Annotated in this window: 58 protein-coding genes and 1 pseudogene; 33 read left to right on the forward strand and 26 right to left on the reverse strand. The window is 65.1% G+C overall.

All coding sequences use genetic code 11. From position 1 onward, the window contains the following. The first annotated feature begins 107 nt into the window (after positions 1-107). On the forward strand, positions 108-578 hold the full coding sequence (locus R3P95_RS08810; RefSeq protein ID WP_317548072.1) for a hypothetical protein: 471 nt from the start codon (positions 108-110) through the stop codon (positions 576-578). A gap of 421 nt (positions 579-999) precedes the next feature. On the opposite strand, the gene R3P95_RS08815 is transcribed toward R3P95_RS08810, so the two are convergent. From R3P95_RS08815 to R3P95_RS08825, 3 genes are read right to left on the reverse strand one after another with little or no spacing between them, the layout of a single operon-like run. Continuing rightward, on the reverse strand, positions 1,000-1,635 hold the full coding sequence (locus R3P95_RS08815; RefSeq protein WP_317548073.1) for a class I SAM-dependent methyltransferase: 636 nt from the start codon (positions 1,633-1,635) through the stop codon (positions 1,000-1,002). A 3-nt stretch (positions 1,636-1,638) separates the two neighbouring features. Next, positions 1,639-2,070, reverse strand: a complete 432-nt coding sequence (locus R3P95_RS08820; RefSeq protein WP_317548074.1) for a DUF5313 family protein — start codon at positions 2,068-2,070, stop codon at positions 1,639-1,641. Beyond that, entirely contained in the window at positions 2,067-2,312 is a 246-nt protein-coding gene (locus R3P95_RS08825) for a YgaP family membrane protein (RefSeq protein ID WP_058253863.1), read from the reverse strand. Before R3P95_RS08825 ends, R3P95_RS08820 begins: the two co-directional genes overlap by 4 nt. 135 nt (positions 2,313-2,447) lie before the next feature. Here R3P95_RS08825 and R3P95_RS08830 point away from each other — a divergent pair, with 135 nt between their 5' ends. Beyond that, positions 2,448-4,628: an MMPL family transporter gene (locus R3P95_RS08830; protein WP_317548075.1), complete on the forward strand. Its 2,181-nt coding sequence runs from the start codon at positions 2,448-2,450 to the stop codon at positions 4,626-4,628. Between the two features lie 115 nt (positions 4,629-4,743). After that, entirely contained in the window at positions 4,744-5,007 is a 264-nt protein-coding gene (locus tag R3P95_RS08835) for a metal-sensitive transcriptional regulator (protein WP_042925979.1), read from the forward strand. A gap of 93 nt (positions 5,008-5,100) precedes the next feature. On the opposite strand, the gene R3P95_RS08840 is transcribed toward R3P95_RS08835, so the two are convergent. Both R3P95_RS08840 and R3P95_RS08845 read right to left on the reverse strand, forming a co-directional pair. Continuing rightward, positions 5,101-5,637 (reverse strand): Rv2732c family membrane protein, encoded by a 537-nt coding sequence (locus R3P95_RS08840; RefSeq protein ID WP_317548076.1) that lies wholly within the window; start codon positions 5,635-5,637, stop codon positions 5,101-5,103. After that, entirely contained in the window at positions 5,634-6,839 is a 1,206-nt protein-coding gene (locus tag R3P95_RS08845) for an NAD(P)/FAD-dependent oxidoreductase (protein WP_317548078.1), read from the reverse strand. Before R3P95_RS08845 ends, R3P95_RS08840 begins: the two co-directional genes overlap by 4 nt. A gap of 579 nt (positions 6,840-7,418) precedes the next feature. Between R3P95_RS08845 and R3P95_RS08850 the strand changes: the two genes are divergently transcribed. The 6 genes from R3P95_RS08850 to R3P95_RS08875 all read left to right on the forward strand — a co-directional run bounded on the left by R3P95_RS08850 (position 7,419) and on the right by R3P95_RS08875 (position 13,632). Continuing rightward, positions 7,419-8,813: an MBL fold metallo-hydrolase gene (locus R3P95_RS08850; protein WP_317548079.1), complete on the forward strand. Its 1,395-nt coding sequence runs from the start codon at positions 7,419-7,421 to the stop codon at positions 8,811-8,813. A gap of 437 nt (positions 8,814-9,250) precedes the next feature. Next, entirely contained in the window at positions 9,251-10,039 is a 789-nt protein-coding gene (locus tag R3P95_RS08855; RefSeq protein WP_317548080.1) for a GntR family transcriptional regulator, read from the forward strand. Positions 10,040-10,067: 28 nt separating this feature from the next. Continuing rightward, a complete protein-coding gene (locus tag R3P95_RS08860; RefSeq protein WP_121870969.1) occupies positions 10,068-10,406 on the forward strand; it encodes a rhodanese-like domain-containing protein in 339 nt (112 codons plus the stop codon). Between the two features lies 1 nt (position 10,407). Next, complete coding sequence (locus R3P95_RS08865; RefSeq protein WP_317548081.1) at positions 10,408-11,250, forward strand: sulfite exporter TauE/SafE family protein; 843 nt, start codon at positions 10,408-10,410, stop codon at positions 11,248-11,250. Between the two features lie 79 nt (positions 11,251-11,329). Continuing rightward, positions 11,330-13,102: an aa3-type cytochrome oxidase subunit I gene (ctaD, locus tag R3P95_RS08870; RefSeq protein ID WP_317548082.1), complete on the forward strand. Its 1,773-nt coding sequence runs from the start codon at positions 11,330-11,332 to the stop codon at positions 13,100-13,102. Then, the gene (locus R3P95_RS08875) at positions 13,099-13,632 is read left to right on the forward strand and encodes a hypothetical protein (protein ID WP_121870967.1); all 534 of its coding nucleotides are present in this window, start codon (positions 13,099-13,101) and stop codon (positions 13,630-13,632) included. The genes ctaD and R3P95_RS08875 overlap by 4 nt, the downstream gene beginning before the upstream one ends. Positions 13,633-14,214: 582 nt before the next feature. Here R3P95_RS08875 and R3P95_RS08880 read toward each other — a convergent pair. Both R3P95_RS08880 and R3P95_RS08885 read right to left on the reverse strand, forming a co-directional pair. After that, a complete protein-coding gene (locus R3P95_RS08880; RefSeq protein ID WP_317548083.1) occupies positions 14,215-14,676 on the reverse strand; it encodes a sigma factor-like helix-turn-helix DNA-binding protein in 462 nt (153 codons plus the stop codon). Between the two features lie 79 nt (positions 14,677-14,755). Then, positions 14,756-14,851: pseudogene (locus tag R3P95_RS08885) on the reverse strand (sigma factor); the annotation flags it as partial. Positions 14,852-14,881: 30 nt separating this feature from the next. Between R3P95_RS08885 and R3P95_RS08890 the strand changes: the two are divergent. Next, positions 14,882-15,247: a YgaP-like transmembrane domain gene (locus R3P95_RS08890; RefSeq protein WP_317548084.1), complete on the forward strand. Its 366-nt coding sequence runs from the start codon at positions 14,882-14,884 to the stop codon at positions 15,245-15,247. A gap of 22 nt (positions 15,248-15,269) precedes the next feature. On the opposite strand, the gene R3P95_RS08895 is transcribed toward R3P95_RS08890, so the two are convergent. The 3 genes from R3P95_RS08895 to R3P95_RS08905 all read right to left on the reverse strand — a co-directional run bounded on the left by R3P95_RS08895 (position 15,270) and on the right by R3P95_RS08905 (position 17,441). Next, positions 15,270-16,442: a PQQ-binding-like beta-propeller repeat protein gene (locus tag R3P95_RS08895; RefSeq protein WP_317548085.1), complete on the reverse strand. Its 1,173-nt coding sequence runs from the start codon at positions 16,440-16,442 to the stop codon at positions 15,270-15,272. After that, positions 16,443-16,850 (reverse strand): DUF302 domain-containing protein, encoded by a 408-nt coding sequence (locus R3P95_RS08900; protein WP_058253875.1) that lies wholly within the window; start codon positions 16,848-16,850, stop codon positions 16,443-16,445. A 78-nt stretch (positions 16,851-16,928) separates the two neighbouring features. After that, complete coding sequence (locus R3P95_RS08905) at positions 16,929-17,441, reverse strand: hypothetical protein (protein ID WP_317548086.1); 513 nt, start codon at positions 17,439-17,441, stop codon at positions 16,929-16,931. A gap of 106 nt (positions 17,442-17,547) precedes the next feature. Between R3P95_RS08905 and R3P95_RS08910 the strand changes: the two genes are divergently transcribed. Together R3P95_RS08910 and R3P95_RS08915 are read left to right on the forward strand one after the other, a co-directional pair. Beyond that, complete coding sequence (locus R3P95_RS08910) at positions 17,548-18,276, forward strand: DsbA family protein (protein ID WP_121870964.1); 729 nt, start codon at positions 17,548-17,550, stop codon at positions 18,274-18,276. Positions 18,277-18,287: 11 nt separating this feature from the next. Beyond that, positions 18,288-19,160 carry a cytochrome c biogenesis CcdA family protein gene (locus R3P95_RS08915; protein ID WP_121870963.1) on the forward strand — a complete coding sequence of 291 codons (873 nt, stop codon included), beginning with the start codon at positions 18,288-18,290 and terminating at the stop codon, positions 19,158-19,160. A gap of 37 nt (positions 19,161-19,197) precedes the next feature. Here R3P95_RS08915 and R3P95_RS08920 read toward each other — a convergent pair whose 3' ends face one another. Both R3P95_RS08920 and R3P95_RS08925 read right to left on the reverse strand, forming a co-directional pair. Beyond that, positions 19,198-19,545, reverse strand: coding sequence for a DsrE family protein (locus R3P95_RS08920; RefSeq protein ID WP_121870962.1), 348 nt, complete (start codon positions 19,543-19,545; stop codon positions 19,198-19,200). Further along, a complete protein-coding gene (locus R3P95_RS08925) occupies positions 19,542-20,357 on the reverse strand; it encodes a class I SAM-dependent methyltransferase (protein ID WP_317548088.1) in 816 nt (271 codons plus the stop codon). Before R3P95_RS08925 ends, R3P95_RS08920 begins: the two co-directional genes overlap by 4 nt. Between R3P95_RS08925 and R3P95_RS08930 the strand changes: the two genes are divergently transcribed. Next, the gene (locus R3P95_RS08930) at positions 20,309-21,070 is read left to right on the forward strand and encodes a hypothetical protein (RefSeq protein WP_317548089.1); all 762 of its coding nucleotides are present in this window, start codon (positions 20,309-20,311) and stop codon (positions 21,068-21,070) included. The two genes, R3P95_RS08925 and R3P95_RS08930, sit on opposite strands and share 49 nt — an antisense overlap. Positions 21,071-21,559: 489 nt before the next feature. Here R3P95_RS08930 and R3P95_RS08935 read toward each other — a convergent pair whose 3' ends face one another. Together R3P95_RS08935 and R3P95_RS08940 are read right to left on the reverse strand one after the other, a co-directional pair. Next, a complete protein-coding gene (locus R3P95_RS08935) occupies positions 21,560-22,540 on the reverse strand; it encodes a DUF368 domain-containing protein (protein ID WP_317548090.1) in 981 nt (326 codons plus the stop codon). A 280-nt stretch (positions 22,541-22,820) separates the two neighbouring features. Continuing rightward, complete coding sequence (locus tag R3P95_RS08940; RefSeq protein WP_317548091.1) at positions 22,821-23,735, reverse strand: aldo/keto reductase; 915 nt, start codon at positions 23,733-23,735, stop codon at positions 22,821-22,823. Positions 23,736-23,905: 170 nt separating this feature from the next. Between R3P95_RS08940 and cynS the strand changes: the two genes are divergently transcribed. Continuing rightward, positions 23,906-24,355 carry a cyanase gene (gene cynS / locus R3P95_RS08945; RefSeq protein ID WP_317548093.1) on the forward strand — a complete coding sequence of 150 codons (450 nt, stop codon included), beginning with the start codon at positions 23,906-23,908 and terminating at the stop codon, positions 24,353-24,355. Between the two features lie 9 nt (positions 24,356-24,364). Here cynS and R3P95_RS08950 read toward each other — a convergent pair whose 3' ends face one another. From R3P95_RS08950 to R3P95_RS08960, 3 genes are read right to left on the reverse strand one after another with little or no spacing between them, the layout of a single operon-like run. Continuing rightward, positions 24,365-25,633, reverse strand: coding sequence for an esterase/lipase family protein (locus tag R3P95_RS08950; RefSeq protein ID WP_317548094.1), 1,269 nt, complete (start codon positions 25,631-25,633; stop codon positions 24,365-24,367). A gap of 37 nt (positions 25,634-25,670) precedes the next feature. Continuing rightward, positions 25,671-26,654, reverse strand: a complete 984-nt coding sequence (locus tag R3P95_RS08955; RefSeq protein ID WP_317548095.1) for a phytanoyl-CoA dioxygenase family protein — start codon at positions 26,652-26,654, stop codon at positions 25,671-25,673. Beyond that, positions 26,645-27,457 carry a class I SAM-dependent methyltransferase gene (locus R3P95_RS08960; protein WP_317548096.1) on the reverse strand — a complete coding sequence of 271 codons (813 nt, stop codon included), beginning with the start codon at positions 27,455-27,457 and terminating at the stop codon, positions 26,645-26,647. The genes R3P95_RS08955 and R3P95_RS08960 overlap by 10 nt, the downstream gene beginning before the upstream one ends. 63 nt (positions 27,458-27,520) lie before the next feature. Here R3P95_RS08960 and R3P95_RS08965 point away from each other — a divergent pair, with 63 nt between their 5' ends. Further along, a complete protein-coding gene (locus R3P95_RS08965) occupies positions 27,521-28,381 on the forward strand; it encodes a class I SAM-dependent methyltransferase (RefSeq protein WP_317548097.1) in 861 nt (286 codons plus the stop codon). 105 nt (positions 28,382-28,486) lie between these two features. On the opposite strand, the gene R3P95_RS08970 is transcribed toward R3P95_RS08965, so the two are convergent. Further along, a complete protein-coding gene (locus tag R3P95_RS08970; RefSeq protein WP_317548098.1) occupies positions 28,487-29,383 on the reverse strand; it encodes a hydroxymethylglutaryl-CoA lyase in 897 nt (298 codons plus the stop codon). 136 nt (positions 29,384-29,519) lie between these two features. On the opposite strand from R3P95_RS08970, the gene R3P95_RS08975 reads away from it, so the two are divergent. The 7 genes from R3P95_RS08975 (at position 29,520) to R3P95_RS09005 (ending at position 37,926) form a co-directional block, all read left to right on the forward strand. Continuing rightward, on the forward strand, positions 29,520-30,185 hold the full coding sequence (locus R3P95_RS08975) for a GntR family transcriptional regulator (RefSeq protein WP_269596281.1): 666 nt from the start codon (positions 29,520-29,522) through the stop codon (positions 30,183-30,185). Then, positions 30,182-31,387 carry a CaiB/BaiF CoA transferase family protein gene (locus R3P95_RS08980; RefSeq protein WP_317548099.1) on the forward strand — a complete coding sequence of 402 codons (1,206 nt, stop codon included), beginning with the start codon at positions 30,182-30,184 and terminating at the stop codon, positions 31,385-31,387. Before R3P95_RS08975 ends, R3P95_RS08980 begins: the two co-directional genes overlap by 4 nt. A gap of 51 nt (positions 31,388-31,438) precedes the next feature. After that, positions 31,439-33,535 (forward strand): hydantoinase/oxoprolinase family protein, encoded by a 2,097-nt coding sequence (locus R3P95_RS08985; protein WP_317548100.1) that lies wholly within the window; start codon positions 31,439-31,441, stop codon positions 33,533-33,535. Further along, complete coding sequence (locus R3P95_RS08990; RefSeq protein ID WP_317548101.1) at positions 33,535-35,424, forward strand: hydantoinase B/oxoprolinase family protein; 1,890 nt, start codon at positions 33,535-33,537, stop codon at positions 35,422-35,424. Before R3P95_RS08985 ends, R3P95_RS08990 begins: the two co-directional genes overlap by 1 nt. After that, positions 35,421-36,050, forward strand: a complete 630-nt coding sequence (locus R3P95_RS08995) for an isochorismatase family protein (protein WP_317548102.1) — start codon at positions 35,421-35,423, stop codon at positions 36,048-36,050. The genes R3P95_RS08990 and R3P95_RS08995 overlap by 4 nt, the downstream gene beginning before the upstream one ends. Before the next feature lie 170 nt (positions 36,051-36,220). Next, positions 36,221-37,435 carry an acyl-CoA dehydrogenase family protein gene (locus R3P95_RS09000; protein WP_317548104.1) on the forward strand — a complete coding sequence of 405 codons (1,215 nt, stop codon included), beginning with the start codon at positions 36,221-36,223 and terminating at the stop codon, positions 37,433-37,435. Between the two features lie 92 nt (positions 37,436-37,527). After that, a complete protein-coding gene (locus tag R3P95_RS09005) occupies positions 37,528-37,926 on the forward strand; it encodes a VOC family protein (protein ID WP_317548106.1) in 399 nt (132 codons plus the stop codon). A gap of 19 nt (positions 37,927-37,945) precedes the next feature. On the opposite strand, the gene R3P95_RS09010 is transcribed toward R3P95_RS09005, so the two are convergent. The 4 genes from R3P95_RS09010 to R3P95_RS09025 all read right to left on the reverse strand — a co-directional run bounded on the left by R3P95_RS09010 (position 37,946) and on the right by R3P95_RS09025 (position 42,441). Then, on the reverse strand, positions 37,946-39,451 hold the full coding sequence (locus tag R3P95_RS09010) for a protein adenylyltransferase SelO (protein WP_317548108.1): 1,506 nt from the start codon (positions 39,449-39,451) through the stop codon (positions 37,946-37,948). A 61-nt stretch (positions 39,452-39,512) separates the two neighbouring features. Beyond that, on the reverse strand, positions 39,513-40,334 hold the full coding sequence (locus tag R3P95_RS09015) for an ABC transporter ATP-binding protein (protein ID WP_317548109.1): 822 nt from the start codon (positions 40,332-40,334) through the stop codon (positions 39,513-39,515). Next, on the reverse strand, positions 40,331-41,329 hold the full coding sequence (locus R3P95_RS09020; RefSeq protein ID WP_394855397.1) for a FecCD family ABC transporter permease: 999 nt from the start codon (positions 41,327-41,329) through the stop codon (positions 40,331-40,333). The genes R3P95_RS09015 and R3P95_RS09020 overlap by 4 nt, the downstream gene beginning before the upstream one ends. A gap of 65 nt (positions 41,330-41,394) precedes the next feature. Next, a complete protein-coding gene (locus R3P95_RS09025) occupies positions 41,395-42,441 on the reverse strand; it encodes an ABC transporter substrate-binding protein (RefSeq protein WP_317548110.1) in 1,047 nt (348 codons plus the stop codon). Positions 42,442-42,621: 180 nt separating this feature from the next. Here R3P95_RS09025 and R3P95_RS09030 point away from each other — a divergent pair, with 180 nt between their 5' ends. After that, complete coding sequence (locus tag R3P95_RS09030; RefSeq protein WP_317548111.1) at positions 42,622-43,041, forward strand: nitroreductase/quinone reductase family protein; 420 nt, start codon at positions 42,622-42,624, stop codon at positions 43,039-43,041. A 115-nt stretch (positions 43,042-43,156) separates the two neighbouring features. Here the strand turns inward: R3P95_RS09030 and R3P95_RS09035 are convergent, their stop codons facing one another. Next, positions 43,157-43,774, reverse strand: coding sequence for an NAD(P)H-dependent oxidoreductase (locus R3P95_RS09035; protein WP_317548113.1), 618 nt, complete (start codon positions 43,772-43,774; stop codon positions 43,157-43,159). A 79-nt stretch (positions 43,775-43,853) separates the two neighbouring features. On the opposite strand from R3P95_RS09035, the gene R3P95_RS09040 reads away from it, so the two are divergent. Further along, the gene (locus tag R3P95_RS09040) at positions 43,854-44,429 is read left to right on the forward strand and encodes a TetR/AcrR family transcriptional regulator (protein ID WP_317548114.1); all 576 of its coding nucleotides are present in this window, start codon (positions 43,854-43,856) and stop codon (positions 44,427-44,429) included. A 26-nt stretch (positions 44,430-44,455) separates the two neighbouring features. On the opposite strand, the gene R3P95_RS09045 is transcribed toward R3P95_RS09040, so the two are convergent. Next, positions 44,456-44,710: a hypothetical protein gene (locus tag R3P95_RS09045; RefSeq protein ID WP_317548115.1), complete on the reverse strand. Its 255-nt coding sequence runs from the start codon at positions 44,708-44,710 to the stop codon at positions 44,456-44,458. Positions 44,711-44,872: 162 nt separating this feature from the next. Between R3P95_RS09045 and R3P95_RS09050 the strand changes: the two genes are divergently transcribed. The 4 genes from R3P95_RS09050 to R3P95_RS09065 all read left to right on the forward strand — a co-directional run bounded on the left by R3P95_RS09050 (position 44,873) and on the right by R3P95_RS09065 (position 48,821). After that, on the forward strand, positions 44,873-45,403 hold the full coding sequence (locus tag R3P95_RS09050; RefSeq protein ID WP_317548116.1) for a hypothetical protein: 531 nt from the start codon (positions 44,873-44,875) through the stop codon (positions 45,401-45,403). Between the two features lie 181 nt (positions 45,404-45,584). Next, positions 45,585-47,060 (forward strand): PepSY-associated TM helix domain-containing protein, encoded by a 1,476-nt coding sequence (locus tag R3P95_RS09055; RefSeq protein ID WP_317548117.1) that lies wholly within the window; start codon positions 45,585-45,587, stop codon positions 47,058-47,060. Then, positions 47,057-47,605, forward strand: a complete 549-nt coding sequence (locus R3P95_RS09060) for a copper chaperone PCu(A)C (RefSeq protein ID WP_269596265.1) — start codon at positions 47,057-47,059, stop codon at positions 47,603-47,605. The genes R3P95_RS09055 and R3P95_RS09060 overlap by 4 nt, the downstream gene beginning before the upstream one ends. Then, complete coding sequence (locus R3P95_RS09065) at positions 47,598-48,821, forward strand: Dyp-type peroxidase (protein ID WP_317548118.1); 1,224 nt, start codon at positions 47,598-47,600, stop codon at positions 48,819-48,821. The genes R3P95_RS09060 and R3P95_RS09065 overlap by 8 nt, the downstream gene beginning before the upstream one ends. A 30-nt stretch (positions 48,822-48,851) precedes the next feature. Here the strand turns inward: R3P95_RS09065 and R3P95_RS09070 are convergent, their stop codons facing one another. After that, positions 48,852-49,973, reverse strand: coding sequence for a TIGR03364 family FAD-dependent oxidoreductase (locus R3P95_RS09070; protein WP_317548119.1), 1,122 nt, complete (start codon positions 49,971-49,973; stop codon positions 48,852-48,854). 1 nt (position 49,974) lies between these two features. After that, a complete protein-coding gene (locus R3P95_RS09075) occupies positions 49,975-50,688 on the reverse strand; it encodes a GntR family transcriptional regulator (RefSeq protein ID WP_317548120.1) in 714 nt (237 codons plus the stop codon). A 108-nt stretch (positions 50,689-50,796) separates the two neighbouring features. Between R3P95_RS09075 and R3P95_RS09080 the strand changes: the two genes are divergently transcribed. The 5 genes from R3P95_RS09080 to R3P95_RS09100 are packed head-to-tail and all read left to right on the forward strand — an operon-like array spanning position 50,797 to position 55,958. After that, a complete protein-coding gene (locus tag R3P95_RS09080) occupies positions 50,797-51,495 on the forward strand; it encodes a phosphonatase-like hydrolase (RefSeq protein ID WP_317548122.1) in 699 nt (232 codons plus the stop codon). 41 nt (positions 51,496-51,536) lie between these two features. Continuing rightward, positions 51,537-52,505 carry a phosphate/phosphite/phosphonate ABC transporter substrate-binding protein gene (locus tag R3P95_RS09085; RefSeq protein WP_317548293.1) on the forward strand — a complete coding sequence of 323 codons (969 nt, stop codon included), beginning with the start codon at positions 51,537-51,539 and terminating at the stop codon, positions 52,503-52,505. Continuing rightward, positions 52,505-53,311: a phosphonate ABC transporter ATP-binding protein gene (gene phnC / locus R3P95_RS09090; protein ID WP_317548123.1), complete on the forward strand. Its 807-nt coding sequence runs from the start codon at positions 52,505-52,507 to the stop codon at positions 53,309-53,311. The genes R3P95_RS09085 and phnC overlap by 1 nt, the downstream gene beginning before the upstream one ends. Continuing rightward, entirely contained in the window at positions 53,308-54,900 is a 1,593-nt protein-coding gene (phnE, locus tag R3P95_RS09095) for a phosphonate ABC transporter, permease protein PhnE (protein ID WP_317548124.1), read from the forward strand. Before phnC ends, phnE begins: the two co-directional genes overlap by 4 nt. Beyond that, positions 54,876-55,958, forward strand: coding sequence for a zinc-binding dehydrogenase (locus R3P95_RS09100; RefSeq protein WP_317548125.1), 1,083 nt, complete (start codon positions 54,876-54,878; stop codon positions 55,956-55,958). Before phnE ends, R3P95_RS09100 begins: the two co-directional genes overlap by 25 nt. Positions 55,959-55,999 lie beyond the last annotated feature (41 nt).

Below are 55,999 nucleotides of genomic sequence, written 5' to 3' on the forward strand. Positions count from 1 at the left end.
GCAGGACGCCCGGAGATCCATTCGTGGTGGCGGAGCATCGTCCACCCACGGAAGACTGCTTGGTGGTGTCCGCTGAGATGATTCAGCACGCCGAAGGCCAACTGTAAGTGATTGTCTCCCAGCCAGTAACGGCGAGCCTCAAACCGCGTCTCACCATTGAGGGCGTCTCGAGCGATTCGGAGCTGGTCGAGCAGTCGTCGGCCGATCGCGGCACGCTCGAGTACGGGATGCTGATCGAGCATGTGCAGCACGTTCAAGCGGTCGAGTTCGGGACGATCCCAGGACGACGTAGCGACGTCCTCGAGCATCTGGCGATGCAGCGCTGCCCCCGCGGTGTAACTCATCGGGTGAGCGTTCGTCTGGGGGTAGACAGATTCACTCGGACTGTGCCCGCCTCCGCCGCGCCGAAGACCCAACGCCGCCGGATCGCTGTGATCGACACCGCTCATCGCCGGTATCTATTGCCCTCTTCAGGGCGCGCGGAGACCGTCCGGGCTGCGCTGTACTTGTCCCGCACGTCGCGCTTGCAAGAATTGGCAGCCGTGATCGGCGGCATCATCGCGCGCTTCCCGAACTAGGTTGGCCGGCAGCGTTGTTCCCGACCTGTCAACAGTCGCTGTCGACTGCGATCGACCGGTGGGCCACACCCCGTTGACTGCGAATGCACTCACTTCCGATGCGGTCGCCGACATCGATCGAGCCCACCTGGACGGGCGAGCACCTGTGCACCGACTCCACTCGGTGCAGGCACGGCAGCCGAGCGCACCACTCGTACCGGAGCCCGCCTCGACTTCTGTACTCGACCCCGGATACTGCGAACACGGGACTCGGGCAGGCCAGAACGCGCACGTGCTAGTCGGTGGCGTCGATTCGACGCTCGACCCTCGACGACGTCGAAGACGGTGCGGATGCACTGCTGAAGCGGCTTCTCGAGTTCGTCGAGGCCGAGGTGCCGGAATATGGTCGGCCGCTCGTGCCGCGGCCATCGTCCTTGCCCGTTCAGAACACCTTCCGGGCATGAAGACGCTCGACGAGACCGAGAGTGAACCGGTCGATGTCCTCGATGGAGAAGCTCTCGTCACCGGTGATCGCGATCGAGGGCCGGCGCAGAAAGTGCTCGCCACCGATCGGGATGCTCACCAGTTCCAGGGCGCGTTGGATCCATCGAACCGGCCGGATCGACGAGGCGACGTGATCGGCGAGGAGCAACGTTCCACCTGGACGCAGCACTCGCGACATTTCCGCGAGCGCGATGTCCGTGGCGGGGATGGCGCAGAGCGAGAACGTGCACACCACGGTGTCGAAGGATGCATCGGGAAAGTCCAGAGCGTGAGCGTCCCCGGGAGCCAAGCGAGCGTCGGGTCTGACGTCGGCGGCCCGAGTATGAGCCTGCGCGAGCATGTCCGGGCTCAGCTCGATTCCGGTCAACGACGTCCCTGCCGGGTAGTGCTCGAGATTGAGCCCCGTTCCCACTGCGACCTCGAGAACCTGACCCCGCGCGCGACTGCAGATCCAGGACCTGGTGTCGCGGAAGAGAACTCGGTCGAGAAGGGTCATGTGCTTGTCGTAACCGGCCGCTTGCTTGTCCCAGAATCGTTGCCATCGGGCGAGGCGGTGCGTCGAATCGACGACCATCGCTCAGTACCCCCGGGCAGGAGCGATCGGTGCCACGTCGGTGCGTGAGGCCCCGGACTCGGGGTGCGCCGCGAGATAACGCTTCTTGACCAGTTCCGATTCCTGCGCTTTGCGGGGGTTCGTCAGATCGCGCGGCAGCATGTGCCGCACGAGGCGGCGTTGCCGATTCTCTTCCAAGTACGAGGCGGTGAAGAACACCGAGAGCAGGACCGCGAGCAGCACCATGGCAGCACGCAACCACAGCTCACCCGGAAAGAACATGAACACGGCGTAGACGGGAAGAAACGGAACCTGGCCGCGAATCAGGTGCCGAACGACGGCGTGATCACCCGTCAGATCGTGGGCCACCCAGTCCGTCATGGTCGAGGGAAGAGTACGACCGAAGGCGTAGCCGACCCACTGCCACGGCGTAGGGCGGGTCCTGTCGCGGTTCACCGGGTCGGCGTCATTGTGCTCTGGCGCATCCCCAGCCGCCGCATTGCCAAGCTGGCCGGGCACCATCCGACTGCCGAGTACAGCAGCAGATTCCCGCCGACGAATGCTGTCAGGGCATGCCAGCGGCGGTCGTGAAGGGAACCGGCGGCGAGGCTGGCGAGGATCATGGTGCCCGCCAGCGCGGGGACTGCGCGTTCGATACTCGGTCCGCCGGGGCCGGTGAGAGTGTCGGTGCATGACATGCGGTAGAGCCTCGCTTCTCTGCGTGTGGTGCGGTCGTTCGTGCATACCCTAGGGGGTAGAAGGAATGCTATCACCATACCCCTGGGGGTACTGTGTTACGGTTTCTCCATCATCCCGACCAGTAAGGACATGATGTGAGTTCTACGGACGTTCGAACCGACGAGAGTTCTGCAGACAGCTCGCCGCCAGGGATCACCGGCGGGCCGTTGGCGCGCTTCGGTGCGCGCATGGCAGGCAATTTCAAATGGGTGGTCACCGCGTGGCTCGTGGTCATCATCGGATTGGGAGCGTTTGCCCCGTCGGTGTTCGGCTCTCTCGCAGGTGCCGGGTGGCAATCCAACGGATCGGAGTCGGTCCAGGTTCGCGAACTCGCACAGGAGCACTTCGGCGGGAACTCCTCGGCCGCGATACAGGTGGTCGTGCACTCGGACACCGAGCAGGTGACCGATCCCGCTGTCGCAGCTGTCATTTCCGAGGTCACCGACATTCTGGCCGCCGACACGCGGATTTCCGAGGTCATCGCCCCGCAACCGGGGATGTCGATCAGCCCGGACGGGCACACCGGAATCCTCATCGGTGGAGCGAATGGGACGACCGACGAGATGGTGAAGGCCGTCGACGATCTCAAGGGCGACTTGACCGCAGCCTCCACGGACTCGATCGAGGTCTACCCGACCGGAGCCTCCGCGCTGTGGAGTGACTTCAACAAGGCCAACCACGACGCGATGATCAAGGCCGAGATCATCTCCTGGCCTGTCACATTGGCGATCATGGTGCTCGCATTCGGTTCGCTCGTCGCGGCAGGTCTGCCCCTGCTGTTGACGCTGGCTGGTCTGGTCGCATCCGCGGGTGGCTTGGTCCTGCTGAACGAAATCACGCCGATCTCGGTGTGGGCCATGAACTTTGCGATGATGTTCGCGCTGGCGCTCGGTATCGACTACGCGCTCTTCCTCGTCGTTCGGTTCCGGGATGCGCTCCGAAAGACCATCGACGCCGGACGGATCGACCCGCAGCGTGCAGTGGCAGAAACGATGGACACAGCAGGCAAAGCAGTCCTGCTGTCCGGTCTGACCGTGCTGATCAGCTTGTCTGCCGTGCTTCTCGTACCAGCACCTGCGGTACGCACGATGGCCGTGGGCATCATGCTCGCGGTGGTGTTCGTGCTCGCGGCCACCCTCACACTGCTCCCCGCAGTGCTGGGCAAGCTCGGAGCCAAGGTCAATGCCGGCTCCCTCCCGTACGCGAAGCGTCAGGTGCACCGTTCGCCGAAATTCGCGTCCTGGGGTCAGTTGCTGCACAAGCATCCGTGGCCGTTCGCCATCGGCTCGCTGTTGATTCTGGTGGCGCTGTCGATTCCGGCTCTGGGTCTGAAGGTCGCCATGCCGTCCATTTCGGTTGTGCCCGAGGATGCTCCGGTCCGGCAGGGTTACGAATTGGTGCAGGCACAGATGGGTGAAGGTGCACCAGGAATGCTGCAGATCATCGCCCCCACATCGGAGGCGGAGCAGACCGCGCAGATCGCAGCGAGCGTCGACGGCGTATCGATGGTGACGCCGCCCATGCCCGCCATGGATGGATCCGACTTCGTCATGCTGCAGGCCATCCCGAACGTGGACCCGTCGGACCCCGCACTCGAGACCACACTCGACGCCTTGCGCGCCGAGCTGCCCGAGGGAGCGATCGTCGGCGGTGCACCCGCGGAGAACCTGGACCTGCAGACCGCGTTGAACGAATATCTGCCGATCGTGGTGTCGGTGATCCTCGTGCTCGGATTCCTGCTGCTGCTGATCGCGCTCCAGGCACCGCTGATCGCTCTGCTGGGGACCGTGGTCAGCCTGCTGTCCACCGGAGCGGCATTCGGTGTGGCGAAGCTGATCTTCCAAGACGGTCACGGCTCGTCGCTGCTCGGATTCACGCCGCAGGGATTCCTGAACGGCTGGGGACCGGTGTTCTTCTTCGCGATGATCTTCGCAATTGCGATGGACTACACGGTGTTTCTGCTGTCGAGCGTCAAGGAACACTACGAGAACACCGGTGATCCGCACGGTTCTCAGGTCGACGGAATGGCGCACTCGGGACGGGTTATCTTCGCGGCGGCCGCGGTGATGATCGCGGTGTTCTTCTCGTTCGCGCTCGCCGAACCACTGCCACCCAAGGAGATGGGCATCATTCTGGGTGTCGCCGTACTGCTGGACGCGATTCTCATCCGCTTGGTTCTGCTGCCGGTTCTCCTGCGCCTGACCGGCCACGCCGCATGGTGGTCACCCACGTGGCTACGAGCAGTACTGCCCAAGATCGGCTTCTCGCACAGCTGAGTGTCACCGATCTCGAGCAACACAGTGGTGGCCGAGGCCGTCCGGCTTCGGCCACCACGACCACCCTTACCCCTAGGGGTAAACTGGAGTTTCATCGAACGAAGGACTGAACGACATGACCGGTGACACCGAAAGCATCGCATTGGTATTGAACCGTTTGCGGCGTGCGCAGGGTCAGCTCGCAGGAGTGATCTCGATGATCGAGAGCGGCCGGGACTGCAAGGACGTCGTCACCCAACTGGCCGCGGTATCGAAGGCTCTCGACCGGGCAGGCTTCAAAATCGTCGCCACCGGACTCCGTGAGTGCATCACCGGAGCGGAAACAGGGGAGAAGATGACCGAGGCCGAGCTCGAGAAGCTCTTTCTCGCCCTCGCCTGACAACGGTCCGATCACCCCCGCATTGATGCACGGGGGTGATCGGAGCGAGGCAGGGTAGCCGGTTCGAGGTGGGGTGATCGGGCCCGCGACGTGTCAGCCCCTGTGCGCTGGACCGGGCTGCTCGTCCGGGCGGGTGAACACCACACGTGCCCAGAGAACAGTGGAGAGCAACGCGGCCACCGCACCCAGATACAGGCCTGTCGATGGGCCTGCGAACGTCTGCGTCGGTGCCAGCGACTGCCGAGCCCAGATCGCGAGCACACCGAACACCGTGGTGACACCGTTGCCCGCCAAAGCCAGAGCAGCCCACCGAAAACGCCGAACCAGACGCGCGATCGAGGCCGCTACGACGGTGAACGTGAGAGTGAATGCGGTGAACAGCGTCGCCAACACGCCCGCTGACTCCGCGTCGGCGCTTTCGGTGCGCAGAAGAACGTCGTACCCGTGTGCGCCGCCGGTGTGCGGAAGCGCCACTCCGAGCACGGCCGCCGACACCAGCACGAGCAGATACGGGGTGAGCCGGGTGATCACCACCTCCGGTATCACGCGTCGTTCGATGGCCTCGAACACCGACCGGTAGTGGCTCAGGTCGCCTTCGCGGTCGTAACTGTGCGGCGGTCGACCGTTCACGCTCGGCCGGTGAGAATGGCATTCCAGTACAACGCCGGCAGTCCGCGTCTTTTGAGGAACCACATGTCGCGGCGTTCGTGTGTGGTGTCGATCAGTGGTATCGAGGGAGCCGGCTGCATGGTGTAGTCGAATTCGGCCAGAAGCATCGTCTTGCGAGAGGTGGTCAAGGGGCAGGAGGCGTACCCGCCGTACTGTGCGGTCAGTGGACGGCCGGCGATGCTCGCCTGCAGGTTCTCGGCGACTACGGGTGCTTGCTTGCGGATGGCGGCACCGGTCTTGGAGTTCGGTGACGATCCGGCGTCACCGAGGGCGAAAATGTTGTCGAATCGACTGTGCCGCAGTGTGTTCTTGTCGATCTGTACGTATCCGGCTGGATTCTCGGGGTCCGCTATGGGGCTGGCCTTGATCCAGTCCGGTGCGGATTGGCGCGGTACGACGTGGAGCAGGTCGTAGGGTAGCTCTTCGCTCACTCCCGCAGCATTGTCGGTGATCGTCACCGATCGGCCGTCGGGATCGACGGCGGTGACCTCACTGTTCTTGCGTACCTCGATACCGTAGCGCGCCACCACCCGCTCGAGCTCCTCGGCGAACACCGGTACCCCGAACATTCCGGGTGTGGGTAGGACGAGGACAACTCGGATGGCGTCGAGCACGCCCTGCTCTCGCCAGTAGTCGGCCGCAAGGTACGCGATCTTCTGCGGAGCACCCGCGCATTTGATGGGGCCGGACGGCATCGTGAACACTGCGGTGCCCGACCGCATCTTCTGAATCATCTGCCACGTCTTGGGTGCGAGATCGTAGCGGTAGTTGCTCGAGACCTGCGGGGTGTCGATCGATTCGGCCATACCGGGCAGGGAGTCCCAGTCGAGCTGGATGCCGGGGCACACCACCAGGTGGTCGTAATGGATCGTAGTTCCCGAGGAGGTGCTGACCGTCTGGGCATCCGGGTCGACCCCCTCGGCGCGATCCTTGATCCAGCCGACGCCCTGGGGCATCACCGACGCCTCGCTACGCGCACTTTCCGCGGCCGGGGCGCGGCCTCCACCGACGAGCGTCCACAAAGGTTGGTAATAGTGGGTCTCTGCCGGCTCGATGATGCCGATGTCGGTCATTCCTGCTCGCCGCAGACGTGCCGCGAGCGAAATACCGGCGTTGCCTCCGCCGATGATCGCGACTTTGTGGTCGATGGTGTGCGCGGACATGTGGTCCTCCTGTTCGAGACACGAGCTCGGTGAGCTGTCTCGATTTCGGTTGGTGCCGGGGTGGTTCAGCTCGACGTCGGTGTGGGCGCGAGCCGTGTGGTCACGACATTGGTGGTCATTGAGGCCAGGTGCACTGCATCCACAGCAGTCGTGCCGGAAGGTCATTCCGGCGTTCGAGCAGGCGGTGCAAGGACACGTGCCGAGGTGTATGTCGCCCTCTCCTTGATTGATCGTACGGATGTACGTACATTATGGATGAGGCTAGTCGCCGATTCCGGCAAACGCCACACTCGGGACGAATGAAGTTTCCTCGTCCATCCCGAGTCGGCGAGTGCCGGACGGCTGAGGAGGACGTGATGGTCGGCAACCGCTGCGGTGTCGCTGTGAGTCGTCGCGCCTCGCTGGATCGGCCGGTTCCCACGCCCCTGGGTGTCCGTTGGTATGCCGACCCAATCCACCTCCACCCAGTGAGATCGGGAGCGTGCGCCTCGCCGCACAGGACCTCTCGAAAATACCCCACGGGGTACCATGAACCTTGACACCGGTACGAACGCCGCCACGATCGACAAGGAGATTTGAATGCTTCTCGAACGCATCTACGACGAAGACCTCGCCCAAGCCGGATACTTCATCGGCTGCCAGGCCAAGGGGGTGGCAGTGGTGGTCGACGCCCGCCGCGACATCGGTGTGTACCTGGACCTAGCCGCTCGGCATGGCATGACCATCACCGCCGTGACCGAGACCCACATCCATGCCGACTACCTGTCCGGCACTCGCGAGCTTGCCAAGGCCACCGGCGCGACCACCTACGTCTCAGGAGAGGGCGGCGACGACTGGCAGTACGGCTTCGATGCCGAACGCCTCCACGATGGCGACACGCTGGCTCTGGGTAACATCACCGTGCAAGCCGTTCACACGCCAGGCCATACCCCGGAGCACCTCTCGTTCCTGGTGACCGACGGCGCCTTCGCCGATGCTCCGGGATACATGTTGACGGGCGACTTCGTCTTCGCCGGCGATCTCGGCCGACCGGACCTACTCGACGAAGCTGCCGACGGTGTCGACACCCGTTTCGAGGGTGCCAAACAGATCTTCCGCAGTCTGAAGCGATCGTTCGTCACGCAGCCGGACCATATCCAGGTCTTTCCGGGTCACGGTTCGGGTAGCGCCTGCGGAAAAGCTCTCGGCGCGCTCCCGTCGACCAGCGTCGGCTACGAACGCCGTTTCGCTTGGTGGGCCGGGTATGTCGAGCGCGACGACGAGCAGGGCTTCGTCGACGAGATGCTCGACGGTCAACCGGATGCACACGCCTACTTCGGCCGGATGAAGCGTCAGAACAAGCAGGGCCCGGTCGTTCTCGGGCCACTCTCTCCGCTGCACGAGTACGACTCCGCAGACTTGGCACGCGCTCTCGACTCCGACGAGGTCGTCCTCCTCGACACCCGCGGCCACGATGAGGTGCACGGCGGCGCTGTCCCCGGAGCGCTCAACATCCCCGGCATCGGCAAGGCAGCCTCGTTCGGTGCCTGGGTCTACGACCCCGAGCGAGAGGACACTCCACTGGTGGTGCTCGCCGAGGACCGCACTGTCGCCGACGAGCTCCGTGATCACCTGCTGCGGGTCGGCATCGATACGGTGACCGGGTACGTCACAAGTCTACGAGGCCTCCCCATGACGACGCCCGAGACGATCGGTGCGGACGAGCTGGATTCATTCGACTCGGCAATGGTGCTGGACGTGCGCAACAAAACCGAACACGCCGACGGCCACATACCTGGCTCCGAACAGCTCAGCGGCGGCCGATTGCTGTGGAACCTCGACGGACTGCCCACCGGCGGACCGATCGTGACCTATTGCCAGAGTGGCGTCCGTAACGCGGTCGCAGCCAGCGCTCTGCGCCGCGCCGGCTACCGAGTTGTCGAACTCGAGGGCAGTTACGCCGCCTGGGCCGAGCGCAAGCTCGAAACAGTCTGATCGAACACGCCCGAATCGGGGGCGGTCGTACTGTCCGCCGCCGGTTCGGTCCGGTGCTCGCCCTGTCGGCTCGTTGCCACCTGCGGTAGAGCAGACCCCTGGGCGACACTCCCGGTCCGGTACCGACTGGCCTGATCCGGGACCGACTGAGAAACGAAGGATGCCGCTCGCTACGCGGACGGATTCACCAGCTTCGGCGCGATCTCCAATGGGAGCTCGTGCGCTGTCTATTTGTGTGTCGACGACGCCGACGGATGGTCCGTCGGGGGACGGGGGAGCTGCGGTCACCGGAGATCCTCGGTCGACATCGCTGCGACGCGTAGAGAGCATTACTGCTGTCCGTACGGATGTACGTACATTTGTTGTACAGTGGCCCGGAGGGCAGCAGCAGGCGGCTCGAATTCGGATTCCGACACAGATCGACAGGAGGGCCTCTGATGGTTGAACCAGATCGCAGTGCCGCGCTCGACCGCTCGAGTGCGATGCCGCTGTGGGCGCAACTGCATGCCGATCTGGTCCGCCGAATCGGTGACGACGAATTCGCCGGCTCCGAGTTCCCGGGCGAGCATGCGTTGACGACGAGCTACGGGGTGAGCCGTCACACCACCCGCGAGGCCCTGCGGCACCTGCGGAACGAAGGAATCCTGATTGCAGAGCGTGGCCGGCCTTCTCGGTTGGCGGCTCCGCCGGTGATCGAGCAGCCACTCGGTGCGCTCTACAGTCTCTTCGCTGCTGTGGAAGCCACGGGTGTTGCTCAGCACAGCGTGGTGCGTGCACTCGAACTGCGGACCGACCCCGCGGTGGCCGCTACCTTGCAGGTCGGTCCCAAGGCTCCGCTGCTCTACCTGGAGCGCATCCGTATGGCAGGGACCATGCCGTTGGCGCTCGACTATGCCTGGTTGCCGGGGGATCTGGCACGCGACCTCCTGGATGCGGACTTCACTCACACGGCTCTGTACATCGAGCTCGAGAAACGCTGCGGCATCCGCCTCACCGGTGGCCGCGAAGACGTCACCGCCATCGTCCCGACCGCCGAGGACGCAGCACTGCTCGACATCGACGAGCAGACGGCCGCGCTGTCGATCCGCCGCTTGGGTTGCATGAATTCCCGGCCGGTGGAGTTGCGGCACACAGTGATTCGAGGAGATCGGTTCACCGTCTCGGCCACGTTCTCACCGAGCGACGGCTATCGCTTCGTGCCGGCCACGCCGCTGCACGCCCTGTAAGCACCCACGGATCCAAGGAGCGTTGTTCATGATTGAAGCACCACCGGAAGCCGATCCGGCCGCCGCACACGCACTGATCGCCGAATCGGGAGCCATCCTGATCGATGTCCGCGAGGACGACGAGTGGGCAGCCGGCCACGCCCCGGGCGCCGTCCATGTACGCCTCGGCGATCTCGATCCTGCTGCCTACCCTCCTGAGCAGAAATTGGTCGTGGTGTGTCGCTCGGGTGCTCGGTCGAGCACAGCTGTCGCGGCCCTCACCGATGCCGGTCGCGCAGCGCACAATCTGTCGGGCGGAATGAAAGCGTGGCACGAAGACGGCCGACCTGTGGTCCGTGATGACGGCACCCCCGGCACAGTGATCTGACATGGTCGCCACCCTCGCGATCGCAGTCGCCGCAGGGATTCTCATCGGGCTCTCCCTCGGCGCACTCGGTGGTGGGGGATCGATACTGACTGTTCCTGCCCTGGTGTATCTCCTGGCGGTCGAACCGCAATCGGCAACGAGTGCCTCGCTGATCATCGTCGGAATCACCTCGATCATCGCGGCCATCAGCCATGCGCGAGCACGGCACGTTCGGTGGCGGGCAGCGGCAGTGTTCGGAATCCTGGGCTCGGTCACCGCCTTCGGCGGATCGATCCTCAACCGATCGGTCGACCCGCAGATCTTGCTGCTCGCGTTCGCGGCACTGATGATCGTCGCCGCCGGTGCGATGCTGCGCCGCACCCGGCGCGGACACGATGCCGACCTGCCGACGCCGAACCCGGCCGAGACAGCGGGAACACGGCCGAGCGCCGTCGCGGTCGCCACGAAGCCCGCGAAAGTGAAGATCACCGCGTCGCAGGTAGTCAAGCTGGTCGCCTCCGCGCTCGTCGTCGGCTTCCTCACGGGTTTTCTGGGAGTGGGTGGCGGATTCCTCATCGTCCCTGCCCTGGTTCTGGCACTGGGCTATTCGATGCCCGTAGCGGTCGGAACGTCACTGGTAATCATCTCGATCACCAGCGCGGGGGCCTTCACCGAACGCCTCGGCACGGGTGCCGCCATCCCGTGGGAGATTGTCGTACCGTTCACCCTCGCGGCAATTGCAGGCTCGTTCGCAGGAAAAGCCATCAGCGACAAAGTCACTGCCACCACACTCACCCGTAGCTTCGCAGCCCTGTTACTCGTCGTGGCCGTCTACGTCACCGTCCAGGCCTCCATAGCCCTGTAACGCACATCGTTGTGCATCACAGCCTATTTCTGCGCACGCAAACGCGGCGCATCCCACACCTGGATCGAGGAAATCGTCGATGACCGCACTGATCCCCCGCCCTGAGGCGGCCAGGCCGTATCCGATGCGTCACGAGCCGAAGGGCTCGACGCTGTTCCAGCTGGTGACCACCACCGATCACAAGACGATCGGCAAGATGTATCTGGTCACCTCGTTCGGGCTCTTCCTCATCGGCGGGTTGATGGCGCTGCTCATGCGCACCGAACTCGCCGTACCGGGATTGCAGTTCCTGTCCAACGAGCAGTACAACCAGCTGTTCACCATGCACGGCACGATCATGCTGCTGCTCTACGCCGTCCCGGTCGCATACGGATTCGCCAATTACATTCTGCCGCTGCAGATCGGGGCACCCGACGTCGCGTTCCCGCGCCTCAACGCGTTCGCGTACTGGCTCTACGTGTTCGGATCGCTGATCGTGCTCGCCGGGTTCATTACCCCGGGAGGTGCCGCGGACTTCGGGTGGACTGCCTACACGCCGCTGACGAGCGCACTGCATTCCCCCGGCGTCGGCGCCGACCTGTGGGTACTGGGCCTGATCCTGTCCGGACTCGGCACCATTTTGGGTGCGGTCAACTTCATCACCACCGTGGTGTGCCTGCGCGCACCCGGCATGACGATGTTCCGGATGCCGGTCTTCACCTGGAACATGCTCGTGACCTCGGTGCTGGTACTGCTGGCGTTCCCGACCTTCGCGGCCGCGTTGGCCGGGCTGGCATTCGATCGACACTTCGGTGGTCACGTGTTCGACCCGGCGACCGGGGGAGCGGTGCTCTGGCAGCACCTGTTCTGGTTTTTCGGCCATCCCGAGGTCTACATCGTCGCGCTCCCGTTCTTCGGCATCGTCTCCGAAATCTTCCCGGTCTTCAGCCGCAAACCCATCTTCGGCTACAAGGGTCTGATCTTCGCCACCCTCGGCATCGCAGCGCTCTCGATCACGGTGTGGGCGCACCACATGTACGCCACCGGAGCTGTTCTGCTGCCGTTCTTTTCGTTCATGTCCTTCCTCATCGCCGTGCCGACCGGGGTGAAGTTGTTCAACTGGATCGGCACCATGTGGCGAGGACAGGTCACCCTGGAAACCCCAATGCTGTTCAGCATCGGATTTCTGATCACGTTCCTGTTCGGCGGACTGACCGGTGTGCTGCTGGCCAGCCCCCCGATCGATTTCCACGTCACCGACACCTACTTCGTGGTGGCGCACTTCCACTACGTGCTGTTCGGGACCATCGTCTTCGCCACCTACGCCGGGGTGTACTTCTGGTTTCCCAAGATCACCGGACGCATGCTCGACGAACGCCTCGGCAAGTGGCACTTCTGGACGACGTTCGTCGGCTTCCACATGACGTTCCTGGTCCAGCACTGGCTCGGCAACGAAGGGATGCCGCGCCGCTACGCCGACTACCTGCCCTCCGACGGATTCACCACCCTGAACCTGATCTCCTCGATCGGAGCGTTCATCCTCGGGCTGTCCACGCTGCCGTTCGTGTGGAACGTGTTCAAGTCCTACCGATACGGCGAGGTCGCCACCGTCGACGATCCCTGGGGCTACGGCAACTCTCTCGAATGGGCCACCACCTGCCCACCGCCCCGCCACAATTTCACCGAAATACCCCGGATCCGCTCCGAGCGGCCGGCGTTCGAGCTGCACTACCCTCACATGGTCGAACGCATGCGCACCGAAGCCCACGTCGGGCTGACGGGCCACACCGCCGACGTGCGGGCACCCTCCGAAATCATCGCCGACGGCGTCGAAGAGGGCACCGCCAGCGGGACCTCAGAGGAGCGACGGTGACGAGCACGCGGAGACTGCGCTCGACAGGTGCCGCTGTCCTGGTACCGGGGCGAGTGTCGTACGCGATCGCGGTCGCCATGGGGTTCTACGTGCTCGCGCTGATCCTGGTGTTCACCTTCCTCGTCCCTCGACTCTCACCCGGGTCAGCGACCGCTGTCACCGCTGCCGTGGTGGCCGGCTTCGCGGTGCTGCTGATGACGGCGATGATGTTCGCAGCCCGCACACCGCTGCATCCCGCAGCGGTGTCTCCGGTCCGCGACACGGCGGCGGAGCGAGAGGACGACATCGTCGAAGGGTGGGCGGTGGTCCTGAGCATCGACATCGATTCACGACGGGTGGAACTGGAAGTGACGGTGCCCGGGTCCGGAACGTACCGGTGCGATGTGCAAGCAGAACGGTCGACCGTCCGCGCACTGGTGACCGGTGCCACCATTTCGGTCTGGGTCGATCCTCATCCTCGTCGGTCGTTGACCTTGGTCGGGGTCGGTCCGAGCATCGGCGACGATACCTCCGGGAACGGGCATTGCTGATAAGCAACCTCGCCCGCACCCCGCGGCGGCGAAAGCCACTCCGGGGTCGCAGACGTCGATCGCAACTACCCTCGACTGCCCTCCGGACGGCTGGCTGCGCCGGTGGCCGACGTGAGTGCGCCTGCGCGACATCGATTTTCCCGCGACGGAGCCCCCGCTTGCCGGCGATGGCGAGTGTGGTCGTGGTGTTGCACCTGATCGGGTGGGGGCTGTTCGTTCACTACGATGCGGACCTGCGCATGCACGGTCTGGCCGGTCGACGCCGCGACGGGCGAGACCACGAAGAAAGACGACTCGGGTCGCAGCCCTGGCAGGACCAGGGCTGCGGACCGCGATCTACTTCTTGGAGAACATGCGGGAGAACAATCCCGGTGACTTCGGATCGGAGTCGTGCCCCTTGCAGCGATTGGACGCCGGAACGCCCCGCATCACCTGATCGACGTGTTGACCACATCCCGCCCAGGTCGTTTTTCCGCATTTCTTGCACGTGACAGCCCTGCACATGAGTCTCTCCCTCGGTCGACAATTCACTTCCGAATATACCCTATGGGGTATCCGATTCCGCGTGTCGGGGATAATCGTTCATCGGGGCGGGCGGGGTTCTCCCAAGTGGGCGACGTCGTAGACGAACTGTTCGGGTACCGCGCTGGTCCACGGCCGCAGGCCGAGGGCGGTCTTGATACCGATCAGGGCCTGTGCGATGGGTGGGCACCGGCGACACTGCCGCAGGTGCGTATCGATGCGGGCCGAGGCGTCGACATCGAGACGCCCGTCCAGGTAGTCCGATGCCGCCGCGAGTGTGCTCCGGCATGCCTGGGAGTCGTTTCGCGGGTGTGCGGGACCGTTGTCGAGGGCGTGTAGCAGCTTCACCCGTGCGCGGTGGATGCGCTTGAACACTGCTGCGGTGGTGAGCGCACCGACCGCACCGATCTGTGTCGCCGTCCAGCCCTCGCCGTCGTGCAGTGCCAGGACCATTCGATCCTCGACGGTCAACGTCGCCAGCGCAGCTCGCACCGTGGACCGATCGCTCAGCGCCTGCGCCACCGTCTCGGGGTGCTCGAGGTCGCTGATCGGTACATCGATCTCGCCCGTGCCCGAGCGTGATCCGATACAGCCACGTCGAGAGCGCCGATTCGGATCGAAACGTCCTCCGGTTGCGCCACGCGCGTTCGAGGACGTCCTGCACCAGATCGTCGGTATCGGCCGGTGATCGTGTCATCGCGGCTGCGAAGCGACGAAGAGTCGCGCCATGGTCGATCAGAGCGCGCGCGAAGCGCTCGTCGTATGGCCGCACTGTCGCGGTCGGGGCTGGGCTGTTCGCGTGAGGAGCCGCCGATTCGTCCACATCGGCGTTCTCGCCCGTCCAACAGAGAAAGTCCCTCTACAGAACTGGAATCATCATGTCGTTCGGCGAATTCTGCGCAGTATTGCCGGGCGCGCACTGCGCATCGTCGTGGGAATCGCTCTGATCGTGGTCGCCCTCGTACTCGGCGGTGTCGGGGGCATCGTGGTGGGAGTGATCGGCGGCGTCTTCGTGCTGACCGGGGTGATCAACGTGTGTCTGCTCGGCCCGCTGTTCTCCGTCGATCTTCGAGGTCGGCCCAAGACGTCCTGAACGGGGCGCGCGGGCGGGCAGCTCAGAAATGGGGGATCACCTTGAACGCGGTGTACCCGTCGCTGCTCTGGGCCAATGCGACACCGTTCGAGGTCACTGCTGTCGGTGCGGCACTCGGTGATGTGCCGGTGACGCGGCCGGAGGTCGCATCGATGGCAGTCACCCCCGAGTCCGACGCGCCGTAGACGACGCCGCCGACCAGAGCGAAGCGGTCGGCACCGGGAAATTGATCGGCGGTGAAACCTCGGGTGCCGTACCGCTCGAACAGGACAGCGATGCCGTCGCCGGTGAGGTCTGCGGTGGTGATCATCGTCGCCCCGCTACTGCTGTCGGCGGTCACCACCATCGGACTGCGGCTACCGCTGATCCATCGGATCTCGGCATCGGAGAGTCGATAGACCGCCTGGATCGGTTCGGGACGGGTCGGGATCGTCCATGCCACGACCACTGCATTGCCGGCGGTAGCGACGAATCGTGCGGTCCCGGGAACCGCTGCGGGGGGCGGGGTCAGGGTGTCGGTGGACCAGGCGGTGTTGCCGGTATCGGCGGTCACGATGCGCGCTGTGTCGCCGTCGACGGTGACCGCGTATCCACCGGATTCGGAGATCGCACCCGTCAGGTCGGTGCGGTGTCCGTCGGTTGCCGAGATGGCGGCCACGGCCGCCGGCATTGCTGTCTGCGAGCAGTCGGCGTCGATCAGCAGTCCGGACCCGGTCAGGCAGCCTGCAGCGGAGACCGGACCCCACACGAGGGCGCCGGTGCGGGTATCGCGGGCGGTCATCGTGGCCGGTGAATCCGAACCGGAATCATCGATGTCCTCGGTGATCAACAGCTCACGGTTGTGTGTGCTGGTCACCGCGAACTCGTCGCGATCGGCGGGTACGTCCACGCCGAATCGTGGTGTGCCGGTGTCGTCGAGCACCTGCACCCGGCGCGAACCGGATGCGTCCGAGGAGTCGACGACTCCGACGAACCCGTCCTCGACGATGTGAGGCTGCGACAGGAACGGGATGGACCACAGTGCCGTGTCTCCGAAGCCCGGCGGCGGCGCGGCCGGCGACGACGGGTGCGCCGCCGGATCAGTGCCCGTGGCGTCTCGAGCAGGTGAGGAACTGCACCCCGACGCCAGCGCGACGGTGCACAGTGCAACGGTCCCGATCACCGCCCCCGCTCTGCCGATACGGTGCGCACCCATCTATGTGGTGGTGCTGTCTCCGCCGAGTGCCATGATCGCGCTCTGCAGCAGTGCAGTGGCCCGGTCGGCGACTTCGGCCAGGCCCGCTGCATCCGAGAGCCCCACCATCACTTGGGGGTTCATCGCTTCGACGATGGTGCTGCTGCCGTCGGCTCGCACCACCACGTTGCACGGCAGCAGCAACCCCACCTGCCGATCGGTGTCGATCGCAGCCTTCGCCAGCTGGGGATTGCATGCTCCGAGGATGACGTAGCGTTCGATGTCGGCGTCGATCTTGCTCTTCAACGTCGACTGCATGTCGATCTCGGTGAGCACTCCGAACCCTTGTTCGGCGAGTGCCTCACGGGTTGCGTCGACAGTTTCTTCGAACGGCATGTCCACGCGGGTGCCGATGGCCAGTTCGGTCATAGTTCGTTCGGTTCCTTTCGATCGGTTCGGGTGTCGGTCACTCGATGGTCGGTGCGCGGGTGAGCAGGCGTCGCCCGGTCATGCTGCGCAGGACGCGGAGGTGCAGTCGCGTTTGCGCCATCGGACGATCACCGCTGCCGTCAGCATTGCCAGGGACACCCCGGCGAGGATGGGTTGTATCGGTGCCCACAACCCCAGGGCACCCGAGGTGCCGAGCGCGAGAAGTACCAGCTTGTTGCACACCGGACACCCGACGGCGAAGAAGGTCAGTACGACACCGAGAGCGGCGGGTGTGCCGGTCCGCTCGACCCGCGCGGGTTTGTCGATCCCGAACCACAGTGCGGTCAACAGGGCAGTGGCCAGCAGAACCGGAAGCTCCCACGCCCGCACCGGCACCTCACGGCCGAAGACGGGCGTGTCGATGATGTCGGTGGGAATGCCCACTACCAACACCGTGACGGCACCGGCGACGGTGCCGCGTGCCGCCCGCATCCCCCAACGCCCGTACCGAGCGGACTGGGCGATCACCTCGTCATCGGAACGGCCTGCGGTTTCGACGTCGAGGCGGTCGGACGTGGCGGGCTCGGTCATCAGCGAGGATCTCCTACGGGTTGTAGTTGTGTGAGTAGGGTGACACTGTGAGGCTATACCCAGATGGGTATCGCTGCCAGTATTGCCGACTGCCGAAAGGTATTGCATGACTTCGACATCTCGCTCCACTCGCCGACGAGACATCGTGCTCCTGGCCATCGCCGTGGTGGTGGCGGCCGTGCTCGTGGGAGCTCTCGTGCTCGGAACGACAGGTGACGGCGAGCAGTCGGAGGCCGCACCGGACGCCGGGTCGAGCAGCGCGAGCGGCCCGCCGGTGATGGGACCGCTCGGCGATCTGGCGCACCGCGAGCCCGATGATCCGATGGCCCTCGGCGACGTCGACGCCCCGGTGGTGATGATCGCCTTCTCGGACTTTCGGTGTCCGTTCTGCGCCCAGTTCAGCCGGGAAACCGAGCCGCAACTGATCGATCGATACGTCGATACCGGCACCCTGCGCATCGAATGGCGAGATCTACCCATTTTCGGGCAACAATCATTCGATGCTGCCCGGGCCGGACGCGCCGCCGCCGCCCAGGGCAAGTTCTGGGAGTTCACCCGCGCCGTCTACGCCGATGCACCCGAGACCGGTCACGCGGACCTGACACTGGAGACGCTGCAAAGCTACGCGCAACAGGCCGGGGTACCGGATTTGGCTCGGTTCACCGCCGACGCCACCGGCACCGCATTCGATGCCGCGATCACCGCCGACTCCACCGAAGCGCAGTCGCTGGGTATCCCGGCCACTCCGGCGTTCTCGGTCAACGGTGATCCGGTTCTGGGCGCGCAACCGTTCTCGGAATTCGTCGATCTGATCGACACCGCAGCCGGCGCGTAGGGCGGCCCACGATGTCGCAGATCGGACTTCTCGGAGCATTTCTCGGCGGGCTCCTGGCACTTCTCAGTCCATGCTCGGCCCTGCTGCTCCCTTCCTTCTTCGCGTACGCCTTCGACGGGGCCGGCAAGCTCGCCGGCCGCACCGGGATCTTCTACCTCGGGCTGGCAGCGGTTTTGGTGCCCCTCGGTGCCGGAGTCGGTGCCATCGGCTCGGCGATCACCCGGTATCGCGAGGTCACCACGATGATCGGCGGCGTGGTCATCATCGCCCTCGGAGTGATGATCATCGTCGGTCGCGGCTTCGCGCTGGGGTCCGCTCAGAGAGCAGCCGCGCGCATCGATGTCTCCTCCACCGGATCGGTGTTTGCCCTCGGCGCGGTCTACGGGCTCGCAGGGTTCTGCTCGGGACCCCTGCTCGGCGCGGTCCTGACCGTTGCCGTCGCCGGCGGTCAGGCCGTATACGGTGGAGTGCTCATGGCACTCTACGCAGCGGGGATGGTGATACCCCTGTTCGTGCTGGCGCTGGTCTGGGACCGATTCTCGCTCGGATCACGAACGTGGCTGCGCGGCAGGGAAATCAGCATAGGACCGCTGAAAACGCACACGACGTCTCTGATATCGGGGGTGCTTTTCATCGGTATCGGAGTGCTGTTCCTGCTCACGGAGGGCACAGCGAACCTCGGCGGCGTCATGGGGGTCGACAGTCAGTACTCGCTGCAGGTCTGGATCAGCGACGTGGCCGACGCGGTCCCGAACACCGCAGTGCTCCTGATCGCAGTGCTGGTGATCATCGCAGTCCTGACGGTGCGCATCGTCCGTGGTCGAGACCGCGACACCGCAGCCGAGTCCTCCGAGCACGGTGAACGCGAGGACCGAACTCTCTGAGACGGTGTGCCTACGACACTGGAGCGGGGATGTGATGTCAGGTGTAGAGCTGTGACCACCCATCTCGCTGACGTCGAGCGAGATGGAGCACTGCAGCGGGAACCACTTCGACACCCATCAGCAGATCGTCGTCACCGAGCACTCTGCCCTCCAGACTGTTGCGGCATGCTTTCACCGTGATGGAGGCCGAATCGATCAACGCCCGCATCTCCAGGGAAATATCCGAACACCGCAAGGCCGCATCGAGGCCCGGTCCAAAGCACACGACTTCGATCGTCACCGGCTCGGTCGCAGCATCGAGAAGGTTGTGGATCGCCCGCACCACCACGGTGGGTGTGGTGTTCACGGCGAACACCACACGCAGGGGAGTCGGATGATCGGTCACGTGAAAGTTCCGTTCTTCAGATCACGGTGAGCTGCGGTGCCCCACGGCTGTGCATGGAGAAGAACATCGATGGCCCGACCTTCGCCGAAGGGGCGGACCAGGTGTCCCAGTTCGCGGACCTGCAATCCGCTCGCGGCGCGGGCGAGGTCGTCGATGGCGGGCAGGATCGACGGATCGGGTGGGCCCCCGATACCGTGAGTGAAGTTCTCGAGCGCATGGCCGAGATACAGCAACCGTCCGCTCGGTGCGAGCCAACTCGCTGCACCGGCAATGACGGCAACCAACTCGTCGACCGGTAGATGCAGGAAGCCTATGGCCACCAGCTCCACCGGTTCGGATGGTTCCCAGGCCCGCACGTCGGCGACGGTGTAGTCGATCGACCGATCCTCCCCGCCACTGCGTGCGAGTTCGATTGCCACAGAAGAAAAATCGACAGCGTGCACCGTCCACCCCGCGTCGGCCAACCATCGAGCGTGGCGCCCGTCCCCGCACCCCAAATCGACCGCCCGGCCAGGGGTCAGCTCCGCAAACCGCGCGGACAGGGCAGCCGCCGGGGCCGAACCCCACGGATGCTCGACACAGCGGTAACGGTCATCCCAGTCCGATGAATCCAAGCTTCGACGCCTTCCGGTACGTGCCACCGCGCGGTCGGAAAGACTGACCTGTCGGTGCAGATTGTGGTTCCGCCTGTCTACTGTACCCCCGGGGGTACAGTAGATGAGCGACATACGCTGTTGGAGACGAACCGGAGGAGGTTGACAGCATGACCACCACTGCGGTCGACCACGTTCCTGCGAGCGCACCCGAGACATTGAGCAGGCTTCTCGTTACCGTCCGCGATCCCGACACGCGCCAGTACGTACCGATCGGGTTTCTGCACCGAACGCTCGATTGCTACGGATTTTCCTACTTGGAGTCGGCCCTCGCACGTGACGACTTCCGTCCATTACCCGGGCTGACGCACGCCACCAAAGTTCCAATGCGCGCTGCGGACCTGTTTCCAGTGTTCGCCGAACGGGTCGTGTCCTCGCGTCGGCCGGACCGGTACGCGTCCATGGACGCGCTCGGTCTGCCGATGTCGGCCGCGCCTTTCGAGGTGCTTGCTCGCTCGCATGGGCAGCGGGTCGGTGACACGATCGAGTTGCTTCCCGCCCCAATAGCGGGCCCCGGCGAGTTGGTGTCCTTTCCTTTCTTGACGCACGGGGTTCGCCACCTGGCACCGGAGGAACAGGAGCGCATTGCGTCGTTGTCGCCCGGCGACGACCTCCGACTGGTCCGAGACAGCGACAACCCCGTCAATCCGCACGCGTTCCTCGTCACCGACGACGGAGAAGTCCGCTTGGGGTGGGTGCCCGATCCGTTGATCGCCGTCTTCGAATCGTTGACCGATAGGCGTCTGACGGTGGTGCGCGCGAACGGTCCCGAGATCGGGTTCCACTTTCGGCTGCTGGTCAACATTTCTGGGCGCACACATGCGGATCGACGTCTATTCGACGGTGCGGAGTGGGACACCCGTCGGGGCTGAGAGCCGTCCATCGTGCCCGTCGTGCGAATTGCGATTCACACTTCCTTTGCGACTTTTTCGCGCCGGACGCGAGTGAGTTCACATGAACGCGCGTGTAGATATGAAGGCACCGAGCAGCTGAAAGAAGGCCTTCCTTTGGGGGCCTAAACGGTGGATCTCGGTGTCACGAGCGTGTCACATGTCGGCACCTACAAGGGTGGATTCGGTTGGGACCACCTGGACGGTCGACACATGTCAGAGGCTCTGTGGTGGTTCCAAGCGGACGTATCTGGTTGTCTCGCAACATACTTGTAAGCGAGCGGTCAACGGTTCAATCCCGTTAGGAGGCTCCACTGCTCCGATCCCGCTGCTGGGGTCGGAGTTTGTTGTCTTGGCGGGCCGGTGTGGAGGGTTCGCTCGCACGTACGCCCCTCGTGGTAATTCACGGTGCCTGCAGGCGGTGCGGATTCCGACGAGGGGCGTGGATGGCTAGCTACGCCCGCCGTTACGTCAGGACGTACGCGTGGCTGCCAGTCGCCGCTGAGCGATGGCGACCACAGCCACGACCGCAACTCCGACGACGAACAGTCCCAGGGCAGCGGGCCATTCGTTGCCGACGGCCAGCAGTTCTCTGTTCTCGCCTTGCCAGGGCCACAGTGCACGCAACGACCCCAACAGCAGGCCGGCAGCGGCGACCATCGCCAGATCGTGGTAGTTCGCCAGCAACCACTCGAGCACCCGAACGAAGCTGACCAACCCCACCAGAGCGCCCAGTGCGAAGACGGCCAGATACGTCAGGTTCCGCTCGTCCACGGCCGTGAGCGTCGGCGCATACAGGCCGATGACAAGCAGAAAGAACGACCCCGATACGCCTGGCAGGACGAGCGCACATATTGCGATCGTCGCGGCGAAGAACACCAGAATCAACGATGGATTCGACGGCTGGACCCCGGGTAGCGACGTGAGAACGACGACCCCGACAGCGAGAACGACGAACAGAGCCACGGCAGACAGTCGGGACCGGGTGGTGGGGAAAGCGCCACGACTGACCTCCATGAAGGGGATCGCCACCGACATCGCGATCATGCCCATGAACAGCGCCTTGGAGTAGACGGGCTGATCCGTGACGAAAGCCGCCATGATCCCCGCCACCGAGAACACCATCAACAGCATGCCGACGCCGACCGTGACGAGCAGCCACCAATCGACCTGACGGACTTCGGCGCGCACGTCGGACCGTGTCACCACGGCCTTGGGGATGTCCGTCAGATGCTTCGCCGACGCGATGGCCCTGGTGTAGATGCCGGTGACCAGGGCGACCGTGCCGCCGGAGACCCCGGGAACCGTTTCCGCCAGACCGATCAGACCGCCGCGAACGACGTTGGCCGCCAATTCCGTCGCCGGCGGCCGCCCTCTGACAACTTCATCGAGTCCGGGTCGATCCTGCTCCTTGTCACCATGGCCGGAGGGCGTCTGCCGGTTCGTCGTCATGTCCGAATCGTCCCAAACGCTTCGACGCCACGTGACACCGGCTCGACAAGCGCGGGTACGACCCACTGCAAGCGAGCGGTCACCGGATCGATCCCGTGAGGAGGCTCCGCGCTCCGATCCTGTTGTTGCGCTCGCGGCACCCTTCGCAGCAGATCAGCTCCTCACTTTCGTAAACCCGACGCCGATCGGAGTCGGGTATCCGAAACGGAGGAGCTGATACGAGGCGGCCGAGCCCGCAGCGGTCAATTGTTCGATCCCGTGAGGAGGCTCTACAGAGCTGTCATGTCCATGCCATTCGTGATCGGTTGTCCCAATAACCTTCCGGGTCTTCCGCAAGTTTCAGATCGCTCGCTGTGATCAGTTCGCGGTCGATCGACAGCGCGGCAATGTTCTGCTCGAGTTGCGTCACAGTTGCCGCGCCGGAGAGCACGACATCGGCCCACGGTTGCGCGAGTGCAATCGCCAGTGTGACTGCGTCACGACCGACCCCGGCGGAATCCGCGACCCTGGCTAGTGGGGAATCTTCTGCCACCAGCCGGCCGTTGGCCATCGCCTCTTTGACGACGACGAACCAACCGGCCTCGTGTGCACGTTCCAGGGCGGGGCCGACGGACGGCTCGAGCGGGTTCCACGTCGACTGCACCGAGCTGAACACTCCGATGTCCAGCGCTGCCTGCACCACGTCGGCTTGATGCGGCCCGCTGGTGCTGATGCCGATTCGGGTGCCGCTGTCGGCAATGGCGCGCAGATCGTCGAGCAGTGCAGTGTCGCTCAGAGCTGGACTGTCCGGGGTGACGCTGTGAATCAGGTAGTGGTTCGGCGCGCTGCCGAGTTCGCGCAGGGTCTGCGGCCACTGTTCGGAGAACCGGGCAACCGAGTGTTCCTTGACCTCGTGCACTTCGGCTCCCTGCTGAAAATCGGCGACGTAGGCGTATCCCCACTTCGAGCCGATCACCAGGTCCTGACGCCGATTCGGATGCCGAGACAGCCAGCTGCCGAGGAACCGCTCGGCCAGGCCGTAGGACCGAGCGGCGTCGAAGTGTCGAACTCCGCTCTCCCACGCGGCGTCGAGTACCGAGTGGCACAGCTGCTCCAGGGCAACCGGATCGAACCGCCCGTCCACAGCTTTCGAGTGCCCGATCGTCAGGTACTCGGGACGTCCGAGTGCGGCAAGGCCGAGGCCGAGTTGCGTCATGTCGTCAGTACTTTCGTTGTGTCCGTGCCGGAAACAGCCACCATATCCGTGATCGGACAACGTGCACGTGGTCGATGCCAGATGTTGCGAGACGGCTGTATGCCGCTGAGACTGGAAGTCCAGGCCCAATCGGGTGTGCGCTTGTAGGACGACCACGAGGGAGAGAGCTGTTGACCGACTTTGCAGGTAAACCGTTGATCGGCGAGATTCGATTGGCACGTGTGCGTGCCGGATTGAGTTGGGCCGCTTTGGCAGAAGCCATCGACATGCCGGTGGCCTGGACGGTGTCGGCACTCTACGGCCAGCATCCTCTCAGCGTCGCTCATGCCGATGTGCTCGCCGAGAAGCTCGGGATGGCCGAGGGCTCGTTGTTCGAGCTGACCCTGGCTCCTTATCGCGGATCACTCGACATCTCTTCGGACCCCACGGTCTACCGATTCCACGAGGCGCTGGAGGTGTACGGACCCGCGCTCAAAGAACTGATCGCCGAGGAATTCGGCGACGGCATCATGAGTGCCATCAATTTCACGATGAACATCGAGCGACGCCCGCACGAGGACGGAGATCGCGTCGTGGTGACGTTCGACGGGAAGTTCCTCGACTATCGATGGACCGACTAGGCCGAAAATCTATGGCCAGGTGGCCGATTCGGAAGGCGGGCCGGCCAATGCGCGTCGCATCCAGCCGTACACCCGCTCGTCGTTGAGCAACGTGAAGTGATGCGCGCTGTTGATCGCCAGACCGTCGTCCGGACGAAGTCCTATGTCGCGCAGTTTGTTCCGGCCGCCGGCGCTGTCGGTGCGGACCAGGCCGTCGCCGACGAAGATCCCGACCGGGTGTCGAGGGTTTCCGGTGACGACCGCGGAGGCGTGATGATGCCGAACCCCTTCCGGAACCGAGATGTCCGCGGCTGCTCCGCCATCGAATCCGTCGGCGTAGCTGGGATGTCCCTCTGCCTCGGTGATCGATCCGTGAACCAGGTCGCGGATTCCGGCGCTGCGACGCGCCAGGAGGTTCGCGAACGGCCGGGTCTCGGGCGCGAGGGCCAGAGCTGCGACGGCGAGATGTACGCCGTGTGCGAGTGGCGCACCCAGATGTGGTGTCCCGAGGGTGAATACGTCCGTCAACAGGTCCACCCACCGGCGACCGTTCTCGGCGGCGTGATGAGCGGCGCTGCGTGAGACCAAACCGCCCATGGAGTGCCCGACCAACGTGATCCGGTGAACCCTGACGGGCCAGGCCGTCACGAGCTTTTCCAGTAGGTCCGACAGGTCGGCACCGTTCGTTCCGATTCGGCGTCCGGTGTTGTAGCGCAGGAAGATCGAGGTGGTTCCGGCTTCGGAGTCCAGGCGCTCCCCGTACGTGGGACGCCCACCGAGCCGCCATGCGGATTCGGTCTCGACGAGCCCGTGCAGGAACAGCACCAGGTGCGCTCCCGCCTCGGGGAACGCCGCAGCCAGAGCGCGGTACTTCGGGAGCACCGGGCGTCCGTCGACGCGTATCGACATCGGATAGGCGAGGACCCGGGCGGTCTGCTCCATGTCGTCGCCGATCAGGCCGTGCAGCACAGCGATGGTCTGGGCCCCGAGGACAGTGTGCGACGGCGACGGGCGGTGGTCGTCCTCCGTCGCTTCGTTGCCGTCGGTCAAGGCGCCGACAGCCTTGGCTGCGCCGCGGCACGCGGCCACGATGCTCGAGTAGGTGCCCGCGGCGATCGCGTCGTGCATCAGCTGTGTCGGTAGAACCGCGGGACCGACGCCGAGTCGCACGGCAGCGAAGGTTCGTCGCGCGATGGCCGAGTGAACTGCGCGAACGCCACCCGCGGCCGACGCCAGTTCTCGAAGGGCGAGCTCGCCGAGTTCGCCCAACTCCTGTGTGCGCTGAGTTTTCGTCCCCACCGCTTCCAGTGTACGTATGTCCACTGAACCCGTCGGATCAGTCTCGGCGGCCCACTACTGGGTTGAGTTCGGAGGCCGCGAGGCCACCGGGCTCCACGCCGGGTAAGAATTCGCGCCAGGTGCCGCTGATCAGCGTCGGCGACTCCACAACCCGAGCCCCGTCGGCGAAGTAGGTGGTGGCCAAAGCTCGGCGTGGCTGTGTCGTCCGGTTCGGCCCCGCAGTGTGGAAGCACAGCGCGGAATGGAAGGACACGTCGCCGACCGCGAACGGCTCGGACTCCACCGCAACACCGCGGTCGACGAAGCGATGAGTGACAGCCTCGTCGTACGACGTGCCGACCTTGTCGAACTCCAGGTCCGCAACCTCGTTCAGTACATCTCGGCCACGTGCGAACGACAGCGGACCCATGCGGCCGGGGATCGCCGACATCGGCATCCACGCGGTGACCGCCTGCGTGGTCTGCAGCGGGAAATGCTCCGCGTCGTGGTGCCACGGTGTGCGGCCGCAGCCGGGCTCCTTGGACAGCGCGTTGTCGTGGTAGAGCCGCACGGCCGGTTCGCCCAAAAGCGCCGTGGCCAGACCGCCGATCCGGGGCGACAGCGCCACCGCGCGCATCAGGTCGTCATGGAGCCACATCTGTTCGAGCGCAGTGAAGCGGCCGGAAACGTCATCTCCGTGCTCGGCGCGTAGCAGCTCTTCGAGGCGCTCGGCGAGGCGTCGTACGACGGCAGGCGAGAACACGCCTGGCAGTCGCACGAAGGCATCGTGAGCAAAGATCTCGACCGCGGCCGGGTCGAGCTCGTAGGGCTCGGCAAGCTCACGCTCGACTTGCTCGTCCGCGGCTGCGTCGACGTCGGGTAAGCCCGGCCCGGCGACCAATTCGATGGGTGCGGTGTCGTTGGCGGCCAGCGTGACGTACCAGTCCCACCAGTCCTGATCACTGCCGGCCCAGTCCTGATCGATGCCGCCGTCGCGGTTCTGCTCGGGAAGCCGTTCGTTGGTCGACGGGTTCACAGCCACAGCAGCGCCGCCTCGTGGGAGAAGGTGTACGAACCTGACTTGTCGCGGCAGGAAGCGAGGTAGTCGCCCAGCACCGGTGCCGCCTCCATTTCGTCGAGCGACACGGAGTCGTCGAAGGCGCAGCGCTGCAGAAAGCCTTCGGCGACAGCGCGATCCGATGTTCCGGTGGTGTACGTGACGCGCTGGTCGCGCACGTCCGCGCCGGCTCGAATCAGTGCGTCGCGCACCTGCTCGGCCGTCGTGTACGGCGTTGCTTCGCGCACGCCGGCGCGAAAGGCGTCGTAGAACGCAAGGTAGTGGGAGGACGCCGTGGCTTGCGCGACCAGACCGAGGCCACCGGGGGTCAGGGCAGCCACGAACCGCTCGGCTGCGCTGTCCAACTCGGCCGGCGGGAGGGCGTACAGCGCGTGGGTGGCCCACACGATGTCGTACCCGCTCCGATCGGCGGGTAGGTCCTGCAGGGTCATCACCAAGTCCTCCCGAGGCACGAACGGAGCAACGAGCGCACCACGCGCCTCGGCCACCGAGAACGCAGACGGGTCGAGCAGGTCGTAGGCCAGCTCGGGCACCGCCGACAGATCGGTGTAACGGCGCAGTGCGGTGGGGAACTTGCCGCTGCCGCAGGCCACGTCGAGCAACGACCAGCCCTCGTGCGCGTGCTCGGCGAGCAGGGCAGGCCAATCGGCTGCCAGTGCCAGTTGGTGATAATCCTCGGTGGCCAGGGCGTAGAAGGCCTCCATGCCCCTGCGTCCGGCCTCGCTCCAGTGCTCGAGACTGCGATCGGCTGTGTCTCCGCTGCTCACGCGATTCCTCCTAGGAAGCCGACCTCGATGCACCGGATGGGGCGTCGTGGTTGACTCGGTCCAATGTCCAACATAGCTCCGACTTCGTCGACCGACACCGCAGCCGTGCTTCTCGACGGGTTGCGGGAGGCGCGGCTCGGCGCGGCGGCCCTCGCCGGTCTCGAGCCTGGCGCCTACGCTCGCGGGCACGCCGCCTTCGAGCTCCTCTCCGACCAGCGCGGCCTGATCGCCGAACACCTCGCCGGGCGGCTGGCCAGGGTGGGGGATGGACCGATCTCGGTACTGTCGGTGGGCTGCGGTGACGGTTCGCTGGACGTCCGCCTCGCCGCGGGGCTGATACAGCAGGTGCCCGGCCGACCGGTGCGGTACGTCGGCATCGACCCCTGGCCCGGAAGCGCAACGTTGTTCGCCGCCAAGATGGCCGCTCTGACGGCCGACGAGCTCGACGCCGATGCATACGTCTCGTCGTTCGACGACGTCCCGGTGGACGAAACTTTCGACGTCGTGATGTTCGTGCACTCGATGTACTACGTCGCCGACGTGGGGGCAACCCTGCGCGGCGCGCTCGACCTGCTGCGACCCGGCGGCGAGTTGTGGGTGGCCGTGGCACCGTCGGCCGCGCTCAACGCTCTGGTCGGTGTGCTCGCCCCGCCGCTCGAGGGCCACCGGCAGTGGTTCAGCGCCGACGTCGACAAAGCGTTCGTGGACAACGGGATTGCCCTCGACGACACGGTCACCCTGGACGCGATGGTCGACCTCTCCACCGCGACCGACGAGGTGCTGGACTTCGCGGTGCAGGCCCGGCTGACGCCCGAGTTGCATGGGCCTGTACGTGCCTACCTCGACGCGGTCTCGGTGCCCGGTGCCGATGGCAGGCCTCGGGTGCCCCACCCGGTCGACGTGTTCGCCGCGACCCGTCGTTGAGAGATCGTCGCCGCGAATCAGCTCCCCGGATTCGGATATCCGACGCCGGATCGGAGGCATATATCCGGAACTGAGGAGCCGATCCTGGGGGACGGGCAGGCGCGCTCACGCGCTCGGGAAGCCCCCGGCCCGTCCGAGTAGGGCGGGCACGTCTTTGCCCAGTGCGCTGCCGAGCCACGACGCGGCATCGACTAGGACCTGTTGGCGCACACCGGTATCGACTCCCGATCGATCGAGTGCGTAGATCAGGTCCTCGGACGCTATGTTGCCCGTTGCCGCGGGGGCGAACGGGCAACCCCCGAAGCCGCCGATGCTGGCATCCAGCGCTCGCGCGCCCGTCTCGAGAGCAGTCAACGCATTGGCGTAGCCCGTGTTCCGCGTGTTGTGGAAGTGCCAGCGCTGTGGGATGCCCGGTGCTCGTGTACTCGCAATGTCGGCCAACACGCGGACCTGTGCCGGCACGCCGACGCCGATGGTGTCCGCCAAGGCGATTTCCGACGGTCGGTCGTCGGAGAACTGCGCGAGAATCTCGCCCACGTAACGAGGATCGACTTCTCCGCTGAACGGACAACCGAACGCCGCCGCGATGGTGACGGTGGTGGCCAAGCCCGCGGATCCAGCGTCTCGAATGACATCGCGCGCAGTCGACACTGCTTCTGCGACAGAGCAGTTCTGATTTCGCCGGCTGAACTCCTCGGATGCGACGACCACCACGTTGACCTCGTCCACGCGTGCGTCGATCGCTCTGTCGAGTCCGCGGCGATTCAGCACGAGGCCGATGTAGGACACGTCGTCGCGTCGTTCGATCCCGGCCATCACCTCCTCGGCCCCGGCCATCTGTGGCACCCGGCGAGGGTTCACGAAGCTGACCGCTTCGATTCGCCTCGCTCCCGCTGCAACGCTTCGGGCGATCAACTCGATCTTCTGATCCACCGACAATGCAGTCTTCTCGTTCTGCAATCCATCACGCGGGCCCACCTCGACAAGTTGCACAGACGTCATCCCCCGATCCTTCTCCCCGCTCTCGTTGTATGCAACACCTGTGTTTCTTTCGGGAAAATTTGCGATTCTCGTGGACAGGAGGTGGGGATGGTCCTAAGTTGTGAACAACCAGCCCATCTTCGATCGGAGGCCTTCAGTGGCCAGAGCCGTGGATCGCGTGTATTCCCACCTCCGGGACGGGATCATTGCGGGCACGTACGCGCCCGGTGCCAGGCTGGGTGAGGTCGATATCGCCGAGCTGACCGAGACCAGTCGGACGCCCGTTCGTGAGGCCCTGCGGCAGCTGGAGATGGAAGGGCTCGTCGAGGTGGTTCCGCATCGCGGAGCCCGTGTGTACACCTGGACGGCAGACGATCTCGAGGAGATCTACGACCTCCGTATGACGCTGGAGGCCATGGCTGCCGCTCGCGCTGCTCGTCGTATCGAGGAGAAGGACCTCGACCGGCTGAGCGAACTCTGCGATCTCATGGAATCGTCGGCGGCCGGAGACGCCGGCCAGAGACTCGACCTGATGGCGCAGTTGAACGACGAGTTCCATGCCATCGTGCGTACCGCCGCCGCCAGCACGCGCCTGCTGACGATGTTGAGCGCGGTCATCCAACTCCCCCTCGTGATGCGCACCTTTCACCGCTACTCGCCGGCCGACCTCTCCCGCAGCCACGCACACCATCGAGATCTGGTGGCCGCGTTGAGAAGCGGAGACGAGATCTGGGCCGACTCGGTCATGCGGGCGCACGTCCGCGCTGCGAAACACGTTCTACTGCAATCTCTCACGCCCGACGAAGTCAAGGAGTCCGAATGAGCGAGGCCGCCACAGGGCCGTTGTCAGACCTACGAGTAGTCGAGATGGGTCAGTTGTTGGCAGGACCGTTCTGCGGACAGCTCCTCGCAGATTTCGGAGCCGAGGTGATCAAGCTGGAGCCGCCGGGCAAGGGTGACCCGATGCGGCAATGGGGTCGGGAAAAACCCCACGGCAAGTCGCTGTGGTGGCCGGTGGTGGCGCGGAACAAGAAGTCGGTGACATGCAACCTTCGCACCGAAGAAGGACAAGCGTTGGCGCGCAACATCATCGGTAAGTCGGACATCGTCGTCGAGAACTTTCGCCCCGGCACTCTCGAGCGATGGGGGCTCGGGTACGAGGATCTGCACACACTGGACCCACGCCTGATCATGGCCAGAGTTACCGGATACGGCCAGGACGGGCCCTACTCTCCCCGTGCCGGGTTCGGCTCGATCGGTGAGGCGATGGGCGGAATCAGATACGTGACGGGAAATCCGGATCTGCCACCCTCTCGGGCCGGAATCTCGCTCGGCGACTCCCTGGCCGCAGTGTTCGCGACGATCGGCGTCCTCACGGCCGTGCACCACCGGGAGCGAACGGGGCGTGGGCAACTGGTGGATTCGGCGATCTACGAGGCCGTGCTCGCGATGATGGAATCATTGCTCCCGGAATACGAGATCGGCGGCTATCAGCGCGAACGTACCGGGTCGGTGCTGCCGAACATCGCGCCGAGCAACGTCTACCCCACGAAGGGTGGCGAGATGATTCTGGTTGCTGCGAACCAGGATTCGGTATACGCCCGTTTGGTCACCGCAATGGGGCGGGCCGATCTCGTCTCCGATCCCCGGTACGTCGACCACGCGTCACGCGGGGTGAACATGGAAGAACTCGACGACCTCATCTCGGCATGGACCGCAGATCTGGGAACCGACGAGGTCCTCGACATCCTGCACGAGGCCGGTGTGCCCGCCGGCCGCATCTACACCGCTCGCGACATGTTCGACGATCCGCATTTCGCGGCCCGCGACGCCATCGTGCGCCTGGCCCATCCCGATTTCGGCGAAATCCCGATGGCAGGGGTCGTGCCCAAGCTCAGCGACAGCCCCGGAGCCGTCCGGCATGCAGGGCCTGAACTGGGAGAACACAACTCGGACATCTACGGATCGCTTCTCGGTCTCACCGAGGCCGAACGGGCTGCGCTCGTCGACCGCGGCATCATCTGAGCTCGACCGCATCGTCCCCACTCACCGCACCGCACACCACCGGAGATCATCATGCGCTATCGACTCGGAGTCGACGTCGGCGGAACATTCACCGACGTTCTGCTTCTCGAAGAAACGACCGGTACCACCTACAGAGCCAAGACTCCGTCGACACCAGCCGATCAGTCCGTCGGGGTGTTGAACGGCATCGACAAAGTGTGCTCGAAGGCCGGCATCGAACCGTCGGAGATCGATCAGGTGCTCCACGGCACCACGGTGGCGACCAACGCCATCCTGCAAGGCCGGGGAGCGCGCGTCGGACTCGTCACCACGGACGGGTTCAGGCAGGTCCTGCAGATCGCCAGATCGTACGTACCGGGAGGGTTGGCGGGCTGGATCATCTGGCCGAAGCCCGAACCGCTTGCAGCGCTGGAGAACACCGTCGAGGTCGTGGGTCGTCTGGCGGCGGACGGCTCCGAGGTGACGGCGCTCGACGAGAACCAGGCTCGGGGTCAATTACGTCGACTCGCCGGCGCCGGTATCGAAGCGCTGACGATCTCGCTCATCAACTCCTATGCGAACGACGCACACGAGAAGAAGATCGCCGAGTGGGCTGCCGACGAGCTCCCGGGAATTCCGATCTCCATCTCCAGTCAGGTCCTGCCCGAGATGCGGGAGTACGAGCGGACCCTGACCACCGTGGCCAATAGCTACGTTCAGCCCGAGGTGTCGCGTTACGTACGCAATCTCGACAACTCGTTGCAGGACAGGGGAATCAAGGCTCCGTTGTCCATACTTCGCAGTGACGGCGGACTGGTGCAGTCGGCGAAGGCATCGGAGGCACCGGTGTCGTTGCTGTTGTCGGGTCCGGCGGGTGGGGTCACCGGGGCCGTCTGGTTCGCCGAACAAGCCGGTTTCTCCGACTTTCTCACCTTCGACATGGGCGGGACGTCCACAGACGTCGCCCTCGTGCTCGGTGGGCAACCACGTATCGGCCGTGAGACCAAGGTCGGCGACCTCGCCGTCCGCGCGACGAGCGTGGACGTGCGAACGGTCGGTGCCGGTGGCGGTTCCATCGCGCACGTGCCCGAGTTGACGCGCGCCTTGCGGGTCGGGCCGCAATCGGCCGGGGCCGACCCCGGGCCTGCCGCCTACGGAAAGGGCGGAACCGACCCGACGGTGACCGACGCGAACGTCGTTCTCGGTTACCTCCCAGCCTCTTTGGCGGGCGGGGAGGTAGATCTCGACGCCGACGCGAGTCGCACCGCGGTGGCGACGATCGCCGAGGCCATCGGCTTGGCCGGTCCGGAGGAAGCCGCATCCGGAATTGTCGACATCGTCAACGAGAACATGTTCGGCGCACTGCGATTGGTCAGTGTGCAGCAGGGCTACGACCCTCGCGATTTCGCACTCGTCTCGTTCGGTGGTGCCGGGCCGCTGCACGCGAACGCGCTGGGTCGACTCACCGGGTCGTGGCCGGTGATCGTGCCACCGTCTCCCGGGGTTCTCTGCGCGTACGGCGACGCCACGACGTGTCTTCGGGACGAGGCTGCGCGCACCATGGTTCGTGCCTTCTCCGACATCGACGACGGCGAGTTGCGCACAGCTCTTGCCGAATTGGCCGAAGCGGCGTCGGAAAGGCTTTCGGCCGAGGGGGTGCCAGCAGACCAGCAGACCGCCACCTGCCAGGTGGACCTGCGCTATCAGGGTCAGGGATTCGAGATTCCCGTCGACCTCGACGCGTCCGCCCTCGATTCGGGGGAGCTGTTGTCCACTCTCGGCTCTGCCTTCGACGCCGAACACCAGCGACTGTTCTCGTTCCTACTCAAGAACGAACGGGAGGTCATCAACCTCCGAGTCACGGTCAGTGGTCCACGCCCCGAGGTGGCGTTCCAGCCGTTGGAGGACGGTGGCGACGATCCGTCCGCGGCGTTGATCACCACGAACGACGTGTGGATGGACGGGCAGTACGCAAAGGCCGGCATCTACGACCGCTCGAAACTGTTGGCAGGCAACGTCGTGACGGGTCCGGCAGTGATCACGGAGATGGACTCCACCACGCTGGTGTTGTCCGGACACACGGCCACGGTCCACCGCAGCGCATGCCTTCTCATCAACCCCGTCGGCACCGACGACACCCATCGCACCACTCGACTGCAGGAGAGCTGATGGCCACCATCATCGAGACCTCGAAGACCCCGTTCACCACGGTTCCCGTCGACCCGATCACGCTCGACATCATCGAGAACGCCTTGCGAAACGCCCGCGCCGAGATGGACGAGGTCCTCTTCCGGACGGCACTGTCACCGGGTATCCGCGAACAGCACGACGAATTTCCCCTCATCGCCGATCCGAGCGGCAAGATGGTGGTCGGGCAGTTCGGCCTGTCCGTTCCCGACTTCCTCGACAACTTCTCCGGCACCGTCGGCGAGGGCGACATCCTGCTCACCTCCGATCCTTACGCGTGTGGTGCTGCCATCAGTCACGCCAACGACTGGCTGATCGTGTTGCCCATCTTCCACAGCGGACGCGTCGTCGGCTGGTCGTCGATGTTCGGGCACATGGCCGACGTCGGAGGTAAGACGCCGTCGTCCATGCCCACGGACGCGCACACGATCTTCGAGGAAGGCGTGATCATTCCGCCCTTCAAGCTGTACAGCGCAGGCGAATTGAACGAGACCGCGCTGGACATCATTCTCAATCAGGTGCGCAAGCCGGACTGGAACCGGGCAGACCTCAACGGACTGGTCGCGGCGTGCACCACCGCGTCGCGGCGCATCGTCGAGCTCTGCGACCGGTTCGGCGTCGACGTGTATCTGTCGGCGCTCGACGCGTTGCTGGACAGGAACTATCAGGCCATGAAGGTACTGCTCGCGATGCTGTTCGTCGACGGCGAGACCATCGAGTTCAGCGACTTCATCTGCGATGACGGATGTGGTTACGGCCCTTACGAACTGACCATCGAGCTGACCCGCCACGGGGAGAAGATCCACCTCGACTTCAGCAAGGCCGCGCCGCAGGCCGTCGGTCCGATCAACTACTTCATCAACGAGAATCTCGTACGCATGTTCTTCGGCATCTACGTCATCACTGTGGCCGATCCGCAGATTCTGTGGAACGACGGATTCTATCCGTTGATCGACGTGACCATTCCCGAGGACTCGTTCTGGAAGCCACGCTATCCGGCCGCACTCAACGGCCGCAATCACGGAATCGGTCGTGTCTTCGACCTTTTCGGTGGGCTGCTGGGCAAGAACAACCCCGAGATTCTCAACGCCGCAGGCTTCTCGTCGTCGCCGCACTTCATGTACTCCGGCCACTACGACGGGGGCGCGCGGGACGGGGAGTGGTTCCAGCTGTACTCGATCGGATTCGGAGGTATCCCCGGTCGTCCGATGGGCGACGGGCCGGACGGTCACTCGCTGTGGCCGTCGTTCGTCAACATCCCCTGTGAGTACCTCGAGTCCTACTATCCGCTGCGTATCGAGCGGTGGGAGACAGTCACCGATACCGGCGGGGCCGGGCTTCATCGCGGTGGCAACGGCGTCGACGTGGCGTACTACTTCGAGGAGCCGGGCACCATCGCCATTCACGACGACAGGTGGCTCACGTATCCGTGGGGTGTCAACGGCGGTAAACCCGGTGCGCGAGGGAAGAAGTGGATCGTCCGAGCGTCGGGTGAGGTCGAGGTGTTGGCCAGCAAGATCCACGAGGTGCCGGTGGGACGAGGCGATGTGCTGCACTTCGTCACGTGGGGCGGCGGCGGTTGGGGTGACCCGCTGACCCGGGATCCCGAACTGGTCGGTCTCGAAGTTCGACGGGGTCTGGTCAGTACCGAGGGTGCTCGCATCGGCTACGGAATCGTCTGCGATGCCGACGGTGTCGTCGATTCGTCCGCCTCCGAGGCCGCGCGCAGTGAGATGTCTGCCGCGCGCGGGGAGATCGCAGTGTTCGACAAGGGGCCGTCGATCGAGAAGATCCTCGAGCGGTGCGAGGCCGAAACCGGATTGCCCGCACCGCGTCCGCCGGTGAATGTCCGTAAGGCAGTGCGCGCGTGAGCGACACGCTCGGGTCGTACCGGGAGTCGGGATTTGCCGGTGAGCTGGGCCCCGGCCGTAGCCCGGCGGTTCTGGTGGTCGACATCGTCGCGGCCTACCTGGTGGACGGCTCGCCCCTGCGTGCCCCGGTGGAAGCGGCAGTAGAGGCTGCGGCACAGCTGGTTTCGTCCGCACGATCAGCCGGTGTTCCGGTCGTGTTCACCCGGGTCAGCTATCAGCCCGGCGGAACCGACGGCGGGCTCTTCACGACGAAGATTCCGGCTCTGACGGTCTTCGAGGAGGGCTCGGAACTGGGCGAATTTCCCGTCGACCCCCGTCCGATCGCCGGGGAGATCGTGGTGACCAAGCAGTATGCGAGTGCGTTCTTCGGTACCTCTCTGGCGGCCACCCTCACTGCCCGCGGCATCGACACGCTGTACATCTGTGGTTTGACCACCAGCGGCTGCATCCGTGCAAGCGCGACCGACGCACTGCAGCACGGCTTCCGTCCTCTGGTGGTGGCAGATGCGTGCGGTGATCGGGAGCCGGGCATGCACGAGTCGAACCTGCTCGACCTGCAGGCCAAATATGCGGACGTCATCGATCTCGCGCAGGCAATTCAACAGTTCGGAGCGTCCTCTGGGTGACGGCTGTTCGAGCCACAGATGGAGATCAGCTCCCCGGATTCGAATACCCGACGCCGATCGGAGGCTGAGATCCGAAACGGGAGAGCCGATGTGGTGGGACGGTTCCGTCCTGCCAGGAAAATCCCGTCGGTTCGGACGAATCGATCAACTCATCAGGGGATAGTGGTTCCATGGACACGCTGAATCCCGATGTACCGGACGACGTCTTCGCGGACGTGTTGAAGCAAATCTCCCAGTTCGTGCGATCACGTGTGGTTCCTCGTGAACTCGAGATCATGAACAACGATTCGATCCCGGACGATCTGCGACAGCAGTCCGCGGAGATGGGTCTGTTCGGCTACGCGATTCCGCAGGAGTGGGGCGGGTTGGGTCTGAATCTGATTCAGGACGTCGAGGTGGCCATGGAGCTCGGTTACACATCGTTGTCATTGCGATCGATGTTCGGCACCAACAACGGGATCGCCGGGCAGGTGCTCGTGGGGTTCGGTACCGAGGACCAGAAGGCGACGTGGCTGCCGGGCATGGCAACCGGCGACATCGTCGCGTCCTTCGCGCTGACCGAGGACGGGGCCGGGTCGAATCCGGCGGGGCTACGGACCACCGCGAAAGTCGACGGCACCGGGTGGGTCATCAACGGCAGCAAGCGTTACATCACCAATGCGCCGATCGCGAACATGTTCGTCGTCTTCGCCAAATTGGACCCGAAACCGGAAAGCGGCAACGGTATTGCAGTATTCCTGGTCCCTTCCGACACGGCCGGCATCGAGGTGGGCGTCAAGGACGCGAAGATGGGGCAGCAGGGCTCGGGCACTGCCGACGTGAACTTCACCGACGTGCGCGTCGAGGCCGACGCCTTGGTGGGCGGCAACGGCGACGCAGGAGTGGAGCCTGCGGAACGACCGATGATCGATATCGGGTACAAGGCGGCGATGACGTCGTTGGCGCGGGGGCGGGTGCATATTGCGGCGTTGGCCGTCGGTCAGGCGCAGCGTGCCTTGGACGAGTCGGTGGCTCATGCCGCGTCGTCCACTCAGGGCGGGGAGCCGATCGGTAACTTCCAGTTGGTGCAGGCGATGATCGCCGATCAACAGGTCGGTGTCATGGCGGGCCGGGCGATGGTGCGTGAGGCGGCGCGGGCGTGGGTGCAGGAGACCGACCGCCGTATCGCGCCGTCCGCGGTGAAGTTGTTCTGCACCGAGATGGTCGGCCAGGTCGCCGATCTGGCTGTTCAGATTCACGGTGGTGCCGGGTACATGCGTGAGGTTCCGGTCGAACGCATCTACCGTGATGTCCGGCTGCTTCGGTTGTACGAGGGGACCAGCGAGATTCAACGACTGATCGTCGGCGGCGGCCTGATTCGAGCCGAACAGAAGCGGACGTCGTGAACACAACCCCGCCGAACGGGCAGTATTGCGCTGATCTCGGGTGGCACACAGCCGTCGGTGCCTAACGTGGACGGGGACGAAAGGACCAGCGCATGTCGCAATTCCCCGGCCTCTCCCACGTGGCCGTGACCGTATCCGATCTTGCCGCCAGCACCGAGTGGTACTCACGACTGTTCGACGCGTCGCCCGTACTCGACGAGGACGAAGAATCCGGCAACTATCACCACACCGTGTTCGCGCTCGACGGCGGCATGCTGTTCGGATTGCACACTCACGGCGACGATCAGGTCTCCGGTGCCTTCGACGAGAAGAGAACGGGCGTGGACCATATCGCGTTCGGCTGCACACAGGACGACCTAGCGTCTTGGGTATCGACGCTCGACCGACTCGGCATCGCGCACAGCGGTGTCAAACACGCGCACTACGGGTCTGGAATCTCGTTCCGCGATCCCGACGACATCGCCCTCGAATTCTTTGCTGCGCCTGCCTGACCGCGCTGCCCTTCACGCTTCAGGTTCCGCAGAAGGTCCGAAATCCGGCACTGAAGTTCGCAGGCGCGGGCAGGGCGTACTCGGACCGTTCGTCGCGGCGGTCGAACGGTGTCGTGACGACGTCGAGCAGACGCTCGAAAGGCTCGAGATCACCCTCGGTCGCGGACCTGAGTGCGGCGTCGACCAGATGGTTGCGGGGAATGTAAGCGGGGTTGACGCGATCCATCCCGTCGGCGATCGATGAAAAGTCCTGTCCTCGTGCCGAAACCGCTGACCGCCAACGCTCGAGCCACTCCGCGGACGCGTCCGGTGGAACGAGGGAATCGAACGGCGACGAGTCTCCGCGCAAGTTCTCGGCGAGGGCGCGGAAGGTCAGGGTCCAGTCGGCTCGGTGGTCGGTGAGCAACCGGTGCAGTTCGTCGACGAGCGCCGCGTCCGCGCCATCGTCTGTCAGGCCGAGCTTGAGGGCCATCGCGGCAGAGTAGTGCCGGCGGTAGCGTTCCCCGAACGTGTCCAGTACTGCGGTGAGAGCCGTGATGGCGGTATCGGGCGTCGAATCGACCAGGGGCAGTAGTGTTTCGCCGAATCTGGCCAGATTCCACCCGAGCACTGCGGGTTGATTGCCGTAGGCATAGCGTCCGCCGTGGTCGATGGAGCTGAACACCGTAGCCGGATCGTAGGAGTCGAGAAATGCGCACGGTCCGTAGTCGATGGTCTCCCCGGAGATCGTCGTGTTGTCCGTGTTCATGACACCGTGCACGAATCCGACCGACATCCACTGCGCAACAAGCGATGCCTGGGCTTCGACGACAGCCTCGAAGAAGGCGAGACAGCGTTCCTCGACCGGCAGCTCGAGCAGTGCCGGGTAGTGGCGGGCTATCGCGTAGTCGGCGAGGGGCTGTGTGAGCCCCTCACGCCTGGCCGCGAACTCGAAGGTGCCCACCCGCAGATGGCTCGACGCGACCCTGACGAGCACCGCCCCGGGTTGCGGACCTCCTTCTCGCACCACCTGTTCACCGGTGGTGACGACGGCGAGCGAACGTGTGGTGGGAATGTGCAGCGCGTGCATCGCTGCGCTGATGAGGTACTCGCGCAGCATGGCGCCCACTACCGCTCTCCCGTCGCCCCCACGCGAGAACGGGGTAGCGCCGGACCCCTTGAGATGCAGGTCGACTCGATGGCCCCGACCATCGCGCAGCTCGCCGAGCAGCAGTGCTCGGCCGTCCCCCAACAGGGGAACGAAATTGCCGAACTGATGACCCGCGTACGCCATCGCCACAGTGGCGGATTCGGCCGGAGGAGTCGACCCGGACAGCACACCGGCTGCCTCGGCCGTGCGCAGCGACGCCGGGTCGAGCGCGAGTGACCGAGCGAGTTCATCGTCGAGAATCAACACCCGAGGATCCGGCGCGTGGGTGCCCTGCCACGGCACTGTCAGTCCAGGAACCTCGTCGGCGAAGGTCGTCTCGAACCCGAATGCGGGCAGGCCCGTGGTCGGTACGCCCGGTCTGGTGGATTCACTCATGGTTCAGGGGTACCACGAATCGTGGCACCCAATCCCCTGGGACTCTGCTGTCCGATGCCGTTCAGGGGCGAGATGCTGCGGCCACGCCGGAGTCCTGCTTCCTTGCGAAGGTCTCGTACCCGGCCGCCGCATCGAAACGGATGTGCACCCGTCCGTCGTCGCCGTCCACGGACACGCGCGCCCGCACTCGGTACACCTCGGCGATCAGTTCCTCGGTCAGCACTTCCGCGGGGGTGCCGCCTGCGACGACCCTGCCGTCCTTGAGCACCAGGACCTCGTCGCAGAACATCGCCGCCAGGTTCAGGTCGTGGAGCGCGACGACGCTGGTGATCGGCAGGCGCGCAACGAGGGCCAACAGCTCGAGTTGATGGTGGATGTCGAGATGGTTGGTCGGCTCGTCCAGCAACATCTCGCGGGGCTGCTGAGCCAGTGCGCGTGCGATGTGCGCCCGCTGCTGCTCACCACCGGAGAGCGTGCGCCACAATCGATCCGCTTTGTCGGTGAGTCCGGTCTGCGCGAGTGCATCGTCCACGGCGTCGTCGTCCAGGTCGCTTCCACCGAAAGCCCCGCGATGCGGGATGCGTCCCAGACGCACGACGTCTCCGACCGTCACATCGACGTCCGTGTGGGCGTGCTGACCCACGACTGCGACCGCGCGGGCGATGTGTCTGCGCTTGAGCGAACCGAGCTCCGCACCGTCGAGTTCGACGACACCAGCGGTGGGTGATGCGGCCCCGGCCATCAGGTGCAGCAGTGAGGACTTACCGGAACCGTTGGGGCCCAACAGTCCCACCATGCGGCCGGGCCCCGGATGCAGGGTCACGCCGTCGACCACCAGGACGCCACCGCGCTTCCAGGAGACGTTCGACGCGTGCAGGGTCATCGAATTCCTCTCTTGCGAGCCATGATTGCGATGAAGGCGGGAACGCCGACGAGTGCTGTCCCGACGCCCACCGGCAGTGGGGTAGGGGCGAACGCGACTCTCGACACGGCGTCGACCCACACCATGAAGATCGCGCCGATGACGGCAGTGGTGGGCACGAGGCGGCTGTGGTTGGGTCCCACCAACAGACGCGCTGCGTGCGGAAGAATGAGGCCGACGAAACCGATGGCGCCGGCCACGCTGACCAGTGTCGCGGTGATCAGGGCGGTGCCGACGAGCAGAGTCAATCGGACCTTCTTGACGTCGAAGCCGAGCGAGGACGCCACCGAGTTGCCGAACGCGAACGCGTCGAGCACGTACGCGTAGTAACAACACACCACCGCGCCGATGCCGGCCACGGCCACACACAGCACGACGTCGTTCCATCGCACACCCTCGAACGAACCGAGCAGCCAGAACATCACGCCGCGCGTCTCGTCCGAGTCGGCGAAGGCGAAGATCACGAAAGACGTCAGGGCCGAGAACAATTGAGTGGTTGCAACACCGGCGAGAATCACGCGATCGTTTCCACTGCCGGACATTCGGGCGAGAAACAACACCAGGCCGAACGCGACGAGTGCGCCGATGAACGCACCACCGGACAGCCCGAGCGCGGCCCCGCCGACACCGAGGACACCGACCACGACGGCACCCGTCGAGGCACCCGAGGAAACACCGAGCACGAACGGGTCCGCCAGGGGATTACGCAGGAGCGACTGCATGATGACACCGCAGATGCCGAGTCCGACGCCACTGGCTGCAGCGACGAGCGCACGGGGGAGTCGCTCCTCCCAGATGATCGCGTTCTTCGATACCTTCACCGGGATGTCGGTGATGCCGAGATGGTTGAGTATCACGTCGCGCACGTTGACCAGCGAGATGTTCGCCGGCCCGAGGGTGATGGCGACGAGGACCGACACCACGCACAGCACGACCCCGCCCAGCAGGGCGAACACCCAACGCCACAGGTTGCGGGAGGTCTGCGCTCGCTGGGCGGAGCGCCGGCGGGTGATGGTCGCGGTCAGGACGACAGTCCCAGGTCGCGCAGTCCGGCCGACACCTTCTCGACACCGTCGACGGCCCGGATCGACGGGTTCATCTCCGCACCGTGCAGGGAGATGTAGCGCTTGTCTCGGACGGCGGCCATCGTGCTCGTGACGGGGTCGGACTCGAGGAATGCGATCTTGTCGGCGAGCAGGTCACCGGGAAAACGGTTGCGCGCCAGGTCGCCCAGTACCAGGACGGTCGGATCCCGATCCACCATGGTCTCCCAGCCGACGGCAGGCCAGTCGTCGTCGGTGTCGGCGAAGACGTTCGTCATGCCGACCGTTCTGGCGAGTAGATCGGCCGATCCCCGTCCGCCTGCGATGTACGGACTCTTGGTGTCCGCGAACCAGAATGCCACGGAGACATCCGATTCGGCGGTGGTCGCGGTGGCGTCGGCCATGCGGGTCTTCAGTTCGTCGACGAACTCGGCACCGCGCTCGTTGACGTCGAAGATCGCCGCGAGTTCGGTGATCTCCTGGTACAGCGACTCCATCGTGAGCAGCGTCGTTCGGGTGTTGCCCCCGTTGACGCTGCGACCGGCGTCGCAGTCGGTGGGTGAAAGATACGTGGCCGCACCGGTTTCGGAGAAGCGGGACCGCTGAGCGACGCCGCCTTGCTCGAAGTGGCGTCCGAACGATGCGGTGACGAGATCGGGTTCGGTATCGACCACGACCTCGTAGGTGGGGGCGTTGTCGGCCAGTCGGGGAACCGAGGCGTTCGCGTCGGCGAGGTTCTCGCGGACCGGATCGGTCCAGGAGGCGGTGCCCACCATGCGATCCTGCACGCCGAGCGAGAGGAGAATTTCGGTGGAGTTCTGATCCAGCGACACCACCCGCTGCGGTGCCGAGTCGAAGGTCACCGACTCTCCGCAGTTGTCGATGGTCAATGGGTAGGTGGTCCCACCTGCGGTGGTGTCCGAGACCGCGTCGGGAACCTCCTCTGAGGCTCCGCACGCGACGAGCGATCCGACCAGGGCAGCAGCGGCGGCGAGGGTGCCTGCGCGGCGACGAACGTTGAGCACGTGGGATGTCCTTCGGGTTCTGACAGCAACGAGCCGCCGGGGATCACCCGACGGCGCAGCGCGCCCGAGGCGCGCATGAGCACAGGCTAACCTTTGGTCGGCGGTGATGGAAATCGTCGCCGCTGAGCCGTCGGTGAGAAACCGGTCCGCGCCGACGCTGTCCGCGACATAATCGGTGGTATGGCCGACTTCAACGAGATGATCATCGAGGAGTTCCGCAGTAACGGTGGACACGTGTCCACGGCTGGGTTCGGCGACTCCCTCGTCGTCGTGCACTCGATCGGCGCCAAGAGTGGCGAGATCCGGCTGAATCCGCTGATGGCGATTTCCCAGGAAGGTAGCTGGTTGATCGTCGGCTCGGCCGCGGGTTCACCCAAAGACCCTGCCTGGGTTCACAATCTGCGCGCACATCCTCGCGTCGACATCGAGGTTCCCCACGATGGGGGAGTACGAACCGTCGCAGTGGAAGCCTCGGAAGTCCCCGATGCCGAATGGGCCGACAGTTGGCAGAAGTTCCTCGACGCGTCCTCCGGATTCGCGAAATACGTCGAGACCTCCGAGGGCCGTCGATTCCCAATCTTCCGCCTCACTCCCACCTGATCTCCCGGGGCGAGTTTTCCGGCTTCGACAAGCGTTGCGCCTGAGCGACAATGGCCCTGAATGACAATGGATCCGTCGCCAGGGGACGCGGCGCTCCGAGCTCGTCGAGATCTGATCAGCCGGAGGCGAGGGCCTTCTGTCGGACGACCACCCGGCCGGCTATGGCAGAAGCGAGATCGGCGACCTCTGCATCGAGTGTCTCGCGACTCCTGGTATCGGTTTCGTACAGGAAGTTCGTCGATCCCACTGTTGCACCGCAGTATTCGAAGATGCCCCGTTCGATCTGCGTACGGAAAGCGGCATCGACGCCGTGGCGCTCGAAGCTGTCGGCATCGTCGCCGGCAAGTGCAACCAGGTGGACGGTGAGTCGGTCCAGCTTCTTGTCGAACCCGACTCCCGGGCTGTATTCGTACGCCCATCCGCTGACGAAGACGCGATCGATCCACCCTTTCAGTAGCGCGGGCATCGACCACCAGTACATCGGGAAGACCAGAACCAGATGATCGGCGCGATCGATTCGTTCCTGTTCGGCACGCACGTCCGCCGGTGTGGTTCCGTTGCCGCGGAACAAGTTCAGGTCTGCGTCCTCGAATCGAGGATCGAAGTTCTCGGCCGCCAGATCGGCCGCCTCGACGGTGTCGCCTGCGGTGCGGATCGCGTCCGATACGGATCGAGCGACGTGGTGGGTCAGGGAGTCGGGGTCGGAATGGGAGACTACGACAAGTGTGGTCATGGCTGATTCCTTCGGTGAGGAGAAGCGGCTATGTACCAAGAGTAGGTTACTATTCGTACATAGCGCAAGGAGGTGCCCGATGGCCCGGACGCGACTGTCTCGCTCCGACCGATACGACCAGTTGGTGGAGGTCTCCTGGGCTCTCGTGCGGGCGGAAGGAGCCGACGCTCTGACGCTCGGCCGACTCGCTGAACACGCCGGCGTCGCAAAACCCGTGGTGTACAGCCACTTCGCCTCGCGTGCGGAACTCCTGGCCGCCCTGTTCACGGAATTCGACGACCGGCAGACGGTCATGCTCGAGGAATCCCTCCACGCCGCGCCCACCTCGTTGAACGGACGCGCACACGCAATCGCCAACTCGTACGTGGGTTGCGCGTTGGCGCAGGGGCGTGAGCTGACGGGTGTGCTGGCGGCATTGGAGGGCTCGCCCGAACTCGAACAGGTCAAGCGATCGGCCGAACGGGCGTATTCCGATCGATGCCGGTCGATTCTCGAGCCGTTCAGCGGCTCCGGCGGGATCTCGGCATCGTCGATCACCGCGATCTTCGGTGCAGCGGAGGCACTGTCGCACGCGGCGGTATCCGGAGTGCTGGGGCCAGAGGAGGCGACGGAAGAATTGACCGAGCTGATCGTCGCCGTCGTCGGCAGGGGCTGACCGGTAGTCGTCCGACGGGTACGCCGTCAGCCGGAGATTCGCGGCTGCACGGTGGGAAACCGGTTGCGCAACGCATCGAGCTGGCGATACAGCGCGTAGAGCGCCTGCTTCTGGGTCTGCGCTTCGTCGCTGTGCCACACATGGCTGCGGGAATCGCCTACCCGCAAGGCCTTGCGCGCCAGTTGCTCGGACTCTTCGACGCGACTCGACGCGGCTGCGATCTCGCTGGTCAGCATGTCGGCGAACACCCGAGCCTGGGCCGCGTCCGAATTCTCTGCCATGTGCGTCCACTCTCGATCTCGCGGCTCGACCGTTGATGGTTCGAGTACCGATGATCAGGATAACCAACCGGAAAAAGACCGTCGGACCGGCTTGCGGGGTCCGGAGGCGTCGTTCCGGTACCTGGACTACTACTCGGTGTAGTCGGTAGTAAGCTCCCGTCCATGTCTGCGTCAACGGATGGATTCGCGCTCCTGCGCGGTGCGTCCGTGGGCGGGCTGTCGGCGCTGGTCACCGTCGCAGCGCACACGTTCGGTGGGGGAATGCCTCCATCCGACGCGGCCATCGTGCTGTTGGCCGTCGTCTCCGCTGCGATCGGCTACGCGACCGCCGCGGCACCGACACCGGCGGCACCGCGCGCACAGCTGCTGATGATCCTGACTGCCGCGCAGTCGGTCGGACACCTGTTGCTCACCGCCGTCGACGGTCACCATCACGGTTCGATGCTCACCCAGCAGATGTTCGCGGCCCATGTGGTTGCCATCCTGGTCGGCGCTCTGGCCATCCGCGGAGCGGAGCACGGCATCCGGCGCGCAGTGACCTCGCTACGTGAGGCACTGCCTCTGTTGGCAGCTCTCGTCGTCGACGAGTCCCGCATCGCCCCTGAACTTCCGGTCTACCGACTCCCGGGAACGCCTCGTCTACTCGACCTGTCGGGCTGCGGAAACCGCGGACCGCCTGCGCTTCGGACCTGACCGCAGCTCTTCACTCCCACCCGCCCTGCACGTAGGCGTCGGGTATCGAGCTGTCGCTGTCTGTTCGACGAGCCCTCACATCGCGCGATCCGCGCTGCCTCGAGCACGCCCGATCGTCTGTGCGATGCCTTCTCGCGCACCGCTGCGCGCGCCCACCCATGCCTTCACGAAACGAGTCCTCATGTCCACACCGGAATTGGAACGCCTCGCCGATCCATCGCCGCCCACCCCTTCCCAGCGCCCACGGAGCTGGCGACCGTTGATCCTGCGTCTGCACTTCTACGCAGGCATCCTGGTGGCACCGTTCATCCTGATCGCCACCATCAGCGGCGGCCTCTACGCCGTTGCTCCGACCATCGAACAACTCGTGTATCGCGACTACGTCCACGTGGACACGACCGGTCCGGCCGTCCCCGTCGCCCAGCAGATTCGGGCAGCGCAGGCCGAACGACCCGACCTCACCGTCGCCGCCGTCCGCCCTGCAGCCGAGGCCGGCGACACCACTCGGGTGATGTTCACCGACCCGAGCTTGGGCGAATCGCAGCGGCTGGCTGTTTTCGTCGACCCCGCCACCGCGACGTCTGTGGGTGAGCTGGCTGTGTACGGCTCCTCCAGCGCCCTACCGTTGCGCACCTGGATCTCCGAACTCCATCGCCATCTGCACCTGGGGGAGCCAGGTCGCCTCTACAGCGAACTCGCCGCCTCGTGGTTGTGGGTGATCGCGCTCGGCGGCCTGTACCTGTGGTTCGAGCGGTATCGACGCAATCGCGACAAGGCCAGGCTGTTGACCTTCGATCGAAAGTCGAAGGGCCGCAACAGGTCCTTGAACTGGCACGGCGTGGCTGGTATCTGGATCGCCGTCGGTCTGATCTTCCTGTCCGCCACCGGATTGACATGGTCCACCTACGCCGGGGAGAACGTCACCGAGCTGCGGTCGGCACTGAGCTGGACCACCCCCGCCGTCACCAAGACGATCGGCTCCTCCGACGCGGCCGCGGCGGGTGACCACTCCGGTCACGGCGGGCATTCGATGGAAATGCCGGCCGATGCATCGACGACGGAGGACAACGTCGGACGTATCGACTCGGTGCTGGGGATCGCCCGAGCCAACGGAATCGACGGTGCCGTGGAAGCGTCCATTCCACCGTCGGCAGACACGGCGTTCGTCGTCGCCGAAACCCGTCAGCCCTGGGTGATGTCGAACGACTCCATCTCGATCGACGGTGCCGCCGGCACAGTGATCGACACCGTGTTCTTCTCCGATTGGCCCATCGCGGCCAAGCTGTCGGCCTGGGGTATTCAGCTGCACATGGGCACGTTGTTCGGGGTAGCCAATCAGCTTGCGCTGCTTGCGCTCGCCGTCGCGCTGGCATCGGTCATCGTCAGGGGCTACATGATGTGGTGGAAACGCCGCCCCACCAAGGCAAGCGGCCTCACGGCAGGGCGGCCGCCTCTGCGCGGCGGCATTCGCCGCATCTCACCGATGTCCGTCGCCGCGTTGGTGGTCGTCGCTGTCGCTGTCGGCTGGTTCGTCCCACTCCTCGGGCTGAGCCTGGTGGCCTTCCTCGCCGTCGACGTCCTGCTCGGCTCGATTCGCAGAGCACGGACCAGAACCACCAATCCCGCTGCTTCTCGACACGAAAGCGAACTCGTATGAATCTCACCCGTCGCACCTCCACACTGTTGGCCGCACTGTCGGTCACCGGCCTGATCCTCACCGGATGCTCCAGCAACGAGCCCGCCGCCGCGGCGACGGAGTCCGATTCCGTCGTCGTCCGCGAGCAATGGGTCAAAGCCGCAGACTCCGGTATGACGGCGGCCTTCGCCGAATTGCAGAACACCGGCGACTCCGATGTGCACGTGGTCGGTGCATCGTCTCCGGCGTCGAGCCGAATCGAATTGCACGAGATGGCAACCGGGGCGGACGGGGCGATGGTGATGCGGCCGAAGGAGGGAGGCTTCGTCATCCCGGCGGGCGGTACGCACGTGCTCGCCGCGGGCGGCGATCACCTGATGCTGATGGACGTCACGTCGCCGCTGACCCCCGGAGCCGACGCGGAATTCACGCTCGAGTTCGAGGACGCGTCGAGCACGACGTTCACCGCGCAGGTTCGTGACTTCTCTGGGGCCCAGGAGAATTACGAGCCCGGCACCATGGACATGGACGGGTCGGCAACCCCCGCGCCGGCACACGGTGGCTGACAACGAGAACCGGTCACCACGCTCGCTGAGCCGGCGGCGTCTCCTCGGTGGAGGCGTCGCCGCGCTCGGCGTCGCGGGCGTGGGAGCCGCGACCGGTTACGAGATCGTCGGCAACCGAGCCGAGCAGACGGCCACCGGAAGTGAGACCGTGCCGTGGCGCGGCGTTCATCAAGCCGGTGTCGATACTGTTCCGCCGCAGGCACACTCGATGTTCGTCGGGTTGAACATGCATGAGCGCGTCGGACGCGACGAGCTGATCGGGATCCTGAAGGTCTGGACGGAGGACATCGGACGGTTGACGTCCGGTGCACCCGCACTGGCCGATACCGAGGCCGAACTGGCGCTCGAGCCCGCCCGCCTGACGGTGACCGTCGGGCTCGGTCCGGGTGTGTTCGATGCGATCGGTCTGCCGAATCGGCGGCCGTCGTGGCTGGCACCGCTTCCTGCGTTCGGAATCGACCGCCTGGAACCGGGATTCACCGGCGGCGATCTGCTGCTGCAGGTGTGCTCGGACGATCCCGTCACCGTTGCGCACGCTGTGCGGGTACTGACCAAGAACGTGCGCTCGTTGGTGACGATCGCCTGGACACAGCGCGGATTCCGGCGTTCGCGTGGTACCGAGGAATCGGGCACCACGATGCGAAATCTGATGGGACAGGTCGACGGCACCGTCAATCCGGAGGCCGGAAGTACCGACTTCGACGGTCTGGTCTGGGACGACGGGAGCGATCAGCCCTGGATGAAACACGGAACGTCGATGGTGTTGCGGCGCATCCGGATCGAGATGGACACCTGGGACGAGCTGGATCGACCCGGCCGGGAACTGTCGGTGGGGCGAACCCTCGACACAGGTGCCCCGTTGACCGGAACCGCCGAGTTCGACAAGGCAGATTTCAACGCAACCGATCGATTCGGAATTCCGGTCATCCCACCGTCCTCGCACATCGCGAGGGCACGGCATGTTCACGACGGCGAGCGAATCTTCCGGCGGGCCTACAACTACGACGACCCACCGGCTGCCGGATCACTGTCGAACACCGGCTTACTGTTCGCGAGCTATCAGCGCGATGTGCTCACCCAGTTCCTGCCGATTCAGCAACGACTCGACGAATTCGATGCGTTGAACCAATGGACCACCCCGATCGGTTCTGCGGTGTTCGCGATACTCCCGGGAGTGGTCGACGACGGCTACCTGGGGCAGAGTCTGTTCGGGTAACCGGGACACCTGGGTGTTCACGAGGTGCACTCAGGCCGGTGCCAGAGCGCTGTCCACGTTGGCCAGCGCCAGGCCCATGCTGGTCGTCATGCCTATCCCGGTGGTAACAGTGGCGATGTGCACGCGGTCCACCGGTTCCTCCAGCAGGAACTCCGAACCCGGTGCCGAACAGTAGATTCCCTGCCATCGGTCGGTGACGTCGATGCGGTCGACTCCGAAGAGCGACCGGGCTTCGGTGAGCAGCACCTGGAATCCTTCCTCGCTCTGGAACGGAGACGCGGTGATCTCACGAACGTGAGTGTCGCCGAGCAGGATCGATCCGTCCGGTTGTGGGGTGTACATCTGGTGCAGATCGAGCTCGACGTAGCCGGGATAGTCGGACTGCAGGCGGGCAGCGACGTCGGCAACGGCGGGCAGGTTCTCGAAACCCGAGTACCTGAGCAGCGACCAACCGGTGAACAGTGGGGTGGGTAGCGGTGCGTCGAGCGGGAGCGTGGCGCGCAGCATGTGCAGCCGACATCGCACCAGTGCGTCGCGTTCGGCGTACTCGGGAAACAGTCGATCGATGTCGTGGTTGACGGTGACGAAGGTGGTGCCGGCCCGCAGTTCCCCGCGCGAGGTGTGAACTACGCCGGGGGCGAACGACGTTGCGGCGGTGCGCCAGAAGAAGTCGACCCCGGAGCTGTCGAGCCAACGCGCGATGGCCGGGGCGGCGGCGCGTGGGTCCACTTGGACGTCCAGCGGCAGATACATGCCGCCCACCACGTCGGTGTCGGCAATGGGGAGTCGGTCCAGTACCTCGGTGCGGCCCAGTAGTCGTACCTGCTCCTTGCCCCGCAGTTCGGCGAACTGCTCGAGCACTGCGTACTCGTCCTCGTGCCGGGCAACGCAGTGCGTCCCGGACTCGACAGCCCAGAAACCTGCCGTACGGGCGAGGTCGAGCCAGTGGCTGCGGCCGGCCCGAGCGTAGTCGAGTGCAGTACCGGATTGCGCTGTGATGCAGGCGTGTCCGAAGTTCTGCACCGATGCACCTGCCACGCGATCGGCATGATCGACCACCGCTACCGTCAGGCCGCGTCGGTGAGCGTGATAGGCGTGAGCGAGACCGACGATCCCGGCACCGACGACCACGACGTCATATTCTGTGGTCATGTCAGGCATCCATGACTGCGGTGAAGGTCATCCGGTCTCCGCGGTAGAGCGACCGTCGGTGTTCGATAGGAACCCCGTCCGTGTCGTAGGAGACGCGGCCGAGCAGAAACATCGGTGTGCGGGTGTCGACGGTGAGGAGCGCAGCTTCTCGGGCGTCGGGAAGGACGGTTTCGATGGTGTCGACCACTCGTCCGAAGACGACTCCGCGCGTTCGTAATTCGGCATACAACGACGTTCGGTGATCGAAACTGTCCTGCAGCCCCGGAATGCGGTACGCAGGGATGCGAGTCGTCTCGAGACCCACTCGGACGTCCCCGGTGGTGAAGACGCGCTCGAGTTGGACCACCTCCGAACCGGTCTCGATTCCGAGCAGATCCGCGAGGGCGTCGTCAGCTCGGAACGTGTCCCAGCCGACCAGAATTCGGGTGGCACTCATGCCCTTCTCCCGCGCTGCCTCGGTGTAGGAACCGATCGCCAACGGTAATACCACTTTGGGTTCGGCAACGACGGTCGCGCGTCCGCGACGTTCGATTCGACCGGCCACCAACAGTTCTCGAATGGCTTGACGCAAGGTCTCGCGGGAGACGTCGTATCGATCGGCGAGATCGCGCTCGGACGGAAATGCGTCGCCTGCCGACATGCCGTCGAGCATGTCGTCGAGACTTCTACGCACGATCTGGTGCTTGAGCACGCGGGGTTCGCTGTCCACAACCATGAGCCGACCATAGCACCAATTGGTCTAGACCTAACTGTTGCTCGACGTTCACGAGTCGTTCACTCGAGTTCCACGCAATGGTCTATACCAAACGGCAGTCTCTTTCTCATGCCGAACTCCACTACCCCGAACGCCAGCACCGACATCGAACTCGTCGTCCTCGACATGGCCGGAACCACCGTCACCGACGACGGACTCGTGTTGGACGCGTTCGACGTCGCGGCCACCGCCGTCGGACTCGCATCCGAGGGACCCGAACGCGACGACGCCCGTCGCTACGTCCTGGACACGATGGGTCAGTCCAAGATCGAGGTGTTCCGTGTGCTGTTCGGAACCGAGGACCGTGCCCAGGCCGCCAACCGCGCCTTCGAGTCGGCCTACGACGCCCGCATCGACGACGGTATCGCGCCCGTTCCCGGTGCGGCGCAGGCCATCACGAAGCTCCGCGAGTCCGGGATCAGCGTCGTGCTGACCACGGGCTTCTCGGCACCGACACAGAAGCGCATCATCGACACGCTCGGCTGGCAGGATCTGCCCGACGCGTTCCTCGCACCCGGTGAGGCCGGCCGTGGGCGTCCCCACCCGGATCTCGTCCTGTCGGCTGCGCTGTTCGCCGAGGTCAGTGACATCGCTGCGGTCGCCGTCGTCGGCGACACCTCGAGCGACATCCTGTCCGGTCGCCGGGCCGGCGCATCTCTGCTGATCGGGGTGCTCACCGGAGCTCACTCCGTCGACCGACTACGCGAGGCCGGTGCGACGCACGTACTCGACAGCGTCGCCGACCTTCCCCCCATCGTTCTGCCGTGAACACCATCCTCGCCCGAACCTCACCGAACGGACACCCCGCCATGATCGCCACCTCTCACCGTCGCACCGTGACCGCCGCGGCCGTGCTCTCGGCTGCCGCACTCGTTGCAGCCGGTTGCTCCAGTTCTTCCGACGGAGCCACCACCGAGCAAGGATTCCCCGAAACCATCACGCTCGCTGCGATTCCCGCCGAGAATTCCACCGACCTGAAGGCCAGCTACGACCCGGTCATCGAGCGCCTCGAGAACGAGACCGGAGCAACCGTCGAGTTCATCCAGGCCTCGGACTACGCGGGTGTGGTCGAGGGCCTGATCGCGGGCAATGTCGACCTCGCCTTCTTCGGCCCGTTCGCCTACGTGGTCGCCGGAATCAACGGGGCCGACATGACGCCGCTGGGTGCCGTCGTTCAGGACGAGGGAACTCCGCCCGGCTACCAGTCCTACGGAATCGCCCGTTCGGACAATGCCTCGGTCGACGGGCTCGCCGATTACGCCGGTAAGAAGGTCTGTTTCGTCGACCCCAGCTCGACCTCCGGATTCCTCTACCCGACAGCGGGACTCATCGAGGACAATGTCATCGCTTCCGGTGCGGAGGCCGACATCTCGAGTGCAATGACCCCGATCTACGCGGGCGGGCACGACGCCTCGGCCTTGGCCGTCAAAGCCGGGGATTGCGATGCCGGTTTCGCGTTCGACACCATGGTCGACCGAACGATGATCGACAACGGCGAGCTGGCACCCGGCGAGCTGAAGACAGTGTGGAAGTCCGAGATGATCGCCGGTTCGCTCTTCGCTGCCAACAACGATCTCGGTGCCGACGCCATCGCGAAGCTCGAGGACGTCTTCAGCGAGGGCATGAACTCCGATGCCTTCGTCGCGGACGGCATCTGCGCCGAGGAATGCCGCATCACCGACGAGGACGCCTGGGGCGTCGTGCCGGCGCAGGACAGCGATTACGACGGCGTGCGCCACGTATGCGAGGTCACCGGCTCCGAGAAGTGCCAGGGCTGATGATGTCCGCACCGATGGACCGGGGCGATGTCGTGGTCAGCGTTCGCAATGTCACCAAGACATTCGGATCCACCACCGCGCTCAGGGACGTGAATCTCGACGTGCACAACAGTGAGATGTTGGTGCTGCTCGGGCTTTCCGGCTCCGGGAAGTCCACGCTGCTGCGGTGCATCAACGGGTTGCAGCCCGTCACCTCCGGTAGCGTCACCGCCCTCGACACTCGTGTCGATCTGGCAAACCGTCGCCGAGTGCGCGAACTGCGCCGCGATGTCGGCTTCATCTTCCAGCACTTCAATCTCGTCGGTCGGTTGAGCTGTCTCGAGAACGTACTCGTGGGCGGCATCGGTCGCCTGTCCTTTCCGCGCTACGGAGCCTTCACCTATCCGAAGGCGATGCGAGAGGAAGCCCGGGCGTGCCTCGGCCGAGTCGGGTTGGCGGACTTCGCCGAACGACGGGCCGACACGCTGTCGGGCGGGCAACAGCAACGGGTGGCGATCGCACGCACCCTGATGCAGCGTCCGCGGATCGTGCTCGCGGACGAGCCCGTCGCCTCGCTCGATCCCGAGAACGCGGGCGTGGTGATGGATCTGCTGCAGCGGGTGTGCAGCGAGGAGAAGCTGACCGTGGTGTGCACCCTGCATCAGGTCGATCTCGCGCTCGGCTGGGCGCATCGGCTCGTGGGCCTGCGGGACGGTCGGGTGGTGCTCGATCGCCCGGCCGCCGGTCTCCGACGCGAGGACATCATGCCGATCTATCAGCGGATCGCGCCCGATCCCGGAAACATGACCACGGTGGCACCGACATGACCGTCACGGTCGAACCGAAGCCCACGAACACTGCTGCACAGAACGATCCGCGGCGACGTCGATGGCTGTTCCCGGCGCTGGGCGTCGCCGCGCTCGTTCTGACCGTGCTCTCGGCGGGGTACATCGACTTCGCGCCGACGACTCTGATCGACGGTCTCGAAGACGTCGGTAACCTGCTCGAGCGGATGCTGCCGCCCCGCGTGGACGACACCGGCAGGATCGTCTCCCTCGCACTCGACACATTGCTCATGGCAGTACTGGGCACCGTGCTCGCAGCGATCGTCTCGGTACCGTTGGCGTTTCTCGCGGCGCGCAACACCTCGCCGCATCCGGTCCTTTACAGCGTTGCTCGCGCCGTCATCACGTTCTGCCGGGCGATGCCGGATCTGCTGTTCGCGGTGCTGTTCGTCAGGGCGCTGGGGATCGGAGTGTTGCCCGGCATCCTCGCCCTCGCACTGCATTCCATCGGCATGCTCGGCAAGCTGTTCGCCGACGCCATCGAAGAGACCGATGTGGGACCGCGAGAGGCGATCCGTGCCGCCGGAGCCGGCTACTACCGGGAGATGATCAATGCCGTTGTTCCGCAGGTCGTTCCGGCGTGGATCGGAGCCTTCGTGTATCGAATCGACATCAATCTGCGCATGTCGGTGGTCCTCGGCTTCGTCGGGGCAGGCGGTATCGGGTTCGCCCTGCAGGACGCTCTGCGGGGCCTGATCTACCCGCGTGCTCTCGGCATCGTACTGGTGATCCTGGTGATCATCGCCGCGATGGAATTGGCGGCGATGGCTCTTCGCCGCATGTTGCTGGTGCCGTCTGCGGCCGGCCCGCAGCGCGATCGACTGATGCGCATCGGAGCGTCGGCCGTGCTCGTCGTCGCGGTCGTGGCGTCGTTCGTGGTGCTCGAATTGGATCCGCGCTCGCTTCTGACGTGGATCGGGCCGTCGATCGAGGTGTTCGGGCGTATGGTTCCACCGGACTTCTCAGCGTTGGGAGCGGACCTGTTCGACGCCGCCGTACAGACCGTTGCCATCGGAGTCGTGGCCACCGCCATCGGTATCGTTCTGTCGATACCCGTCGGAGTTCTGGCCGCGCGCAACGCAACTCCGCATCCCGCGGTGTACTGGGTCGCGAGATCCTGGATCCTATTGGTCCGCGCAGTCCCCGAACTCATCCTCGCTGTCGTATTCGTCGCGGCACTCGGACTGGGCCCGGTGGCGGGAACCTGCGCACTGGCCATCGGGTCCGTCGGATTCCTCGGCAAACTCGTCGCCGACGCGATCGAGGAGATCGATCCCGGTCCCCTCGAAGCGGTGGCGTCGGTCGGTGGCGGTTGGTGGAATCGGACACTGAGTGCGGTTGTTCCTCAGGCTGTTCCGTCGATCGTCGGTTCGAGCCTGTATCTGCTCGACGTGAACATCCGCACCTCGACCATCCTGGGGATCGTCGGTGCAGGCGGTATCGGCTTCCTGCTCTTCGAGTCGATTCGTACTCTGAACTTCGACGTCGCCGGTGCGATCGTTCTCGTCATCTTCGTCGTGGTGTACATCGTGGAAAGGATCTCCGGATGGATCAGATCATTGTTGGTCTGACACAGGCCGCCGTCTGGACGGGGAGCGGAATCGAATTGCGGGACATTGAGATTCCCGCTCTCGAATCGGGTGAGGTGTTGGTGCGCGTCGATCTCGCCACGGTGTGCGGGAGCGACCTGCACACCGTGTCCGGTCGACGGCACGGTGCGTGCCCGTCTGTGCTCGGGCACGAGGCCGTCGGTCGCGTGATTGCCGTCGGCGATGCGGTATCGGCTGTCGAGGTGGGGGATCGGATCGTCTGGTCGGTCACGGTGTGCTGTGGTCGGTGCGCCCGATGTGTCCGCGGGTTCACGGCCAAATGTTCGGCCGTGCGCAAGGTGGGTCACGAGTCTGCCGAGAGCGCATGGGCTCTCAGCGGCTCCTATGCTCGACACATCGTGCTCCCACGCGGAACCGCAGTGGTCCGAGTTCCCGACACCATGCCCGACGCCGTCGCCGCGCCCGCAGCGTGTGCGACGGCGACGGTGATGGCCGCCCTCGACGCCGCCGGTGCGATCGACGGTCGACGAGTACTGATCGTCGGGGCAGGGATGCTGGGGGTGACCGCCGCTGCGGCGGCCAGGGAGCGAGGTGCAGCGGTGTCGGTCCTCGACCGAGACCTGCAGCGGCAGAAACAATCCCGTGCATTCGGGGCCGTGGAGGACGACGGTGCACGCACCGATGTGGCCATCGACTTCTCCGGATCGTCCTCGGCTTTGCAGGCGGCCTCGGGGCGACTCGACGTCGGTGGGCGGCTCGTGCTCGCCGGCTCCGTCGCGCCCGGTGCCCCGATCACCGTCGACCCCGAAGCGGTGGTCCGAAACTGGCTGACCATCACCGGAATCCACAACTACGAGCCGCGGCACCTCCACCAGGCCGTTGCCTTCCTCCGTGATACCGGCGAGAAGTATCCGTGGGAATCCCTCGTCGAGGCACCGGTTCCATTGGCCGAACTCGAATCGGTGTTGCGGCCGACGCCGTCGGGAATTCTCCGGTCGTCGGTCGCGCCCTGGGCTCACGGTCTGTCGACGAGGTCCAACGACTGTCCGGCAAGTCCGGCAGGTGTCGCGTCGCGGTGATGTCGGCTCCGGCGGAGGTGTTCATCGCACGAGGGGGCCGA

This window comes from Rhodococcus cercidiphylli (assembly GCF_033042225.1).
GTDB lineage: Bacteria > Actinomycetota > Actinomycetes > Mycobacteriales > Mycobacteriaceae > Rhodococcoides.

Coding starts and splice junctions, on each gene's coding strand:
- R3P95_RS08815 (WP_317548073.1), bottom strand. CDS start 1,635: ATGGTCGTCGATTCGACGCACCGCCTCGCCCGATGGCAACGATTCTGG.
- R3P95_RS08825 (WP_058253863.1), bottom strand. CDS start 2,312: ATGTCATGCACCGACACTCTCACCGGCCCCGGCGGACCGAGTATCGAA.
- R3P95_RS08835 (WP_042925979.1), top strand. CDS start 4,744: ATGACCGGTGACACCGAAAGCATCGCATTGGTATTGAACCGTTTGCGG.
- R3P95_RS08845 (WP_317548078.1), bottom strand. CDS start 6,839: ATGTCCGCGCACACCATCGACCACAAAGTCGCGATCATCGGCGGAGGC.
- R3P95_RS08850 (WP_317548079.1), top strand. CDS start 7,419: ATGCTTCTCGAACGCATCTACGACGAAGACCTCGCCCAAGCCGGATAC.
- R3P95_RS08855 (WP_317548080.1), top strand. CDS start 9,251: ATGGTTGAACCAGATCGCAGTGCCGCGCTCGACCGCTCGAGTGCGATG.
- R3P95_RS08860 (WP_121870969.1), top strand. CDS start 10,068: ATGATTGAAGCACCACCGGAAGCCGATCCGGCCGCCGCACACGCACTG.
- R3P95_RS08865 (WP_317548081.1), top strand. CDS start 10,408: ATGGTCGCCACCCTCGCGATCGCAGTCGCCGCAGGGATTCTCATCGGG.
- ctaD (WP_317548082.1), top strand. CDS start 11,330: ATGACCGCACTGATCCCCCGCCCTGAGGCGGCCAGGCCGTATCCGATG.
- R3P95_RS08890 (WP_317548084.1), top strand. CDS start 14,882: ATGGTCGATCAGAGCGCGCGCGAAGCGCTCGTCGTATGGCCGCACTGT.
- R3P95_RS08895 (WP_317548085.1), bottom strand. CDS start 16,442: ATGGGTGCGCACCGTATCGGCAGAGCGGGGGCGGTGATCGGGACCGTT.
- R3P95_RS08900 (WP_058253875.1), bottom strand. CDS start 16,850: ATGACCGAACTGGCCATCGGCACCCGCGTGGACATGCCGTTCGAAGAA.
- R3P95_RS08905 (WP_317548086.1), bottom strand. CDS start 17,441: ATGACCGAGCCCGCCACGTCCGACCGCCTCGACGTCGAAACCGCAGGC.
- R3P95_RS08910 (WP_121870964.1), top strand. CDS start 17,548: ATGACTTCGACATCTCGCTCCACTCGCCGACGAGACATCGTGCTCCTG.
- R3P95_RS08915 (WP_121870963.1), top strand. CDS start 18,288: ATGTCGCAGATCGGACTTCTCGGAGCATTTCTCGGCGGGCTCCTGGCA.
- R3P95_RS08930 (WP_317548089.1), top strand. CDS start 20,309: ATGACCACCACTGCGGTCGACCACGTTCCTGCGAGCGCACCCGAGACA.
- R3P95_RS08925 (WP_317548088.1), bottom strand. CDS start 20,357: ATGTCTCGGGTGCGCTCGCAGGAACGTGGTCGACCGCAGTGGTGGTCA.
- R3P95_RS08935 (WP_317548090.1), bottom strand. CDS start 22,540: ATGACGACGAACCGGCAGACGCCCTCCGGCCATGGTGACAAGGAGCAG.
- R3P95_RS08940 (WP_317548091.1), bottom strand. CDS start 23,735: ATGACGCAACTCGGCCTCGGCCTTGCCGCACTCGGACGTCCCGAGTAC.
- R3P95_RS08965 (WP_317548097.1), top strand. CDS start 27,521: ATGTCCAACATAGCTCCGACTTCGTCGACCGACACCGCAGCCGTGCTT.
- R3P95_RS08970 (WP_317548098.1), bottom strand. CDS start 29,383: ATGACGTCTGTGCAACTTGTCGAGGTGGGCCCGCGTGATGGATTGCAG.
- R3P95_RS08980 (WP_317548099.1), top strand. CDS start 30,182: ATGAGCGAGGCCGCCACAGGGCCGTTGTCAGACCTACGAGTAGTCGAG.
- R3P95_RS08985 (WP_317548100.1), top strand. CDS start 31,439: ATGCGCTATCGACTCGGAGTCGACGTCGGCGGAACATTCACCGACGTT.
- R3P95_RS08990 (WP_317548101.1), top strand. CDS start 33,535: ATGGCCACCATCATCGAGACCTCGAAGACCCCGTTCACCACGGTTCCC.
- R3P95_RS09000 (WP_317548104.1), top strand. CDS start 36,221: ATGGACACGCTGAATCCCGATGTACCGGACGACGTCTTCGCGGACGTG.
- R3P95_RS09005 (WP_317548106.1), top strand. CDS start 37,528: ATGTCGCAATTCCCCGGCCTCTCCCACGTGGCCGTGACCGTATCCGAT.
- R3P95_RS09010 (WP_317548108.1), bottom strand. CDS start 39,451: ATGAGTGAATCCACCAGACCGGGCGTACCGACCACGGGCCTGCCCGCA.
- R3P95_RS09015 (WP_317548109.1), bottom strand. CDS start 40,334: ATGACCCTGCACGCGTCGAACGTCTCCTGGAAGCGCGGTGGCGTCCTG.
- R3P95_RS09030 (WP_317548111.1), top strand. CDS start 42,622: ATGGCCGACTTCAACGAGATGATCATCGAGGAGTTCCGCAGTAACGGT.
- R3P95_RS09035 (WP_317548113.1), bottom strand. CDS start 43,774: ATGACCACACTTGTCGTAGTCTCCCATTCCGACCCCGACTCCCTGACC.
- R3P95_RS09040 (WP_317548114.1), top strand. CDS start 43,854: ATGGCCCGGACGCGACTGTCTCGCTCCGACCGATACGACCAGTTGGTG.
- R3P95_RS09045 (WP_317548115.1), bottom strand. CDS start 44,710: ATGGCAGAGAATTCGGACGCGGCCCAGGCTCGGGTGTTCGCCGACATG.
- R3P95_RS09050 (WP_317548116.1), top strand. CDS start 44,873: ATGTCTGCGTCAACGGATGGATTCGCGCTCCTGCGCGGTGCGTCCGTG.
- R3P95_RS09055 (WP_317548117.1), top strand. CDS start 45,585: ATGTCCACACCGGAATTGGAACGCCTCGCCGATCCATCGCCGCCCACC.
- R3P95_RS09060 (WP_269596265.1), top strand. CDS start 47,057: ATGAATCTCACCCGTCGCACCTCCACACTGTTGGCCGCACTGTCGGTC.
- R3P95_RS09070 (WP_317548119.1), bottom strand. CDS start 49,973: ATGACCACAGAATATGACGTCGTGGTCGTCGGTGCCGGGATCGTCGGT.
- R3P95_RS09075 (WP_317548120.1), bottom strand. CDS start 50,688: ATGGTTGTGGACAGCGAACCCCGCGTGCTCAAGCACCAGATCGTGCGT.
- R3P95_RS09080 (WP_317548122.1), top strand. CDS start 50,797: ATGCCGAACTCCACTACCCCGAACGCCAGCACCGACATCGAACTCGTC.
- R3P95_RS09085 (WP_317548293.1), top strand. CDS start 51,537: ATGATCGCCACCTCTCACCGTCGCACCGTGACCGCCGCGGCCGTGCTC.
- phnC (WP_317548123.1), top strand. CDS start 52,505: ATGATGTCCGCACCGATGGACCGGGGCGATGTCGTGGTCAGCGTTCGC.
- phnE (WP_317548124.1), top strand. CDS start 53,308: ATGACCGTCACGGTCGAACCGAAGCCCACGAACACTGCTGCACAGAAC.
- R3P95_RS09100 (WP_317548125.1), top strand. CDS start 54,876: ATGGATCAGATCATTGTTGGTCTGACACAGGCCGCCGTCTGGACGGGG.